47 protein-coding genes, 6 pseudogenes and 1 riboswitch (1 of these 54 running past the window's edge) are annotated in these 57,014 nt (G+C 66.9%); of the genes and pseudogenes, 18 read left to right on the plus strand and 35 right to left on the minus strand.

Annotated features, from left to right (window positions below; all coding sequences use genetic code 11):
- Window positions 1–622, plus strand: a 622-nt coding sequence (locus tag ACF3NH_RS21375; RefSeq protein WP_422925815.1) for an IS6 family transposase, incomplete at its 5' end; no start/stop codon positions are given.
- On the opposite strand, the gene ACF3NH_RS21380 is transcribed toward ACF3NH_RS21375, so the two are convergent.
- Window positions 591–1,496, minus strand: coding sequence for an FAD-dependent oxidoreductase (locus ACF3NH_RS21380; protein ID WP_422925817.1), 906 nt, complete (start codon window positions 1,494–1,496; stop codon window positions 591–593). The two genes, ACF3NH_RS21375 and ACF3NH_RS21380, sit on opposite strands and share 32 nt — an antisense overlap.
- 609 nt (window positions 1,497–2,105) lie before the next feature.
- On the minus strand, window positions 2,106–3,269 hold the full coding sequence (locus ACF3NH_RS21385) for a hypothetical protein (RefSeq protein ID WP_422925819.1): 1,164 nt from the start codon (window positions 3,267–3,269) through the stop codon (window positions 2,106–2,108).
- 262 nt (window positions 3,270–3,531) lie between these two features.
- Between ACF3NH_RS21385 and ACF3NH_RS21390 the strand changes: the two genes are divergently transcribed.
- On the plus strand, window positions 3,532–4,446 hold the full coding sequence (locus ACF3NH_RS21390) for a recombinase family protein (protein WP_422925821.1): 915 nt from the start codon (window positions 3,532–3,534) through the stop codon (window positions 4,444–4,446).
- Between the two features lie 88 nt (window positions 4,447–4,534).
- Here the strand turns inward: ACF3NH_RS21390 and repB are convergent, their stop codons facing one another.
- The 4 genes from repB to ACF3NH_RS21410 form a co-directional block, all read right to left on the minus strand.
- Window positions 4,535–5,587 carry a plasmid partitioning protein RepB gene (gene repB, locus ACF3NH_RS21395; protein ID WP_422925823.1) on the minus strand — a complete coding sequence of 351 codons (1,053 nt, stop codon included), beginning with the start codon at window positions 5,585–5,587 and terminating at the stop codon, window positions 4,535–4,537.
- A complete protein-coding gene (gene repA, locus ACF3NH_RS21400; RefSeq protein ID WP_422925825.1) occupies window positions 5,587–6,801 on the minus strand; it encodes a plasmid partitioning protein RepA in 1,215 nt (404 codons plus the stop codon). The genes repB and repA overlap by 1 nt, the downstream gene beginning before the upstream one ends.
- Window positions 6,794–8,143: a plasmid replication protein RepC gene (repC, locus tag ACF3NH_RS21405; RefSeq protein ID WP_422925827.1), complete on the minus strand. Its 1,350-nt coding sequence runs from the start codon at window positions 8,141–8,143 to the stop codon at window positions 6,794–6,796. The genes repA and repC overlap by 8 nt, the downstream gene beginning before the upstream one ends.
- A 192-nt stretch (window positions 8,144–8,335) precedes the next feature.
- Complete coding sequence (locus ACF3NH_RS21410; protein ID WP_422925829.1) at window positions 8,336–9,295, minus strand: replication initiator protein A; 960 nt, start codon at window positions 9,293–9,295, stop codon at window positions 8,336–8,338.
- Window positions 9,296–9,988: 693 nt separating this feature from the next.
- On the opposite strand from ACF3NH_RS21410, the gene vapB reads away from it, so the two are divergent.
- The 3 genes and pseudogenes from vapB to ACF3NH_RS21425 form a co-directional block, all read left to right on the plus strand.
- Window positions 9,989–10,210, plus strand: a complete 222-nt coding sequence (gene vapB / locus ACF3NH_RS21415) for a type II toxin-antitoxin system VapB family antitoxin (RefSeq protein ID WP_422925831.1) — start codon at window positions 9,989–9,991, stop codon at window positions 10,208–10,210.
- Complete coding sequence (gene vapC / locus ACF3NH_RS21420; protein ID WP_422925833.1) at window positions 10,210–10,617, plus strand: tRNA(fMet)-specific endonuclease VapC; 408 nt, start codon at window positions 10,210–10,212, stop codon at window positions 10,615–10,617. The genes vapB and vapC overlap by 1 nt, the downstream gene beginning before the upstream one ends.
- 151 nt (window positions 10,618–10,768) lie before the next feature.
- Window positions 10,769–11,241, plus strand: a pseudogene (locus tag ACF3NH_RS21425) (transposase); the annotation flags it as partial.
- A gap of 87 nt (window positions 11,242–11,328) precedes the next feature.
- Here ACF3NH_RS21425 and ACF3NH_RS21430 read toward each other — a convergent pair.
- Window positions 11,329–12,443: pseudogene (locus ACF3NH_RS21430) on the minus strand (IS3 family transposase); the annotation flags it as partial.
- A 313-nt stretch (window positions 12,444–12,756) separates the two neighbouring features.
- Entirely contained in the window at window positions 12,757–13,287 is a 531-nt protein-coding gene (locus ACF3NH_RS21435) for an HD domain-containing protein (RefSeq protein WP_422925835.1), read from the minus strand.
- A 622-nt stretch (window positions 13,288–13,909) separates the two neighbouring features.
- On the opposite strand from ACF3NH_RS21435, the gene ACF3NH_RS21440 reads away from it, so the two are divergent.
- From ACF3NH_RS21440 to ACF3NH_RS21455, 4 genes are all read left to right on the plus strand, one after another.
- Window positions 13,910–14,770 (plus strand): HNH endonuclease, encoded by an 861-nt coding sequence (locus ACF3NH_RS21440; RefSeq protein WP_422925837.1) that lies wholly within the window; start codon window positions 13,910–13,912, stop codon window positions 14,768–14,770.
- Window positions 14,771–15,167: 397 nt separating this feature from the next.
- Window positions 15,168–15,647, plus strand: coding sequence for a transposase (locus ACF3NH_RS21445; protein ID WP_422925923.1), 480 nt, complete (start codon window positions 15,168–15,170; stop codon window positions 15,645–15,647).
- A 286-nt stretch (window positions 15,648–15,933) separates the two neighbouring features.
- On the plus strand, window positions 15,934–17,283 hold the full coding sequence (locus ACF3NH_RS21450; RefSeq protein ID WP_422925839.1) for a recombinase family protein: 1,350 nt from the start codon (window positions 15,934–15,936) through the stop codon (window positions 17,281–17,283).
- A gap of 34 nt (window positions 17,284–17,317) precedes the next feature.
- Window positions 17,318–18,489 (plus strand): IS3 family transposase gene (locus ACF3NH_RS21455; RefSeq protein WP_422925434.1). Its coding sequence is split into 2 segments (ribosomal slippage): window positions 17,318–17,582 and window positions 17,582–18,489, totalling 1,173 coding nucleotides; the frame shifts between segments, so codons are not numbered across the junction.
- A 266-nt stretch (window positions 18,490–18,755) separates the two neighbouring features.
- Here the strand turns inward: ACF3NH_RS21455 and mobF are convergent.
- Together mobF and ACF3NH_RS21465 are read right to left on the minus strand one after the other, a co-directional pair.
- Window positions 18,756–22,310 carry a MobF family relaxase gene (gene mobF / locus ACF3NH_RS21460; RefSeq protein ID WP_422925841.1) on the minus strand — a complete coding sequence of 1,185 codons (3,555 nt, stop codon included), beginning with the start codon at window positions 22,308–22,310 and terminating at the stop codon, window positions 18,756–18,758.
- Window positions 22,307–22,606, minus strand: coding sequence for a hypothetical protein (locus tag ACF3NH_RS21465; RefSeq protein WP_422925843.1), 300 nt, complete (start codon window positions 22,604–22,606; stop codon window positions 22,307–22,309). Before ACF3NH_RS21465 ends, mobF begins: the two co-directional genes overlap by 4 nt.
- Window positions 22,607–22,814: 208 nt before the next feature.
- Here ACF3NH_RS21465 and ACF3NH_RS21470 point away from each other — a divergent pair, with 208 nt between their 5' ends.
- The 4 genes and pseudogenes from ACF3NH_RS21470 to ACF3NH_RS21485 all read left to right on the plus strand — a co-directional run.
- The gene (locus ACF3NH_RS21470; protein WP_422925845.1) at window positions 22,815–23,273 is read left to right on the plus strand and encodes a hypothetical protein; all 459 of its coding nucleotides are present in this window, start codon (window positions 22,815–22,817) and stop codon (window positions 23,271–23,273) included.
- Between the two features lies 1 nt (window position 23,274).
- Window positions 23,275–24,066: a hypothetical protein gene (locus ACF3NH_RS21475; protein ID WP_422925847.1), complete on the plus strand. Its 792-nt coding sequence runs from the start codon at window positions 23,275–23,277 to the stop codon at window positions 24,064–24,066.
- A gap of 32 nt (window positions 24,067–24,098) precedes the next feature.
- Window positions 24,099–24,575 (plus strand): hypothetical protein, encoded by a 477-nt coding sequence (locus ACF3NH_RS21480; RefSeq protein WP_422925849.1) that lies wholly within the window; start codon window positions 24,099–24,101, stop codon window positions 24,573–24,575.
- A gap of 360 nt (window positions 24,576–24,935) precedes the next feature.
- Window positions 24,936–25,222, plus strand: a pseudogene (locus ACF3NH_RS21485) (ISL3 family transposase); the annotation flags it as partial.
- 337 nt (window positions 25,223–25,559) lie between these two features.
- Here the strand turns inward: ACF3NH_RS21485 and ACF3NH_RS21490 are convergent.
- The 6 genes from ACF3NH_RS21490 to ACF3NH_RS21515 form a co-directional block, all read right to left on the minus strand.
- Window positions 25,560–26,204 carry a DsbA family protein gene (locus ACF3NH_RS21490; protein WP_422925851.1) on the minus strand — a complete coding sequence of 215 codons (645 nt, stop codon included), beginning with the start codon at window positions 26,202–26,204 and terminating at the stop codon, window positions 25,560–25,562.
- Entirely contained in the window at window positions 26,201–26,662 is a 462-nt protein-coding gene (locus tag ACF3NH_RS21495; protein ID WP_422925853.1) for a disulfide bond formation protein B, read from the minus strand. Before ACF3NH_RS21495 ends, ACF3NH_RS21490 begins: the two co-directional genes overlap by 4 nt.
- An 84-nt stretch (window positions 26,663–26,746) precedes the next feature.
- Window positions 26,747–27,214: a copper chaperone PCu(A)C gene (locus ACF3NH_RS21500; RefSeq protein ID WP_422925855.1), complete on the minus strand. Its 468-nt coding sequence runs from the start codon at window positions 27,212–27,214 to the stop codon at window positions 26,747–26,749.
- Entirely contained in the window at window positions 27,211–27,864 is a 654-nt protein-coding gene (locus ACF3NH_RS21505; RefSeq protein WP_422925857.1) for an SCO family protein, read from the minus strand. The genes ACF3NH_RS21500 and ACF3NH_RS21505 overlap by 4 nt, the downstream gene beginning before the upstream one ends.
- A gap of 304 nt (window positions 27,865–28,168) precedes the next feature.
- On the minus strand, window positions 28,169–28,687 hold the full coding sequence (gene lspA / locus ACF3NH_RS21510) for a signal peptidase II (RefSeq protein ID WP_422925859.1): 519 nt from the start codon (window positions 28,685–28,687) through the stop codon (window positions 28,169–28,171).
- Window positions 28,684–31,212 carry a heavy metal translocating P-type ATPase gene (locus tag ACF3NH_RS21515; RefSeq protein WP_422925861.1) on the minus strand — a complete coding sequence of 843 codons (2,529 nt, stop codon included), beginning with the start codon at window positions 31,210–31,212 and terminating at the stop codon, window positions 28,684–28,686. Before ACF3NH_RS21515 ends, lspA begins: the two co-directional genes overlap by 4 nt.
- A 175-nt stretch (window positions 31,213–31,387) precedes the next feature.
- Here ACF3NH_RS21515 and ACF3NH_RS21520 point away from each other — a divergent pair, with 175 nt between their 5' ends.
- Window positions 31,388–31,810, plus strand: coding sequence for a MerR family transcriptional regulator (locus ACF3NH_RS21520; protein ID WP_422925863.1), 423 nt, complete (start codon window positions 31,388–31,390; stop codon window positions 31,808–31,810).
- Window positions 31,811–31,813: 3 nt separating this feature from the next.
- On the opposite strand, the pseudogene ACF3NH_RS21525 reads toward ACF3NH_RS21520, so the two are convergent.
- The 3 genes and pseudogenes from ACF3NH_RS21525 to ACF3NH_RS21535 form a co-directional block, all read right to left on the minus strand.
- Window positions 31,814–32,394, minus strand: a pseudogene (locus ACF3NH_RS21525) (transposase); the annotation flags it as partial.
- A gap of 31 nt (window positions 32,395–32,425) precedes the next feature.
- A complete protein-coding gene (locus ACF3NH_RS21530; protein ID WP_422925865.1) occupies window positions 32,426–33,658 on the minus strand; it encodes an acyltransferase family protein in 1,233 nt (410 codons plus the stop codon).
- A 429-nt stretch (window positions 33,659–34,087) separates the two neighbouring features.
- Window positions 34,088–35,407, minus strand: a complete 1,320-nt coding sequence (locus ACF3NH_RS21535; protein ID WP_422925867.1) for an Nramp family divalent metal transporter — start codon at window positions 35,405–35,407, stop codon at window positions 34,088–34,090.
- A gap of 242 nt (window positions 35,408–35,649) precedes the next feature.
- Between ACF3NH_RS21535 and ACF3NH_RS21540 the strand changes: the two genes are divergently transcribed.
- Window positions 35,650–36,726, plus strand: a complete 1,077-nt coding sequence (locus ACF3NH_RS21540; RefSeq protein ID WP_422922157.1) for an IS5 family transposase — start codon at window positions 35,650–35,652, stop codon at window positions 36,724–36,726.
- Window positions 36,727–37,006: 280 nt separating this feature from the next.
- Here the strand turns inward: ACF3NH_RS21540 and ACF3NH_RS21545 are convergent, their stop codons facing one another.
- The 10 genes and pseudogenes from ACF3NH_RS21545 to ACF3NH_RS21590 all read right to left on the minus strand — a co-directional run bounded on the left by ACF3NH_RS21545 (window position 37,007) and on the right by ACF3NH_RS21590 (window position 46,807).
- Window positions 37,007–37,555, minus strand: coding sequence for an HAD-IC family P-type ATPase (locus ACF3NH_RS21545; RefSeq protein WP_422925869.1), 549 nt, complete (start codon window positions 37,553–37,555; stop codon window positions 37,007–37,009).
- 91 nt (window positions 37,556–37,646) lie between these two features.
- A pseudogene (locus ACF3NH_RS21550) lies at window positions 37,647–37,880 on the minus strand (heavy metal translocating P-type ATPase); the annotation flags it as partial.
- Entirely contained in the window at window positions 37,771–38,118 is a 348-nt protein-coding gene (locus ACF3NH_RS21555; protein ID WP_422925871.1) for a P-type ATPase, read from the minus strand. The gene ACF3NH_RS21555 and the pseudogene ACF3NH_RS21550, both read right to left, overlap by 110 nt.
- Before the next feature lie 60 nt (window positions 38,119–38,178).
- Window positions 38,179–38,895 carry a CbtA family protein gene (locus ACF3NH_RS21560; protein ID WP_422925873.1) on the minus strand — a complete coding sequence of 239 codons (717 nt, stop codon included), beginning with the start codon at window positions 38,893–38,895 and terminating at the stop codon, window positions 38,179–38,181.
- Window positions 38,896–38,903: 8 nt separating this feature from the next.
- Window positions 38,904–39,092 (minus strand): CbtB domain-containing protein, encoded by a 189-nt coding sequence (locus tag ACF3NH_RS21565; protein WP_422925875.1) that lies wholly within the window; start codon window positions 39,090–39,092, stop codon window positions 38,904–38,906.
- A 37-nt stretch (window positions 39,093–39,129) separates the two neighbouring features.
- Window positions 39,130–39,346, minus strand: a riboswitch (cobalamin riboswitch).
- A gap of 85 nt (window positions 39,347–39,431) precedes the next feature.
- On the minus strand, window positions 39,432–40,361 hold the full coding sequence (locus ACF3NH_RS21570; protein ID WP_422925877.1) for a cation diffusion facilitator family transporter: 930 nt from the start codon (window positions 40,359–40,361) through the stop codon (window positions 39,432–39,434).
- Window positions 40,362–40,529: 168 nt separating this feature from the next.
- Complete coding sequence (locus ACF3NH_RS21575; protein ID WP_422925879.1) at window positions 40,530–40,904, minus strand: hypothetical protein; 375 nt, start codon at window positions 40,902–40,904, stop codon at window positions 40,530–40,532.
- A 66-nt stretch (window positions 40,905–40,970) separates the two neighbouring features.
- Window positions 40,971–44,216, minus strand: a complete 3,246-nt coding sequence (locus tag ACF3NH_RS21580) for an efflux RND transporter permease subunit (protein WP_422925881.1) — start codon at window positions 44,214–44,216, stop codon at window positions 40,971–40,973.
- A gap of 15 nt (window positions 44,217–44,231) precedes the next feature.
- Window positions 44,232–45,485 carry an efflux RND transporter periplasmic adaptor subunit gene (locus ACF3NH_RS21585; RefSeq protein WP_422925883.1) on the minus strand — a complete coding sequence of 418 codons (1,254 nt, stop codon included), beginning with the start codon at window positions 45,483–45,485 and terminating at the stop codon, window positions 44,232–44,234.
- Window positions 45,485–46,807: a TolC family protein gene (locus ACF3NH_RS21590; protein WP_422925885.1), complete on the minus strand. Its 1,323-nt coding sequence runs from the start codon at window positions 46,805–46,807 to the stop codon at window positions 45,485–45,487. The genes ACF3NH_RS21585 and ACF3NH_RS21590 overlap by 1 nt, the downstream gene beginning before the upstream one ends.
- 1,129 nt (window positions 46,808–47,936) lie before the next feature.
- On the opposite strand from ACF3NH_RS21590, the gene ACF3NH_RS21595 reads away from it, so the two are divergent.
- A protein-coding gene (locus ACF3NH_RS21595; RefSeq protein WP_198368402.1) for an IS630 family transposase occupies window positions 47,937–48,882 on the plus strand; the annotation gives its coding sequence in 2 pieces (ribosomal slippage) (window positions 47,937–48,277 and window positions 48,276–48,882; 948 coding nt in all).
- A gap of 627 nt (window positions 48,883–49,509) precedes the next feature.
- Here ACF3NH_RS21595 and ACF3NH_RS21600 read toward each other — a convergent pair.
- From ACF3NH_RS21600 to ACF3NH_RS21615, 4 genes are all read right to left on the minus strand, one after another.
- Window positions 49,510–50,589, minus strand: a complete 1,080-nt coding sequence (locus ACF3NH_RS21600) for a sensor histidine kinase (RefSeq protein WP_422925887.1) — start codon at window positions 50,587–50,589, stop codon at window positions 49,510–49,512.
- 242 nt (window positions 50,590–50,831) lie between these two features.
- Entirely contained in the window at window positions 50,832–51,608 is a 777-nt protein-coding gene (locus ACF3NH_RS21605; RefSeq protein ID WP_422925889.1) for a response regulator, read from the minus strand.
- 160 nt (window positions 51,609–51,768) lie between these two features.
- Window positions 51,769–52,353, minus strand: a complete 585-nt coding sequence (locus tag ACF3NH_RS21610; protein ID WP_422925891.1) for a hypothetical protein — start codon at window positions 52,351–52,353, stop codon at window positions 51,769–51,771.
- Between the two features lie 321 nt (window positions 52,354–52,674).
- Window positions 52,675–53,481, minus strand: coding sequence for an IS5 family transposase (locus tag ACF3NH_RS21615; RefSeq protein ID WP_422922208.1), 807 nt, complete (start codon window positions 53,479–53,481; stop codon window positions 52,675–52,677).
- An 80-nt stretch (window positions 53,482–53,561) separates the two neighbouring features.
- Between ACF3NH_RS21615 and ACF3NH_RS21620 the strand changes: the two genes are divergently transcribed.
- The gene (locus ACF3NH_RS21620; RefSeq protein WP_422925893.1) at window positions 53,562–54,797 is read left to right on the plus strand and encodes an OprO/OprP family phosphate-selective porin; all 1,236 of its coding nucleotides are present in this window, start codon (window positions 53,562–53,564) and stop codon (window positions 54,795–54,797) included.
- Window positions 54,798–55,287: 490 nt separating this feature from the next.
- Here the strand turns inward: ACF3NH_RS21620 and ACF3NH_RS21625 are convergent.
- A pseudogene (locus tag ACF3NH_RS21625) lies at window positions 55,288–55,892 on the minus strand (transposase); the annotation flags it as partial.
- A 222-nt stretch (window positions 55,893–56,114) separates the two neighbouring features.
- On the opposite strand from ACF3NH_RS21625, the gene ACF3NH_RS21630 reads away from it, so the two are divergent.
- A complete protein-coding gene (locus ACF3NH_RS21630; protein ID WP_422925895.1) occupies window positions 56,115–56,582 on the plus strand; it encodes a transposase family protein in 468 nt (155 codons plus the stop codon).
- Here the strand turns inward: ACF3NH_RS21630 and ACF3NH_RS21635 are convergent.
- Window positions 56,482–57,014 (minus strand): IS3 family transposase gene (locus ACF3NH_RS21635; RefSeq protein ID WP_422921654.1); it runs 696 nt beyond the window's last position. Within the gene, window positions 56,482–57,014 belong to an annotated coding region that runs on past the window's edge; the region does not span the whole gene. The genes ACF3NH_RS21630 and ACF3NH_RS21635 overlap by 101 nt on opposite strands.

A 57,014-nucleotide genomic window follows, 5' to 3' on the forward strand; every position in this document is an offset into this window, starting at 1 on the left:
CTATCGTGATCTCGCGGACATGCTGTCGGACCGGGGCATCGCGGTCGACCACACCACCCTGTTCCGCTGGGTGCAGGCCTATGCCGCCAAGCTGGAGCAGCGGGTACGGCACCACCTGCGGCCATGCACCGGATCCTGGCGGGTGGACGAGACCTACATCAAGGTCAAAGGTGCCTGGACCTACCTGTATCGAGTGGTCGACAGCCTCGGTCAGACCATCGATTTCCTGCTGTCGGCGCGGCGGAATACCGCTGCGGCGAAGCGGTTCTTCCGCAAGGCGCTGGCCCAGCCGCATAGCGTGAACCCGCGTACGATCACGACGGACAAGAACCCGGCTTACCCGCGTGCCGTGGTGGACATGAAGCGAGCTGGCGAGCTCTGGCGCTTCTCGCGGCTGCGGCAGTGCAAGTACCTCAACAACATCGTCGAACAGGACCATCGACGCGTGAAACGCCTGGTCAGGCCTGGGCTCGGCTTCGGCAGCCTCCAGACAGCCAGGCCCACTATAGCGGGCTACGAAGCGATGGCGATGATCAGGAAAGGGCAGCTTCGGGATATCGGCGGGAGGGACATGCGGGCTCAGGCCACCTTTATAGCCGAGCTGTTCCTTCCCGCCGCCTGATCTGGCTGCCATCGTGGCTATTCACGGCTACCGGCAATCTTTGCAACGGAACCGACCAGCGCAGCCGGGACAGGTGCGGCCGATCCGGCAGCAGGTCGTCGGCAACGGCTTGGAGATCCTCGAGCGACGGTCCCGGCATCTCAGCCTGGATCCCGTGCCCCGTGCCTCCCGTGGGGACGAGCCGGTCCGGCGCTACCGTGGAAACCCGGTAGCGCCCGCGCTCCGGCAAGGGCACCGCCACGAACAGGTCGGGTGGTGCTGCCTCGTTTAGACGGAGCGCGCGCAAGCTCATCCCGTAGGGCAGATCCCAGGCGATCCGCACGTCACCGAGCATGAAGGTCATCGGTATGGCCTCGCCCTCGAAGCCGACGTCGAGAGCATGGCGAACCGTGCTGTGCGCCCCGTCGCAGCCCACCAAGTAGCGGAAGCCGGCCTCCTCGACCGTGCCGTCCGCCCGGGCCAGCTGCACCGCCACGCCGCCCGCCTCTTGGTACAGCCCCACGAGCGTGACGCCGCGCTCGACGGTGAGACCGGCCCGGCCGAGATGGCGTGTCAGCACGCGCTCTGTCTCGTCTTGCGGCAGGCCAAGATGGGCATAGGGGAGGAAAGAATAGTCCCCGTGGGCATCAATCGCCGGATGCCCCTGGATGATCGAGCGATGTCCGGTAAGCCAGAGCCCCACCTCGATCATCTCGCGGGCGACACCCATGTCGTCCCACACCTCCAGCGTGCGGGGTGTCACACCGATAGCGCGGCAATAGGGGGAGGGGCTCAGCAGCCGATCGATGATCCGGCAGCGCGCGCCATGCCGGGCAAGCTCACCGGCGAACGTCAGGCCCACGGGACCCGCGCCAACAACCAGTACGTCTGCCATGAAGCTCCGCTCGATTTCGGAATATATTAGAACCGAAACTAAATTACCATAAGGAGAGCAGTCGTGGTCTGCTTTCTGGTGATCTCCGGGAGGTCTGCTGTTCACCCATCACCGAAATCTGCCGATCGGACCTTTAGCCCAGCGGCGTCCGCCCCTGAATCTCGGCGATATACCCATCACGATCCGACATGGGCGCAAAGCTGCCGATCCCACGTTTCGCGTATTTGAACGCTTCGCACGTGATCCCTGGCATCACGTGCGGCATGGGTGGTCAGCAGCGAGGGGCCACACCGTGGCTTAGGACCGCGGTTGACCCGGAGCAACCGTTTCCGGCCAGCCAAGTGAGCCCGCAGCCGCAGTGACCGGGGCCGGCAGCATCAGCCGTGCCGGGCCGCTTTGATCGCAGCGATACCGACCTTTCTCATCCCCATCATGGCTTCGAACGCGCGCTTGACCGCCCGCTCGATCAGGGTCGTCGATCGCGGCCATCAGGGCGCGCGGCGTGAACCGCAATGATAGTCGCCATGATGGAAGCGGTGCCAAGTCGCCGCACGGCCGATGCACCCGTGCCAGCAGGCGATCGCGCGGAGCCGGTGCAGCCCGGCCTCCCTACCCCACGGCGTCGTCCTCCGTCCCGCCTCTCCCGGCCGCCCGCGCGAGCCCGGCCCGCGCCGTCCGGAGCGCCGTATCCACGGCCTGCATCGCCGCCGCCAGGTCGCCGTAGTCGAAAATTGCGTGCGCGAGCGGCGCGATGGGCACCAGCGGCGGCACCGTCTCCGCCGCGGGCGGCGCTTCCGTCTCGGGTGGCAGCGTGCGCGGTCGCCCCCGCCCCCGCCCGGGCAGCGGCCGGCGCGGCGGCGCGGCGGCCTTGCGCAGCGGCGCCAGGCCGGCGAGGCCGAACAGGCGGCGGCTGTGGCGGTGCGTCACCTCCACCGCGACGCCGCGGCGGACGAGGTCGTCGAGGATCGCACAGGCCGCCTTCACCGACAGGCCCAGCGCGGCGGCCAGCGTCGTGGCCGAGACGAGCGGCACGGCGGCGAGCAGGTCCACCGCCGCGGGCGTGCGCGAGGTCCGGCGCCGCCCGGCGGCCACCGCCGCCCGCGCCGCGCGCCAGCGCCGCTCCATCTCGAAGAGCAGGTCCAGCACCGCCCCGGCCTCGGCGGCCACGGCCTGCAGGAAGGCCGGAATCCAGCGGGCGGGCGCCCAGGGCTGGTCGGGCCCGAGCGCCGCCGCCCCGGTGAGCGGCAGCGGCACGCGCAGCAGGCCGGCCGCTGCCCATTGCCGCACCAGCGCGGCGCGCAGCGGCGGGCGCGCCCCGCCCTGTTCCAGCCAGCGCCAGGCGCCCCAGGCGGCGTCGAGCAGCGGGACGCCGGTGGGCCGCGCCACGTCCAGCGCGGCCAGCGCCGCCTGCACCGCGCCCTCGGCCTCGGGGCCGGGCGCGGCGAGCCAGCCGTGATAGTCGAGGGCGAGGCGCGCCGCGTCGTGCAGCGCGCCGGCGTCGATCACCCGCGCGCTGTCCCGCATCGCCCGCAGCGGCAGGCCCTCCAGCACGGCGGCGAGATGCCAGGGATCAATCAGGGCCCCGTCCGCCGCGGCCTGGCGCCGCGCCGCCTCGAGACGGGCGCGATGCAGCAGCGCCTCCCGCAGCGGGTGCGAGGGGACGACCGCGTCGAGGCGGGCGAGCACGGCGCTGGCCGTAGCGAGCGCCGCCAGCAGGGCGGGGTCGCCCAGCGGCGGGGGGCTGTCGTGGCGCGTTCTTGCCAACAGGGCCATCGGCACCCCCTCCCCTGATTACGTGGGGAATTTACCTTAATCGACGGTTTGGTTCAAAGAAGGTCTTTTTCACGTCGCCGCATGCGCGATCACGCGCTCGTCGGCCCCAGACCCAGCGCCAAACCTGCGAAGTGGCCGCTACAGCGCGGGTCTCGTCGATCTTGACGCGCCTGCAAAGGACCGGTTCGTCGCATCTGGCGTAACTTGACACGGCCGTTTCGTGGCGCTCCGCTGCGAGCCGCAGGCCGGAAAGGGATGCTGGATGGCGTGGGTGGGCTATGCGCGGGTGAGCACCGAGGAGCAGGCGACGGCGCGGCAGCGCGACGAGCTGCGCGCCGCCGGCTGCCGCAGCGTGGCCGAAGAGCACGCCTCGGGCGGCGACCGCGACCGGCCGGTGCTCGCCCGCACCCTCGCCCAGCTCCGCCCCGGCGACACCCTGGTGGTGGTCTCGCTCGACCGGCTGGCCCGCTCGCTGTCGCACCTGCTGGCGGTGGTCGAAGAGCTGCAGGCCCGCGGCGTGCACTTCCGCAGCCTGCGCGATCCGGTCGACACCGCCAGCCCGCAGGGGCTGTTCACGCTGCAGGTGCTCGGCGCCGCCGCCCAGCTCGAACGCGCGCTGATCCGCGAGCGCACCCGCAGCGGCATGCGCGCCGCCGCCGCCCGGGGCAAGCGGCCGGGCAATCCCGGCCTGCGCGCGGGCGATCCGGCGGCGCGGCGGAAGGCTGCCGCGGCGCGCCAGGCGTCCTACCTCGCCCGGCTGATCACCGGCGCCGATGCCTGGCTGCCGGCGGTGCGGCGGCTGCGGCAGGATGGCCGGTCCTGGGAGGATGTCGTCCGCTACCTCAACGCCCGCCGCGCCGCGGGCCTGCCGGGCTGGACCGGCGAGCGGCTGGTCCGGGCGGTGCGCCGGCTGGTGGCGGAGGGCCTGGCCGAGCCGGACCTCCTCACCCCGGCGCGGCCGGCCCCGGCGCCCGACCGGCTGCTCGCCGTGGTGGCCGGCATTGTGCGCTCCGATCCGGGGGCGACGCTGCGCGTGATCGGGGCGCGGCTGGAGGCGATCCGCGAGCGGACGCCCCGGGGCGGCACCACTTGGCGCCCGGGCTCGGTCGCGCATGTCCTCGCCCGCGCCCGCAAGGCCGGCCTGCTGCCGGCCTCACAGGCCGCGCCGCCGCCCTGACCGGCGAGCCGGTCACCTCCGACCGTGCCCGGCGCTGCGGGTCAGGCCGGCGGCAGCGAGAGCGCGGTCGATCCGCTTCCGCGCGCCGTCAGGAGGACTTCTTCTTGCGCCCGCCGGAACGCGCCTCGGCGAGAAAGCGGGAATAGAGGGTTTCCATCTGCGCCAGCAGGAAGCTGTCGAAGCCGGGCGCCGAACGCCTGTCGATGGTGAAGGTGGTGGCCCGTTCCGTGGAGGCGATCCGCATCACCCTGGCGCCGCTGGAATGCGTCCAGGACCGGGCGGGCTCCTTCTCGCGGGGCGCCCCCTCCCCTTCCCCGGCGGCGCCCCGGACCGGCCCGGATGCGCTGAACCATGCGAGGGCCTGTTCGAACCGGTCATCCGAATCGCCCGCCCGGAAGGCCGCGCTGGCCAGCCGTTCGTCCAGGTCCTGCAGCGGTTGCCTCTGGAAGGCCGCCGCGAGCTCGACCCAGCGGTCGCGCCCGGTGCGCGGCGCCGGGCCGATCGCCGCGATCACCGCGGCCGGGATGCGTTGCACCACGGTGATCAGGCGGGAGACGGTGGTCTTGTCGGCGCTGAGCGCGAGCATGATGGTCTCGCGGTCATAGCCGTTCCTCTCCAGCTGATGCGCGAAGCGTGCCCGCTCGATGAAGGAGAGATTGGCCCGCGCACTGTTCTCCTGCCCCTGCGCCAGGATCAGCTCACGGTCCGAAAGCGGGCGGACCACGGCGCGCACGGGCCGGGCCAGCTCCGCCGCAGCCCGCAGCCGGCGGTGCCCGAAGGCCACCTGGAAGCGTCCCGGCGCGGTGGGGTGCGGCCGCAGCAGGATCGGCGAATCCTGCCCGCTCTGCGCGATGCTGTCCCGCAGGGCGTGGTACTCCTCGTCGTCCTGCGCCATGCGGTCGGCGATGAAGGAGGCCTCGATGGTGCTGGGGTCAAGCTCGACGATCACCTGCCCCGAGGTCAGGCGCGCTTCCAGCTCCTTCGCCGCATTCGCCTTGCTGGCTAGGTCGTCGATGCTGCGCGTGACGGCACCGACCGCCCCCCGGCCGGCGAAGGGCAGCGCCGCGGGGGGCGTCGCCGCCGAGTTGACGGCCGTCAACTTCGGCTCCGTCAGCCCGGCGAGCAGGTTCTTCCGCGCCATCAGCTTCTCCCCCAGGCGGCATGGATCAGTTGCTCTATCTCGCCGTTCACGGCGTCCAGGCACTCCATCGCGCGGTCATAGGTGGCCGGCGTGAAGAGCCGCCGCTCGACCTCGTAGAGCGTCTGCTTGGTGATGCCGGCATCGGCGATGGCCACGCTCTTCAGCATCGGGTGCGTCAGGACATGCTGGCCGAAGAGCGAGCGCATGAAGGCCACCATCTGCGTCTGCGGCCCGTCGCTCGGCTCGTAGCGGGTGACGAGATAGCGCAGCCAGTCATAGCGCAGGCTGCTACCGGCGGCCTTCAGATGCCCGAGCACGTCGCCGAGCATCAGCAGGAACTGGCACATCGACATCACGTCGAGCATCTGCGGATGGACGGGGATGAGCACGGCGGTCGCCGCGCAGAGGGCGGCCATGGTGAGGTAGCCGAGTTGCGGCGGGCAATCGATGACGACGAGGTCGTAATCCTCCACCACGGTGGCCAGGGCGCCGTCGAGGCGCGCGAAGAAATCCCGCCCCGTGGCGCCGCCCTCATGCGTCGCCAGCACGCGGGGCGTGTCGTACTCGAACTCCATCAGCTCGATGCTGGCAGGCACGATGTCGAGGCCGGGGAAGTTGGTGTGGCGGATCAGCTCGCGCAGCGGCCGCGTTTCGTCGTCGTAGCGCAGGGCGGCATAGAGCGTCTCGTTGGGGCCGAGGTCGAACTCCGGCTGGAAGCCGTGCAGCGCCGAGAGGCTGGCCTGCGGGTCGAGATCCACCGCCAGTACGCGATGGCCGGTCAGCGCCAGGTGCTGCGCGAGATGCGCCGTGGTGGTGGTCTTGCCGCTGCCGCCCTTGAAGTTGACGACGGCGACAACCTGGATGTGCTCCCTGCCCCGGCGATGCGGCACGTAACGTCGGCTGGCGCGACCATTCTCCTCCAGATAGGCACGCAGCTCCTGGATCTGTCCGGCGGTATAGGAGCGGCGGCCGGTGTTGGTGACGCTGGGCGCCGGCCCCTTCCCTTCCAGTGAGAGGTTGCGCAGATAGCCGCTCTTCACGCCGAGCAGCTTGGCGACCTCCGCCGCCTGGAAGGAGCGCAGCGGCTTCTGCGCCGCCGGTGGAAAGAGCTCGAGGCGATGGGCCTGCAGCTTCTCCGACAGCTCCTGCGCCTGGGCACTGATGATGGTGTCGATATCGGCAACCGCCTTGCGGCTTCCGGTCCAGCTATCCATGGTTTCCACTCGCAGATGCGGCCGCAGGAGCATTTGCCCCGTAATATCGCATCTCGCCCTGCGTCTTGGAAGCCAGAGCCGGGCGGCTCTCCAAGTTGACGGCCGTCAACAGGGGCCGCCGCCGGTAGCCGGCGGCTTCCCGCAGTCCATGCAGGCTGCGCTCCAGGAACAGCTCGCCCCGGCTGGCCCGCCGCAGCATCCCGCGCAGATAGCCGCCAGGGCCGGCGCTGTGGAAGTGCTCTGCCGGCTTGGTGGAGATGATGGCGACCGCAAGCGCGGCCGGATGCCGGCCGAGCGTCCGGCAGGCCTCGCCATAGAGCGCGCGGGGAATGCCGAGATGCTGCGCCAGGGCCGCCGCCGCATCGGCGATGTCGCTCCAGCCCGGCCGGTTGGCGGGCAAGTAGCTTTCCAGCTTCGGCGCGAGGTGCACCAGCTCGGCGGGCGAAAGCCGCAACCTGTCCTCAACCGGCCCCGCCTCGGGCCTGGCGCGCCGCGCCTCAGCCCCGCTTGCCGCTTCCTGAGCCGCTACCGTAGACCCTTCGGGTTCCGTGGATGTGCTTGTAGGTATTATGGGCCTGTCCTGAAGGTCGGGCGAGCCTGACATATCGGTGCTTTCCACCGCCTGCTCGAGCGCCTGCCGGACCTCCGCCGCGAGGGCCTGCAGCGCCTCGACCAGGGTCGTGAGGCGGGCTGGATCCTCCGTTCGCCGCAGCACGCCAGCGATACGCTGCGCCTCCGCCGCGTGCGCCTCCAGCGGCGCGGTCGCCAGGCCCTGCTCCCGTCCCAGGGCGAGCAACTGCGCCAGGAACTGCCGCGCCGCACCCGCCTGCCGGCGCAGGTCGCGGCAGAGGCGGCGGGCGTGCTCGCCCTCCTCGGCGGCCTGGAGGAAATCGGGGTGGCGCGCCGCCATCGGGCGCAGGTTGAGGCCCCAGGCCCAGACGATGCGCCCCTCCTGGCGGAAGCCGCGCCGCTTGCGGTCGGTGCCGTCCCGCGGGCTGATCAGCCGCGCCTCGACGGCGGCGGCAATCAGGCGGCTGACATGCCGCTCGCTGCAGTCCAGCGCCGCGGCCAGTTCTTCATTGCTCGGCCAGACGATGGGCTCCGCGCCGGGCTCCCAGTCCTGCGGCTGGGTCCAGCGGAAGAGCGTTTCCATCAGGGGCAGGAGCCGGGTCTGGCCGAGATAGGGGGCCGCACGACGCATCGCCGCCAGCAACTGGTTGGGATGCCGGACGCCCGCGGGAAGCCCGCGCGCCTGCTCGGCCAGCCGGGCGGCGATGAGATGGTTGGTGGTGAGCTTGCGCAGGCCCGAACTCGCCCGGCGCGGAAAGGCCTGAGTGTCCACGATGTCCAATTCCTGTCCTGGAGATGGACCGAGGCGGCCGCACGCTCCCGTCGGCGCCGAAACCGTGTTTCGCGCTTGACCAGAACCGTGGTGTGAACCTAAAGGAATGGCTGTTGAGGGCATTCCTCAGGCCGTCACGGCCGACTCGGTATGTTCAGCAAGCCCCGCTTTGCAGAGCGGGGCTTTGCGTTTTCAGGGTTCGCTTTCGGGCGGGCCGTCCTCCGTCTCTGTCCTTGCCGGGCCAGCCCTCGTGACGAGGGAGCGCCGCAGAAGGACGGGCCTGACCCGGGCGGTGAAGGTCACCACGGTGCCTTCATAGCCCGGCCGGCCGCGCCGCTGCGCCTCCATGGGCGGGCAGTGCAAGCCGATGTCGAACTCGATCAGCCGCTGGCTCTGCTCCAGCTCGGTCAGGAACTGGCCGAAATGCCGCAGCAGGCCCCGCGTGCCGACGCGGGCGTGCAGGTCCTCGATGCCGATCGACCAGCCGGCCTCATCCACATCCTCCGACTTGGCGATCTCGTAGAGGCGGCGCTCCAGTGGGGCGAGGTCGAAATACTCGTCGGCGAAGGTGAGCAGGCGCGTGTCGTTCAGGATGCCGCGGTAGAGCCAGTTGCAGAGCGTCACCGAGACGCTGACCAGCTCCTTCTCCTTGCGGGCGTTGCGGCGATAGCGCGTGTTGACGGCATCGAGCCAGGAGAAGACGCCGTCGGTGCCTTCGCCGGCCATCTCGATATTGGTCCGCACCTGGGTGCCCTGCAGCCGCTGCAGCATCTGCAGTAACCGGTCATAGGCCTTGCCCGCTGTGTCGCGCCCGGCCACGCGGAAGAAGTCATGCGCAGTGAAGGTGAACTCGCGGTCGGGCTTGGGGTCGTCCGGCCGCAGCTCGCCCCGCCGCAGCTTCTCCGCCATGAGCGAGGCGATGTAGAGGATGAGGTCCTTGTCATAGATGGTGGCGATGCCAGCGGGGCCGGGGGCCACTTCGATCCGCACCTGGCCGTCGTCGTAGCGCAGTATCTCCCGCGCCGGGGCTGTCTTGCCCAGGCGGAAGAAGGGATAGGCCATGACGCTGCGCTGCCCCCGCACCTTGCCGCGCAGGGGGCTGTCGAACAGGTCGGGCATCACGGCGCGGCCGCGGCGCGCACGCGGGGCCACGGCGGCCTTGCCCTGCCTCGGCGGGGAAGGGGCTTGATCGGGAGGCTCGGGTGCCTCCGGCCGCGGGATTGGTCGGCGTGCCATCGCTCGCTGGGTGAGATGTCTTCGGTTGCTGCCGCCAGCATGCATAACCCTGACGGGATCGCGAGGGGGAAGGTTCGGGGTTTCGCCTCCGAAAGTCTCTCCTGGCAGCGAATTCCGCGCCGGAGGGCGCTTGGAAGCGCATCTGCATCCGGCGGCCTATATGCCTGCTTTCGGGCTAACGGCTCCGAAAATCCCCGCGAATCGGACGGTGGGCCGACTCGAACCCGGCGCGGCGCGACCCAAGGGCGCCGTTAGGTGCGATTTTCTTCCCGACCGGCCTCTGCCACCGCTTCTTTCGGCCGCGGCGACAGGTCCCCGCGGCGGGAGGGGAGGCAGGGAAGGGGAGGGAAGGCGTCCTCGACCGGGGGATTCGGGGTTTCGGCTCCGTTATTCCGCGTCCTCGGGGGAAAGCTGCTGTGGCGGCAAGAGGCTTGGCACGAAAGGGGTCATACGGCGTGAGGCGCTATGGGGAAGAATTCTATCAATATATTCCTATATACTATCCGCCCTGTCAAGAGCCTCTCGAACTTTGCGCTGCGGCGGGGGACGAGACTTGAAAGACGTGCCGCGGTAGGTATATTCAAGATGAATATACGAAAGGACGGTGCGATGACCAGGACCTCGCTCTTCCTGAGCAACAGAACCCAGGCGGTGCGGCTGCCGAAGGATGTCGCCTTTCCACCGGGCGTTCGCGAGGTGACCATCATCCGCGACGGGGCGCGGGTGATCATCGCGCCGGCCGACACTCTCTGGGACGACTTCTTCAACGCTCCGGGCGTCGATCTCGGCGAGCGGGCGCAGCCGGCGCATCAGGAGCGGGAGGCATTCTGATGCTGCGCAACATGCTGGATACCAACCTCTGCATCCGGCTGTTGCGCGACCGCCCGCAAGGGCTGCGGCCGCGCTTCAACGCAGAGGCCGACACGCTCTGCATCACCACCATCACCCTGACCGAGCTGCTTCATGGCGCCGCCCGGTCGGCGCGCCCGGCCGAGAACCGTCGAGAGGTGGAGACCTTCGCCCGCCGCCTCGCCGTCCTGCCCTTCGACGAGGACGCGGCAGCGCATGCCGCCGACATCTATGCCGATCTCGGCCGCCGGGGTCTCTTGATCGGCCCCTATGACATCCTGATCGCCGGACATGCGCGGAGCCGGGGGCTGGTGGTGGTTACGGGCAACCTGGGAGAATTCCGGCGCGTGGACGGCCTGCGCTCGGAAGATTGGCTGGCCGCGCAGTAGGCCGGCGGGGGAGGGGAGGCCGTCGCCGCTGGTCTGGAGGGGTGCCGGCCGCCTTCAGCCTCGTTTCCGACCTGCCAGCGCGCCGACCAGATTGAATAGCCCCTAGATTTGTGGACGCCTTCTTCCCTAATTTTGAGGCAAGGAGGCCATGATGGGGTCTGGCAATTTCACTGATGAGTTCAAGCGCGATGCGGTCGCGCAGACCACCGAGCGTGGTTATCCTGTCGCGGAGGTGTCGAAGCGGCTGGGTGTCAGCCAGCACTCGCTCTACGCGTGGCGCAGGAAGTTCTCGAAGCCATCCGGAGGCGATGGGGATCAGGCGGCAGAGATACGTCGTCTGAAGAAGGAGCTGGCGCGCGTCACCGAGGAGCGCGACATCCTAAAAAAAGCCACCGCGTATTTCGCCAAGGATGCAAAGTGAGATACGCGTTTATTGCCGAACATCGCCAGCAGTTTGCTGTGCGCGCGATGTGTCGCTGCCTGCGCATCCGACCCAGCGGTTTTTATGCCTGGCTGAAGGCCCCATTGAGCAAACGGGCTCGGGAAGACGCACGTCAGACCGAACTCCTCAGCAAGGCGTGGAAAGAGAGCGGCAGGGTCTATGGTTATCGCAAGCTGCACGACTGACCAGCCCCCACGAGGAGATCCGGCCAAAATCTTGTGGATCCTGGCGGGAGCTGGAGCTGAGCTGGAGGGCTCGGGGCCGTTTGGGGACGGCGGGTTGGGCGTCAGGAGCACGTCTGGTGCAGGTGGTCGGTAGCGGAGCGAGGAGTGCGGCCGGACGGTGTTGTAGTGCCTGCGCCAGCCCTCGATCAGCACCTTCGCCTCGGCCAGCGTGTTGAACACCTCGGCGTTGAGCAGCTCGTCCCGCAGCTTGCCGTTGAAGCTCTCGACATAGCCGTTTTCCCAGGGGCTGCCCGGCTCGATGAACGCCGTCCTCGCACCCACGCCGCTGATCCAGCCCTTCACCGCGGTGGCCGCGAACTCCGGCCCGTTGTCGGACCGCACGTGGCCCGGGGTGCCGCGCAGGATGAACAGGTCCGACAGCACGTCAATCACATCCGCCGCCCCGAGCCTGCGGGAGACCCGGATCGCCAGGCACTCGCGGGTGTACTCGTCGACGACGTTCAGCATCCTCAGCTTGCGACCGTCCCGTGTCCGATCCTCGACGAAGTCGTAGGCCCAGACGTGGTTCGGTCGCTCCGGCCGTAGCCGCACGCAGGACCCGTCGTTCAGCCAGAGCCGCCCGCGCTTGGGCTGCCGGGCCGGGACCTTCAGCCCCTCCGCCCGCCAGATCCGCTCCACCCGCTTGTGGTTGCAGGACCACCCCTCGGCCCGCAGCAAGGCCGTGATCCGACGATAGCCATACCGCCCGTACTGCCGGGCCAAGCTGATGATGCTCTCCCTCAGCGCCGCTTCGTCGTCCGCCACCCGCGGTGCCCTGCGCTGCACCGAGCGATGCTGCCCCAGCACACGGCAGGCGAACCGCTCCGAGACGTCGAGCTCTGCCGTGACGTGCTCAATGCAAGCCCGACGACGGGCGGCGCTCACCAGTTTCCCGAGGCGGCTTCCTTCAGCACCAGCTTCTCCAGGGTGAGGTCCGCCACTGCCCGGCGAAGCCTGCCGTTCTCCTGCTCCAAAACCTTCAGCCGTTTCACTTGATCCAGCTTCAGACCGCCGTACTCGCTCCGCCAGCGATAGTAGGTCTGCTCCGTCACCCCGATCGTGCGCACCGCCTCGACCGCCGACTTCCCCTGCGCCAGCAGCACCTCGACCTGGCGCAGCTTGGCCACGATCTCCTCCGGCTTATGGTGCTTTCTCGCCATCTCCACGCCTCCACGGTTCCGCCGGACTCACATTACCGGCGGATCGCTTCTACGGGGGCAGGTCAACCGCGCGAGAACTGCGACAAGAGTAGCCTGTTGGTGGACGCAAACCGGATGGACGCTGCGCCGTTCGTGCGCCGATCCTGCGACAAAGCTGGTCCCTTCGTGGCACCAAGCTAGACGCAAACCTGCGCCACGTGCGCGCTGATCCCGCGACAGCAGGGGCCAAAGCGCGCGCCAGATGCCGAGAGGGTTCGTCATGAACCTTCTCTCACTCGGCTGAGCTCTCCCCGCCGACCCGAGGCACCTCCTGTTAGGTCGCAGCCTGCCGTTCCACATCGGCGACGGCGTCGTTCAGCTCGCGGGCGAGGGGGCCGGGCAGCCGGCGGGCGAACACATCGGCCAGGGCCCGGTAATACCACAGCGTTCCCGCCTGCCCGGCCTTGAACCGCGTGAACACCGCCGGACCATGCGTCCGCAGATCTGTGGCAATGGCGCGGGCGTTGTGCAGCTTGTCGCAGGCCGAGACCAGCAGCGCGTCAGGGCTCGCGGTTTCCAGGTGATCCAGATACGCCTGCTTGCGCGCCTGCCAGGGCGGCTTCGGAAAGGTGTCGGCATCGGTGCAATCGCGCACCACCGCGGCGACCCGCGGCCCAAAGCGCGCTGCGATGACCGCCTCCTGCTCTGCCCCGCAATCCTCCACCGTATCGTGCAGCAAACCGGCGATCGCCAGATCCTCATCACCCCCATGCTCCAGCACCAGAGCGGCCACCGACAGCAAATGGGCGATATAGGGGATGTCGGTGCCCTTGCGCCGCTGCGCGGCATGCAGAGTGAGTGCCATGGCGGTCGCCTCAGACAGGCGGTTCCAAGACGAGGCAACAGGAGGCGCTTCGGGCATGGCTAAAATCCCTGAGCAGAGTGAGAAATCATTCCTCGACAGCATCGCTTCAGTTTCCTATATGTTCCAGCTGTTCTGCCAACGCTTGCGTCGGCAGAGCGGACCAACAGGCTGAATGGACTTGGTAGAGAGCCGGCGGCCGTTTCGGCGCCGGTGGATGCGATCCAGTCCCGGTCGAGCAGACCGCGCCGCCCCTTCCGCCGGCTTTGCCGGCGACGAAGCTGTTCGAGGAAGCACCCGCATCGCTGCGGGTGCTGAGCCGGACAGCAGGATGGAGCCTCGAAAAGCTCCGGCTTGCCTTGGTTGGCGATCGAGCCAAGGATCAACAAGCTCCGTCACATTCGAAATCCGTGGGTTTCAGGCGCTCCGCCTGGAACGGCCAACCGGGTGACCCTGGCCAGACCTTCCACGCGATCGCCTTGAACGCGGCTCCACCGGCTCCGGCTGACAGTGTGCCACAGCAAGATTTTCCTGCGGACAGGGAAATCTTGCCCACTCACCTTCCCCACCCACTGCCAGCGGATTTGGCGGTAACCCTCAGCGAGCCAACGAGAGCAAAAAACGGATGGCCAAGAAAGTCACGGCGCCTGCAGGCGGATTGGAGCTCGTTCCCGGCCAGATCTACCGCCGCACAACATTGCACGAGCATTTCGGAGGCCAGCAGCAGGGTGGCATCTCAACGCCCTCGCAGCATCCGGTGATCCTGCTCTTTACCGGCGCGTCAGGTGTGCAGCACGGCTACGAGGATGGCTGGTCGGATAACGTCTTCTGCTATTTCGGCGAGGGGCAAATCGGTGACATGCCGTGGGTGCGCGGCAATGCCGCCATCCGCGACCATGTTGATCAGGGACGCGATCTCCACCTGTTCAAGATCCTGGCGGTGCCGCGCTCTCACGTCGAGTATGTTGGGCCATTCTTTGCCGCGAGTTGGGAATACCGGCCGGCACCGGATCGCACCGGCACGATGCGGCGCGGCATCGTCTTTCATCTTGTTCCTGCAGCAACTCAGGTGCCGCGGAACATGGATGCATCTATCCCAGATCTGTCCGCTTTGCGCCAGGCAGCGACACAAGCCGGGGCGGACGCGCCGCAACAAGGTGTTCGTCAGGCCCTCGCTACCTACTACCAACGCTCTGCAGCCATCCGTGATTATGCGCTCGCTCGGGCGAACGGCCTTTGTGAAGCTTGCAACCAACCTGCGCCGTTCACCTCCGCTTCTGGTGCGCCGTTCCTCGAAGTGCACCACCTGCAACGGCTCTCTGATGGCGGTCCTGACAAGCCGGACGCGGTCGCTGCTATCTGCCCCAACTGCCACCGCGAAATGCACCATGGCCAACATGCGAAGATGCGCAACGATGCTCTGACTGGGCGCATCAGAACCAAAGAATGGAAAGGAGGTGGATCTAGCACTACTTGGGCACTTTGAAAGCTCGCTTTGCTCTGTTGAAACCTTCTGGGCTGGTGCAGCGCTGGGAAGGCATCTGAGGTTTCGGTGCGAGGTCATCGATGCGCGGGATGACGAAATCGGCGGTGCGGGTCGCACGTGAGGCCCTGGCTGTCGGGCGGCGGAGCTTTCCAGCGTATGGCAGCCGGACTTCCCGCCACGACTTCACCCAAGCCCAACTCTTCGCGCTCCTGGTGCTGCGCCAGTTCCTGCGGACCGACTACCGCGGGCTGGTAGCTCTGGTGGCCGAGTGGCAGGAGGTACGAAAGGCCTTGGGCCTCAAGAAGGTCCCACACTATTCCACCCTGGCCTATGCGGCACGCCGTTTCCTGCCGGAGGCAGAAAAAGGGGGGCCTTCCATCATGCCCAGTTGGTCATCGTGGAGCAGGCCAAGTCTGTCGGCCTGATCGACGCCTTACTTGTCGCCGCCGTGGACGCGACCGGGCTGGAGACGCAGCATGTCAGCGAGCATTTCGGCAAACGCCGCGGCGCAGGCAAGGGCTCTGGTCATCGGCAACGGGTTTGGCCGAAACTTGCCGCGATTCTCCATGTCCATTCGCGCCTGATCATCGGCGCGATCACCGGCATCGGCCCCAGCCAAGACTCGCCTGACTTCACGCCAGCTATGCGCCAAGCCGTCGCGCTCCTGGATCTGAGCACGGTTCTGGCCGATGCGGGTTACGACGCTGAGCACAACCATCGTCTCTGTCACGATGAACTCGGCATCGAGCGCAGCATCATTGCCCTGAACCGACGAAACGCAGGGCGGCGCTGGCCGAAGACGCCCTACAGGTGGACCCTGCACAAGCACTTTCTCCGCGTTCTTTATCACCAGCGTTGGCACATCGAGATGGTCTGATCGCAAATGACAAGTTCTGCCTGAGCCGCTCCGGACGGCTCAAGCTGAGCTGGTGGCGCCTGCCGCTGCGTCGCCGTGCGGAGGACCCAACCATGTGTCCCCTGCCGCGGGATATCGCCGCGGCGGGAGGTCATGATGCGGGAGTGGCGGGTGTGCCGGACGTTTCAGCCTCGTCCGGAGGGCCAGCGGCACTGGGACAGAGCCTATCAACAGCTTCTGTCCTGGAGCGAGGCAGAGGCATGCGATGCCCCGGTCGTCTCCGCGCCTCCCGTGGAGGAGGTCAGCCATGAGGGTCGCTCTTTACGCGCGAGTGTCAACCCAGCGCCAGGCGCAGGCGGACGGCATCGCCCAGCAGCTCGATCGGCTGCAGGCGCACGCCGCCGGGCAGGGTTGGATGGTGGCGGTGGAGAACATTTTCCGCGATGATGGATACAGCGGGGCCAGTCTCAAGCGGCCGGGCCTTGAGCGCCTGCGCGATCGGGCCGCGCTGCGTCATCTGGATCGGGTGCTGATCACCGCGCCTGACCGACTGGCCCGGCACTATGTGCATCAGGTCCTGCTGCTGGAGGAGATCACCGCCACAGGCTGCCAGGTCGAGTTCCTCGATCGGCCCATGAGCCAGGATCCGCATGATCAGCTCCTGCTGCAGATCCGGGGCGCCGTTGCCGAGTATGAGCGGAGCCTGATCGCGGAGCGCATGCGCCGGGGGCGCCTGCGCAAGCTGCAGGCCGGGCTTCTACTCCCCTGGACGAGGCCACCTTACGGCTACCGGGTGGATCCAGACCGGCCGCGCGACCCGGCGGGGGTACGATGCGACGAGGCCGAGGCGGCGGCGGTCGCCGAGATGTTCGCCTGGTACGCCGAGGAGGGGCGCAGCCTGCATGGGTTGGCCCAGAAGCTCCGCGCGGATGGGATCCCTCCTCCACGTGTGAAGAGCCGCTGGAACGTCGCCACCCTGCGCGGGATCCTGATCAATCCCGTCTACACCGGTGAGGTCTTTGCCGGGCGGATCCAGGAGGCACCCCGCCGCCTGCGGGCGCGCGAGGACTGGATCCCGGTCGCCGCCATTCCGGCCATTGTCAGTCAGGAGAAGTTTGACCGAGTCCAGGCCAAGCTTGCCCAGAACCGGCAATTTGCCCGTCGCAACAACACCGCCCATCCCTACCTGCTACGTGCGCTGGTCAGCTGTGGCGTTTGTGGCCTCGCCTGCCTTGGCCGCTGCCTTCCAGCGGGCCACCGCTACTACTGCTGCCGCGGCAAGCTCTCGCCTGTGAACTCCTGCCGCGACACCAAATGCTCCTCCCGGTTTATCCCGGCCGAGCAGGTGGAGGTCCTGGTTTGGGAGGATCTCCGCCAACTCCTGACCTATCCGGAGGCAATCCGGCACGCGCTGGAGCGGGCCCATGGGGGCCATTGGCTGCCGCAGGAACTGCGTGCCCGCCGCGAGACCCTCCGGCGCGGACAGGCCGGCCTCACGCAGCAGCTTGAACGGCTTACCGAGGTCTACCTGGCCGGCGTGATGGAGCTTGAGGAATATCAGCGCCGGCGCCGTGATCTCGAGCAGAGACAGCACGCCCTCGCCACCCAGGAGCAGCAACTGGCATGGCCTGCCCCCTTAAAAGTGGGCCGCCGCTGATGTGAGAATGGCGGGACGCGGAAAGGAGGCGGGGATGGCGAGGAAGCAGCACAAGCCGGAAGAGATCGTGGCCAAACTGCGCCAGGTCGAGGTTCTGGTGGCGCAGGGCAAGACGGTGGCCGAAGGTGCCCGGGTGATCGGGGTGACGGAGGCGACCTACTATCGCTGGCGGTCGGAGTATGGCGGCCTGAAGCTGGACCAGGTGAAGCGCCTGAAGCAGCTGGAGCAGGAAAATGGCCGCCTCCGCAAGGCCGTGGCGGATCTGACGCTGGAGAAGCTGGTGCTGAAGGAAGCCGCGTCGGGAAACTTCTGAGCGCCGCGCGTCGTCGGGCGGCGGTGGGGCATGTCAGGGCGGCGTTGGGCGTCTCGGAACGCTTCGCCTGCCGCGTGCTGGGCCAGCATCGCTCGACGCAGCGGCAGGCGCCGGTTTCCCCGGACGACGAAGCGGCGCTGACGGCGGCGATCCTTGGCTTGGCCCGGCAGTATGGGCGGTACGGCTATCGCCGGATCACGGCCCTGCTGCGGGCGGAGGGCTGGCGCTGCAATCACAAGCGGGTGGGGCGCATCTGGCGCCGTGAGGGACTGAAGGTGCCTGCCCGACAGTCCAAACGCGGACGGCTCTGGCTGAACGACGGTTCCTGCGTGCGGCTGCGCCCTGAACGGCCGAACCATGTCTGGGCCTACGACTTCGTGGAGGACCGGACGCGCGACGGGCGCAAGCTCCGCATGCTGAACGTGGTGGACGAGTTCACCCGCGAATGCCTGGCGATCCGGGTGGCGCGCAAGCTGAACTCCCTCGACGTCATCGACGTGCTGACAGACCTGTTCATCGCCCGCGGCACGCCCGCGCATGTTCGGTCGGACAACGGTCCTGAGCTCGTGGCCAGAGCGGTGAGGGGCTGGATCCACGGCGTGGGCGCGAAGACCGCCTTCATCGAGCCCGGCAGCCCCTGGGAGAACGGCTACGTGGAGAGCTTCAACGGCAAGCTGCGCGATGAGCTGCTGAATGGCGAGGTGTTCAACTCGCTGGCCGAAGCCAAGGTGCTGATTGAGCAGTGGCGGGTGCACTACAACACCGCCCGTCCCCATTCCGCGCTCGGCTACAGACCACCAGCCCCGGAGGTGATCATGCCAGGAAGCGCCAGATCAGCGTCCTATCCCAGTTCCAATGGATCATCGGCACCGCCCCTGCCCATGATCCACTAAAATCTTGCTCGGACCAGTCGATGGGGGCTGGTCAGCATCTGCGGTCGGCTTCTCGATCTACCAGGCGACGTTTGCTTTGAACGGGAACCGCCGTTCAAGTTTTTTGCCCAGACTGGCGGGAACCTCCCAGACCCAGCCCATTGAGCCTATCGGCACCTATTGATCCGTGAGCGGTAGCTTCCGGGCATAACCCGCAGCCCGCTGTCGGACGGAAATAGGAGCAAAGCAGCAGACCTTGTGGGGCCGACGGTGGGGTAGCCTTTTATTTAGCGCCGCCTCCGCTGCGGACCGCGTGAGCGAGGTATCTCAGTTGCAAGGGCGGCCGTGCTTTCCTTGGTCCGCTTGCCTGCACGCGCCGAGGGGGACGGAGCCTTGGATCCTTGCGGCTGACCTCGATCTTGCCGGACTTGATGCGTTGGAGCGAGATAGCCAGGGGTACTCTGCTCTGCCCTCCGCGCCCACAACGCTGCTGGACCGCCCGCATCGTATCGGGCGATGGCCCGATCCAGCTTCTGCATGACGCTGTCCGGGCTGGGTTCGGCATGCACCGGCCCGCCGGGTTTCGGCAGGTGCATCTGGTGCACCGGGTTCCAGGCATAGTCGCGCAGCACCCGGACCCGACGGTCATCCACCGCGCTGAGCATCACTTCGTCCAGCGCCGCGCTGTAGGACATGCGGCCTTCCGCCACCTGCGGCGCCACCAGGCGCAGGGTCAGGGCTTCCAGGCTGATCCTGGGCTGCGATCGCGGCGCAGCCCCGAGACGCTCCGCCGCCCGGCCCTGCACCTCCAGGTTCAGGCTCATCTGCCGCAACGCCGGCGCCAGGGTTTTGGCCTGCCGGTTCTCCCGTGCCCGCTGCACAAGCCGCGTTTCCGGCAGATCCGCCTTCTGCCGCGTCTGCCGCCGCCGCATGCCCTCCTGAAAGGTGTGGCGCGCCTTCTGCGAGAGGTCCTGGAACCGGCGCAGCAGGGCCAGCGCGCTGTCCTTTACCGGCGCACGCCCGAAGTTCCGCTCCACATTGGCCCAGGCCGCATCGAGCGCCGCCTGGCCCGCGAGCTTCGGCGCGTTCACCGGCCGGCGGTCCTCGACCTCCCGCGCCTCGGCGCCCAGGCTGCCGACGATGTGGCTGGCGACGCGGTGCCGGCTGGCGCCGACATGCGCGGCGTAGAGGGTGACGCCGCGGCTGCCCGCCGGCATGGCCAGGATGTGCTCGTCGCTGGTGATCCCCTGGGCGGTGTTGATGGTCAGCACATCGCCATAGGCCAGCCGGATCTGCCCGCTGCGGCGGTCGCGAAAGCCCTTCCAGGGCACAAAGCCCTCCTTGCCCTCGCCTGTGGCCAGAATGAGCCCGTCCTGCCGCACCTCCCGCACGGTGAGGACGGAGCCGTTCTCGCCCATCATGGTGTCGCGCCCGGCGCCGGCGCGGCTGGTACGCTGGAACAGCCGCACCCGGTCGCCCTCGGCCAGCGGCAGAGGGTAGCTGGCGCCGGTGGCATCGCTGGCCTCGATCGTCACCCGGTCCGGGCCGAGCTGGCCTGAGACCCGGCGCACCTCGCGGATGGCGCGGCTGACCGCCAGCGCGTCCTGGTTGGTCGGCGCCGACACGGTGACGCTGTAGCGCGGATCCCCGGCATGGGCCGCCACGCGCTCGCCCCAGAGCGCCGCGGCACGCTGCACCGCGGCCTCGTAGCCACCCTGGACCAGCTCCGCCTGGCCCTCGGCCCGCTTGGCGGCCAGCGCCTCGCCGATCCGACCAGCGCGGAACAGGCCGACGATCGCGCGCTCGCGCTCGGTCGCCTGCCGCACGGTGGACAGCACCTCCGGAATGGCTTCGGGGCCGAGGGCTTGGCGCAGCAGCGCGATGGTGGGTCCGGCCTCGATCGCCTGGCATTGCCGGTCATCGCCCACCGCCACCAGCTTGAAGCCGAGCTGGGCCTGCTGCCGCAGCAGCTGCAGCATCTGCCGGGTGCCGATCTGGCCCAGCTCGTCGAGCGCCACCACCGAGCGCGGGCCGAAATCCTGCGGGCGCCGCCCCATGCGGTCCAGCAGCGGCTCCAGCGCCAGGGTGCGCGCGCCGCTGATCCCGGCCTCCTGCAGCGCATTGGCCTGCCGCCAGGCCAGCGCGGTGCCCCAGACCTCGCGCCGCTGGCCGTTCCAGCCCTCGACCAGCGGCGCCAGGATGGTGGTCTTGCCGACCCCGGCGCCGCCGATCACCACACCGAACTTGTTTCCGGCTCCCAGCGCCTCGGCGGCGCGTTGCTGCTCCTCGGTCAGGGGCGTGCCGCGCGCGGCGGCGGAGCACGCCAGCCGGGCAGGGGACAAGGCCTTGTCTGGCTGCGCCCGCGCGGTGCGGGCCAGGGCGATCAGCTCCGCCTCCTGGTCGCGGTGCAGCGCCGTGGTGACGCGGACCCGCTCCGGCCGGCTGGAGGCGCCGGGGCGGAACAGCAGCGACGTCTGCTGGCCATCCTGCCGCACGCCACCCTCGGCCATGGCGCGCGTCACCCGCGACAGATCCTCCAGCGTCTCCATGCCACCGGCGATCAGCCCGCGTGCCGCTGCCAGCCTTAGGTCGCTGCCGGTGACCACCGCGCGCTGCGCCAGCATCCCCTCCAGCACCGGCGCCGCCCCGCCGAGGGCATCGTCGACCCGCTGCTGTGGACTCCGCTCCGGCGCCGGCGGCCCCATCCGCACGGCGCTGCCGGAATACTGCCAGCCGAGCTCGGCGATCTGCGCCCGCCAGGCGGCGCGGTCGGCCAGGTCGTCGCCCTTGCCAAAGCGGCCTTCCTTGATCGCGGCCTTGAGCATGGCGATCCGCTGCTCCGGGCGCATCCCGGCCCAGGCCTCGGCGCTGTAGCCGTGCCGCCGCGCCCATTCCTCGGCCGAGCGCTCGCCATTGACCGTGCGCTTGCTGAACGCCCGGCAGATCTCCTCCGGGATGGCGGCGAGCCGCAGCGCCTGGGTGCGCTCCTCCAGCTCCACCGCCATGCCGAGGCGGCGCAAATTGCGCCCCAGCAGGGCCTGGTAGACCGCGCCGAACTCATGCACCCGCCCGGCGATGCGCGTGGTGTCGATGCTCATCGCCCGTCCGCTGCGGGTCAGCACCAGGTTCGGCACAATGGTGTGGCTGTGCAGCTGCGGATCACCGGCCACTGGCACGCTGTAGATCTCGGTGGCCTGCACCCCCGTGGTCGGATCGGCGCGGCTGATCTCGATGGTGGGCCGGCTGGTGAAGTGATCGACCGAGACGAAGCCCAACTGCCCGGCCTCCTCGGCCTGGCCGCGGCGGCCATGCCCGAAGGTGGCGCGGGCGACCTCCTGCTCGACATAGCCGAGCGCCTCGCGCACCGCATCCTTGTGCGCCTGGTAGATCGATTGGCGCTCCGCCTCGGTCGCCGCCGCCATCCAGGCCACGGAGACGCTCTTGGGCGCCGAGAAGGTCAGGTCGATCCAGGCGATGCGGCTGCGCTCGCCCCCACCCTCCGCCTGACCCGTCCGGTTCCGGTAAGTCCGCAGATCCCGCTGGTGACCCGGCATGGCCTGGCCGTCGGCGCGCAGCCCACCCAGGATGTTGCCCAGCTCCGCGGCGGTCAGCGGCCGGCTGGCATCGATGCCGAGCGCCCTGGCCACCTCCGGCGCCATCACCGGCGAGGGGCGGGGGGTGCTGCCCAGCCCCTCGGCCCGCGCCGGATCCAGCGGGCTCTCCCGCCCGTAGTAATCCGCCAGCGCCTGCTGCGCCGGCTCGATGGTCCGCTCCAGCAGATGCGCGGTGTAGGCCGCCGCCTGGGCCACACCGCCGGGCGCGCCGGCCCGGAAGGTCATCATGCCGGCGGATCCGAGCCCTCCTCAGCCGGAGGTACCGGCAGCTGCCGCAGCAGCGCGGTGACCGCCACGGTGTTGCCATCCACCGCCTCCGCCAGACGCCGCAGCTCGGGTCCGAGATCGCTGGCCGGGCCCTCGGCCGAGGCCGCCTGGGACAGCAGGCGCAGCTCCTCGATGACCGTGCCGAGCAGCGGGGCCAGCTCGCCGATGGCCCGCACCAAGTTGTCCTGGCCGGCCGCCATTGACCGCACGCTGTCCCGCAGCGCTTCCAGCTCAAGGGCCAGTTTCGTCGCGTCCATCTCCGCTCGTGTCCCGCTTCTGTCCAGCACCGCCAGCGGCGGTGCAATGGTCTGTAGAAATTCTGCCGCTCTGGCTGCCTCCCGCTTGGGTAGCGGGACTGTCTCGAAGAAACAACCTCAGTGCTGCCGCCATGCCGCTTACCCCAACGTGGCGACTGTCCCGATTGTGCTCTTGGCAGACTGAGCAACTGCCGGTAGGAGTGCGGGCATGTCGCAGGGCCCGGGAAGCGTGACCGATCCGATCCTGGCGCGGCTCCAGGCCCTGCGGGCCAAGGGTCCTCGCCGCTCGCCGCTGGCGAACTGGATGCACCGCCATCGCCAGGCCTTCGCCCGCCTTCTGCGCGAGGGCGGCGCCGATTGGGAAAGCTTCGGCGTGGTGTTCGTCGAGGAAGGCTTGTTGCCGCGGCCCGAGCATTTCGACGCGCCGGGACCAGAGGGGCGCAAGGCCCGCCGCCGGGTGGCGGAAACCGCCCGCAAGGCCTGGGCGCGGACCGAGCGCGAGCAGCCCGCCCCGGAGGCGCTGCCAGCCCCGGAGCGCAGGGCCAGCCGGCCGGCGCCACTGGCTGAGCCGCCGGTGTCCCTGACAGTGGACCCCGGGGGCCCGGCGCAGGATCGTTTGGCCCGGCTCAAGCGGCAGACCCTGGATCGCAGTGGAAGGAAAGCTTGAGATGGTGACGCGCAAAACCGCCGCGGCGATGGCGATCCCGGCCCCCGACAGCGTGGCCGAGGCGCAGCCCCGCCTCATCGTGCGTCTGGGCCGCGGCCGCACCGGTGGCACCACCGGGCTCGACTGGATGGTGCAGCGGGCGCGTCGGGAGGGGCGCGATCCCATCATCGCCGATGCCGCGCGCAATCCGACCTTGTCGCGGCTCTACCCGGGCGAGGCCTTGGTGCCGTCCTCCACCGATGTGGTGGAGGTCAAGGACTGGCTGACCTCGGTGCTGGACCGCATGCTGACCGAGCGCCGCTCGGCGGTGCTCGATCTGGGCGGCGGGCAGGACAGCACCTTGGCCGAGTATGTGCGCGACCTCGACCTGCTGGCCTTCTGCCAGGATGTCGGCGTGCTGCCGGTCGCGGTGTACTTCCTGGGGCCGGAGGCGGACGACTTCGCCCATGCGCGGGCGATCTGGCGCGAAGGCTATTTCAACACGCCGCAGACCCTGCTGGTGCTGAATGAGGGCGTGCTGAAGCGCGGCCAGAACCCGGCCGGCGCCTTTCAGGGCATTCAGGCCAATCCGGACTTCGTCGCCTGGGTCGAGGCCGGGGCGATCCCGGTCTATATGCGCTCACTGGGACCGCTGGACGCCATGCGGGAGCTGGGACTGAGTTTCGGCGCGGCCATGGCCGACCGGCCGGGCCAGGCAGATCAGAAGCTCGGTCCCACCCGCGCCTGGCAGGTGAAGAGCTGGAACGCGGCGCTGGAGAGCGAGGTGAAGGAGGTTGGCGGCTGGTTGCCGTAATGCCGGACGGGACGGGCCGAGGATCACCGGTCGTGGAGCCGCAGCCGAACCGCAGCAGCCTGGCGGCCGAGGTCGAGCAGGCCTGCGCGCGGATGGGCATGGAGCCGGAGGAGCCGCTGCGGCTGCTGCTGACCAGCTCGGCGCGGGCCCAGGACCGGCTGCGGGAGGAGATGGACCGCATCGGCCAGGAGGCCGCCCGGCAGGCAGCCAACGCGGCGGTGCGCGAAGTGCGCGACGGCCTGCGTCGGGCGGCGCTCGAGCTTAGCCTGACCCGCAAGGTGTTGTACGGCGCCGTGCCGCTGCTGGCGCTGCTGGTGGGTTTTGCTGCCGGATGGAACATGCCAGTGGAGACCGATCTGGGGCCGATGTCGCGCAGCACGGTCGCGGTGCTCAGGGCCAATGATCTCGAGGCGGCGTACCAGGCCTGCATCGACCAGCCGCCGCAGCAGGGGCGGGCCTGGTGCCAGATGCCGCTGTGGCAGCCCGGCCAGGAACCACCGGCGCGTTAGCCGCTCCGGACGTCGGGACACAGTCCGGGTCTGGCGCAACCAACAAGAAGGACTTGTCCCGCGCGGCGGGCTGGTAGCAAGCTGCGGCCATGTTCCTGGTCACCGAGAGCGACGCTGCTGCTATCCGTTTGGCCCTCGAGACAGGCGGTGAATGGCTAGCAGCGGTTGAGCTGCGGCGCCGCTTTCCGGGCCTCGGCAGCAACGCGCAGGCGCGACGCTTTGCCCGGACCATCGCAGGTTGGACGCAGCCCTGTGAGCAACCCACGGCCGCGAGACCGGCCACCGAGCAGGCTCATCAGTCGGGCCCTACAAGCGTGACGTAAGCGCACTGAATCTGCCGGGGCGCCGAGCGCCAAGCTCCCCAAAGCAGCACGGGTCGCCGATTTGGCGTGGGTTCACGATGCTGATCCGCGCCTGCGGTTTCGATAGTGAGTGGCCTGCGAATGCTGCCGGCAAATTCGACAGATGGCTCCTGGAGACCTTCGCGGCCGACTTGACGCATGCGGGCAGGGCAGTGGCTCGGGCGGCGCCGACGCCCTCCTGGAGCAACACGCAAGCAGAAGGGCAGATCAGTCGACCGAAAAGGCAACATGTATGGCCGCGTCAGCTTCGCGCTGCTCCGTCGCCGCGTCCTCATCGCTGCCTGATCCACGCAAAGTGCGGGAGAACCACCAACACGGGGGAGGGCCATCTCGGATCGATGCTATGTCAGATCACCGCTACCCTGCAGATCAACGATCCTGAGGCAGTCTGCAGCCTACAAGGCGTGTATCAGCCAGCCGGGGAGGCATCACAAGACCTGACTGGAAGTCACCGGCCATTGCTGACATGTGCCCATTGAGGGAGGACGAGATCGAGTTGAGGCTAGAGCGGTTGATTGATGGGCAGCCTCGGCGTCACTTGCGCCACCAACACAGTGGAGTGGGAGGGTCAGCCGAGATCACTCAGCCTCTCTGCTGGATACCTTGGCTGACCCTTCATCCTTTATCTGGCCGTGTTCATTTCGGTTAAGATGAGTTCGTAAAGCTGCCGCGGTCCAAAGGAGAGCAGCGGGCGCGTGTTCACAAAGAACGTTGGCGTCTGGCGAACCTGCAAGGTCTGGAGGTCGGCCGTATCGGCCTGGAGCACGCGGTCGATCTGCGGCCGCTGCGCATCCTGTTGGGCACGGTTGAGATCCAGGCCTGCGATGCCCGCGATCCTCCAGGCGTTCTTCAGATTGGGTGCGCCATGAATGGCCCACTCGGGCTGCCTCTCGAACAAGGCATGGAGTACGGCCTCGAAGCGTCCCTGGAGCCGGGCCGCCTCTAGGATCCGGGCTGCCTCATCCGAACCTTCGTGGAAAAGTGCGTAACGCAGCACCAACCGAACGTCCTCCGGGTGGCGAGCCAGGATTTGCCCGAGGATCGGGTGGAAGGCGCGGCACGCCTCGCAGGATGGATCGAAGAACTCGACGATGGTGACGCGCGCATCGGCCTTACCGATCACTGGCGAGTGCGGCCGGACGTAGATGTCGTCCTGCCCTCGGGCCGCCGGACCGGCCAGTTTGCCCTGCGGATAGAGCCAAGCACCGGCACCGAAGAGGGCAGCCGCCAGGGCGCCGGTACCAATGGTCAAAGCGCGCCGATTCATACCTTGTGCCTTCCTTGGGCCACGCTGAACAACAATCCGAGGATGACGGTGAAGGCCACCAGAGAAAGCAATGGCAAGGGTGCGAACCCCAGCATCATGCCCTCACCGGAGCAGGACGGCCCGGAAGCGCTGCAAGGTTGGATAGCCTCTGACACGACGCCATAGAAGAGCAGTGTGTGCCATCCCGAGATTAGCCAGCCGATGGCGGCCAGCGGCGCGGCGTATCGCCAGACGGACGCGTCGGAGCGGTAGCATGCCACGGCCAATAAGACGGCGAGGGGGAACATGAAGGCGCGTTGATGCCAGCATAGCGAACAGGGAACTTGGCCCATGACTTCACCGATGAACAGCGCACCTAGGCTGGCGACAAGCGCCACCACCCAAGCGACGAAGAGCGCGGACCAAGGTGCCGTGCCCGACTCGCTGGCACGTTGCGGGGTGATACCATCGGTCGTCATGTCTTTGCCTCCATGTAAAAGCCGTCAAAGCATGGGCTGAGAAACTGACGGCCAGACAAGACGGCATGTTCCGTGTCCCTTTGCCTAGTGGTGCATGCCGCCATGTTCAGCCTTAGGCTCTCGTACGCCGACAGTGACTGGCACTGTGAGGGCCTCGCCGTTGTCGAATCGCAGCGTCAGGCTGAAACTCTCTCCAGCCTTGAGATCGGCATAGGGCTTCATCAGCATCAGATGCAGGCCGTTTGGCTCGAAGCGGACGGTGCCGTCAGGTGGGACGACAATGCCCTCCGCCCGCGGGTGCATTCGCGCCACGTTGTTCTCGACTAGGCTCTCATGGATCTCGACACTTTCGGCGACGGGGGTGCTGCCACCCACGACACGCAATGGTGCGGCCCCCTCATTGCGCAAGGTCAGGTAAACGACAGCGGTGCCAATCCGTGCCAGTGCGGGCCGGGACCATGCCCGCTCCGCAGCCAAGCTAGGCCGGCCTTGCGCCTTGCTGCGGCGTGCCAGGATCAAGGACATGGCGCCCAGAAAAAAGTGACGCCTCATGACGAGGATTTTTCCAACTGACTGACCTTTCCGCCCGTGTCCTTCAATGCCAGCCGGACCTTGGAAATCGCTGTGGCGACGGGCTCGTGGGTATCCAGGAATCCATGCAGCGTTCCCTCGGGTCCGAGCAAGTAGATGGAGGCCGAGTGCTCCATCACGTAGGCGTCGCCCCCAGTTGGAACCTTGCTGTAATGGGTACGGAATGCCTTAGCGACCTGCGCGACCTCCGCTTCCGTACCGGTCAGGCCAATCAGCGCCGGGTGGAAGTTCGTCACGTAACTCGCCAAGAGCTCCGGCGTGTCGCGACCTGAGTCGACGCTGATGAACAGGGGGCGCACCTTCACTGCCTCGTCGCCCAGCCCGTCCATCACCTCTGCCATGTAGCCGAGACCGGTCGGGCAGATGTCCGGGCAGTGCGTGAAACCGAAGAACACCAAGCGCACGGTGCCCGCGAACGAAGCGTCCGTGACGCGGCGGCCGGTATGATCGGTCAAGGCGAAAGGTGAGCCGATTGGCTGTTGCATCGTGCTGGTGCGCTCTGGTGCAGAGCCTTGCATCGTCCGCAGCATCAACTCTGAAACTCCCCAACCGAGAACGGCACTGGCCGGGATACCGATGCCAAGGGTTAGCAGCAGAGTTCGTCGATCCATAGCGGTGTCCTTTTGCCTGTGATTTCGGAGTGCAACAGCGAGCCGACAGTTAAACGGCCACTGCTCGGGTTGCTTGCGCGCTCATAGGCCTTCCGAGCCGCAGCCAGGTTGAGCACAGCCCATAGCAACCCGTAAGGGGCGGAGGTGAAAGGGACCGGGTCAGAGGGTGGAGCGTCATTCTTATTCCTCATCCGATGCTTCCGAATCGCGGCAGCACGCAGGGCAAAAGGAAGAAGACCCTCCCCACCAGGAAGGCGGTCAGGAGGCCCGACATCTGGAGGAGCGGGTCCATGGTGGCCAAGCCTCAAGAGTGAGTCGCTGAGGCGGGCGCGGGCGCCCGTGCGCCCCTCCTGCCAACCAGGAGTACCAACGCGACGCCAACGAAGATGGCGGTATCGGCGATGTTGAAGGTGGGCCAGTGGTAGCCCGCCACGTGGAAGTCCAGGAAGTCCGTCACAGCGCCCTGCCGGATCCGGTCCACGATGTTGCCGAGGGCGCCGCCGGTCACTAGCCCGAGCCCGGCTGCCTCTCGTCGCGAGCGGCTGCGCCACATCCAGACGAGCAGCCCTGCTGCGACGGCTGTGCACACCGCGCTCAGCACCCAGGCCGATGCCGCGGAACCGCCCGCGAACATCCCGAAGCTGACCCCAGTGTTGAACCCAAGCCGCAGGTTGAAAAATGGCGTGACCGGATACGGCAGGTGAGGCGGCCAGAGGGCAGCAAGCGCCCAGGCTTTGGACACTTGGTCCAGAAGCAGGGCCACCCCCGCGACGGGCAATCCGAAAATCAGGGCGGGGCGGCAGGCACCGGGGAGCCCACTCATTCTGCAGGCTTCCACGCCAGGAGCCGCAGCGCGTTCAGCGTCACCAGCACTGTGGCTCCCGTGTCGGCCATGATGGCCGGCCAGAGACCGGTGACGCCGAGCAGGGTGGTCACAAGAAACACGCCTTTGAGGCCGACCGCGATCGCGACGTTGGTCTTCACGTTCGTCATGGTGGAGCGCGACAGGCTGACGAGCTCGGCGACTCCCGTCGTCCGATCCTTGAGGACGGCGGCATCGGCCGCCTCCAGGGCCACATCCGTCCCGCCGCCCATGGCTACACCGACCGAGGCGGCCGCCAGTGCCGGGGCGTCGTTGATGCCGTCGCCCACCATGACTACCGGGCCGGAGGCGCGGAGGGCCGCGATCTCACGTAGCTTGTCGTCCGGCAAGAGTTCTGCCTTCACGTCGAGCCCAAGGTGCCGTGCGATCGCCGCGCCAGTGCGGGCATTGTCGCCGGTGAGCATCACCGAACGGATACCCAGTCTCGACAGGGCGGACACTCCGGAGGCGGCATCCGCGCGCGGCTCGTCCCGGAGCGCCAAAACGCCTGCGAGCGCGCCATCGGCGAGGACCACCACAGCCGTCTTGCCCTCTTCCTCAAGTCGGGTGATGGCCTCGGACAGTGCGCCGAGCGTCGCCCCAGCCTCCGCCGCGTACCGCGGGCTGCCGACGCTGATTTTGCGACCACCGACCATCGCGGTGACCGCGCGCCCCGGAACGGCGCTCTGGCCGAAGGCTTCGGGCGTCGCGATGCTGCGCGCCGCAGCCCCGGCCATCACGGCCTTGGCCAGTGGGTGGGAAGAGCCTTGCTCAGCGCCCGCAGCGAGGGCCAGGACTTGGTCCTCGGAAATGCCTGGCGCGGGCAGAACGTCGGTGACCTTGGGCTGGCCCTCGGTGAGCGTTCCGGTCTTGTCGAAGGCGACCGTCCTGGCGGCGCCGATCGTCTCGAGCGCCGCGCCACCCTTGATGAGCAGCCCGCGGCGGGCGCCCGCTGAAAGCCCCGAAGCCATGGCGGCGGGAACCGAGATCACCAGTGCACAGGGGCAGGCGATCAGCAACACCGCCAGGCCGCGATAGATGCTCGTCCACCAGTCCCAACCCAGTAGGAAGGGCGGCACGAGGATGACCAGAAGGGAGACGACCATCGCGCCCGGTGTCCACCAGGTCGAGAAGCGCTCGATGAAGCGCTGGGTCGGCGCACGCGAGGCGGTCGCCTCCTCCACCATGCGGATAATGCGGGCGATGGTGTTGTCGGAGGCGGCGCGGGAGACCCGCACCCGCAGCACCCCGTCAGCGTTGATGGAGCCCGCGACGACGGCCTCGCCGGGGCCGCGGGAGACCGGTACGCTCTCGCCGGTGACGGGGCTCTCGTCCAGGGCAGACTGGCCCTCCTCGATGGTGCCGTCGCAGGGCACCCGGTCGCCGGGGCGGACAAGGACAAGGTCGCCGACCGTCAGCGAGGCAGACGGCACCGACTCAGTCGAGCCGTCGGCTCGCAGGCGGAGCGCCGCACGCGGCATCAGATTGGCCAGGGCCTTGATACCTGCCCGGGCACGCCCGGCCGCCACGTTCTCCAGCAACTCCCCGACAGCGAAAAGAAGCACGACCACCGCCGCCTCCTCAGCCGCACCGATGACGGCGGCGCCGAGAGCGGCGGTGACCATCAGGGTCTCGATGGAGAAAGGGGAGCCCGCACGCGCTAGGGCAAAGGCTCGGCGTCCGAAAGGAATGATTGCAACGGCCGTGGCGGCAAGGAAAAGCGGGTAGGCCCACCGATCCGCTACGACGAGGGAGAGGGCGTAGGCGCCGAGGACTAGCGCTCCGAGCAGCCAAACGAGACGCGCTTTGCCAGTCGCGTACCACGGCTTTGCGGCGTCGGCCGGATCCTCATGGTCGGCGTGGGAATGTCCGAAGGCGCCGCCGTGACTATGCCCCTCATGGGAGGTGGCCGCAGGATGCTGGTCATGGCCATGGTCAGCAGGGTTATGTCCGCTGCAGGCACCGTGGTCATGATGGTGCGACGGCGGGGACGAGGCGGCACCGGCCTGCCGCTCATTCACTGGCAAGGGTCGGGCCATGTAACCCAAGGCGGAGAGCGACCGTTGGATGGCGGCCGCGTCCGTCTGGCCGGGCTCCAGGCGAAGAGTCAGCCGCTCGGCCATCAGGTTCACCGCGACGTCGGAGACACCGGGCAGGCGCTTCATCGCGGTCTCCACCTTCGCGACGCAGGAGGCGCAGTCCATGCCCTCCACATGCCACGCGGCGGGTGTGGCCTCCTCTATGACGTCCAGCCGGGTGACCTTGAAGCCCAGCGCCGCGACCTGCTTTTCGACCGCCTCGGGAGCGGTGCCGCCGGGCGCCAGGGTTGCTCCGAGCCGCTCGGCCATCAGGTTCACGTTGACCTCGCTGACGCCTGGCAGGCAGGAGACCGCCTTCTCGACCTTGGCGACACAGGAGGCGCAGTCCATGCCATTCACGCGCCAGGTCACCTGCCTCTTTCCGCGTTCGCTCCCGCTGCCGTCCATCGCTCCGACTCCTGCTGACGGCCCTCTAGATACGACTTCCAGCCACTGGAGGTTCAAGGGGCAATTGTCTGGAGGCTGGGTTTTCCAGAGATCAACTGTGGGCCAGCGGAGCCAGGGCTATGGATCAGAGCTGCCGCGCACCATCTGATCCGATATGGAAAGCGCTATGCGGCACATGAGCATCGGCGACCTATCCCGGCTTACGGGGGTCAAGCCGACAACAATCCGATGGTACGAGGCCGAGGGGTGGCTGCCTCCTCCCGGTCGGACTGGAGGTGGCCACCGGAGCTACGGGGACGCCCATGTTCGGCGGCTGGGCTTCATCCGCCACTCCCGCGAGCTTGGCTTCTCGATGGCCCACATCCGCTCTCTCCTCGAACTCGCGGACCGACCCTGGGACGACTGCTCGGCGGCGCATGCAATCGCCACGGCGCAGATCGCGGAGATCGACGCGCGACTGCGGCGCCTGCAAGCCCTCCGGAGCGAACTGGCACGCATGGCCCGCGGCTGCGAGGGGGGCCATGTCGGGGAATGCCGCATCATCGAGACCTTGTCCGACTTCACGCATGGACACTGCGCCGCCTCCGAGCACGGCTAAAAGCTAAGGACAAAACCGGCAGATCTGCCGCAGGCAGATGATGGCGTAGGCGAGTATCGTCAGGACGAGGTGTGCAGGTCGGCGCAGCATTCGCAGCGGACGGCCAGGCGCCGGAAGCGATTCAGTTAGACGAAGGACCTTTCGATGACCCAGCGATGGTGGCCCAGGCGGGCGCTGTTCTCGAAGCCGCACGCCCGGCACTCCTGACGGCAGCGGCGGTGATCATAGCCTTTACACGGCATGCAGCTTGGCGGGTCGGCAACGCGGGCGGTCTCGGTGGCGGGCGCGCACGCTCGGCACGGCATCAAGAGTAGTAGCCAGCAGCAGGCAGTTGTTGCAGTTGGCGCGCTCAGCACCACGCTGAGCGGTGTGCCGCAGGCGTCCGTGACAAAATGCCGCTTCGTGCCTGGCCTGCCGCGGCCGTCGAGTTCAGGCCGACCTCCGCACCCCCTTTTTCGCGGACAGGCTGGCGCTGTCGAGTGCCGCCCGGAGTCAGTCCTAGGCTCCGGCATCCTGAGCCGCTCCAACAAAATCCGATGCAGGCGCATTCAAACCCTGGCGGCATGCCACCTGCCCAGCCGCCGGCAGCAAAAATTCCTTCCGAAGGCTGAGCTCTCAAGCGCGAGGGGTACTCGGCCCCGCCTTGATAGACCTTGGTATCTTGGAATGTCCTGAAGCGGCGTGGCCGTTGAAGAGAAGTTCCAGGGTCGGGTGACGGATTACCAGGCAGTAGAAGCCATAGGAGGCGGCCGCCGAGAGGACGGTAATCACCAAAAACTCCGCTTCAGCAGGCCATTCCACTGCCAGGAAGCCGATGCAGAGCCAGAGGACAAAGGGGACGTGAACCAGGTACATGGTCATCGCCGCGTCGACCATGGCCGCAGAGAGCCATGTCCGACGATCGAGCCACAACCGAGCAGCCGATAGCAGCAGATGCGCGAACAACACGCCTACCACTGGCATCAGGAAGTAGGTGATGACGCGACTCAAATTACTCTCATCGTCCTGGAACACGGCCATAATGATGGATGTAACAAAAGCAAGCGCCCAGACCGGCAAGCGTGGGCGTGTGAAGGCTTCAAACCATGTTGGGCGGGAAGCTAGCAGGGCGCCGACCAAAAACATCAGGCCATCGGCGACGAACTGGCCCGCCACAAAGATGCCGCCCATCAGATAGGCAACCTCCAGCTTCGCAGTTACCACGGCACTGGCAAGGACCACCAAGCCCAGTGCCGTCAGACCGAGCCAACCCAGCCTCGGATCCTGCTCCAGCCGGTCCTGGGCTCGGCCGATAAAGGCGCCCAGACGCCAACGGCTGCCCAACTGCCAAAGCGCGGCGAAGAGGACACAATAGATGAGTAGATAGAGGAGGAACCAAAGATGAACGGTCCAGGCGGCGCTGGGGCTGCTCATCTCCGCCAGCAGAGCGGGAATGGCATTGCTCACCCCTCCAGTGGCCACCCCACTTGCGAGCACCATCAGCGGGCTGACAAGGATCAGTGACGTCAGCAACGGAATGCCGAGGCGCCGTGCTCGACCGGCCAGCCATGGCTCCACGCCGCGCCTGCGAACCATGAGCAGAGCGAAGAAGCCCGCGATAAGAAAGAACACGGGCATGCGGAAAGTATGGCTGAACTGGATTGCCCAGGTGACCAGCTGCGACTTCTCTGGTGACTCGACGATCCACACTGCATGCGTCGCATAGACGAGGCCTACATGGTAGGGGATGCCAACCAGCATCAGGATGGCCCGAAGCTGATCCAGGAAGTCCCACCGCTTAGTGCCAGCAGGTCCTGCTTGGCTGACGGGGAAGCTGCGTATGGCAGCAGAGGGTCCGTCGGTGTTCACGCTGAGATGCTCCCGGCAAATGGCTGTGACTAAGCACACGCTCCAGATTGACCGGCTAGCGGCTGTTACGGTTTTACAAATTATGTCTGGAGCACCTGCTGTCCATCACTGATAGGCGAGGTTATGGCCCTTGAATGGATATGCGATCAAAGGCGTCATCATACCGACGCATATCCAGGCTATGGATGAAGATGTCACACGAGATTTTTGAGGGTCGGCAGGAGGTTAATCGGCCGCATCCTATATGCGCCAGCCGCACGTACTCTTCTTGCATTTAGCTTCACAACAAGCTCCGTTCACGGATTAAGGGGTCGATGCACAGGCGGAGGATGCTCCGGACGGTCTGGCCAAGCCGATCGATCAAGCATTGTGCAGAGTAATCATCCCGGACACGTTCCACGATGAGAGCCGTGTTCAGGCGGCACGCCCTCATCCCTGGAGGATGAGGTCAATGATGACCTTCACGTTTAGTCCGATGATGAGCGCCGCGCTGGCCCATCCGAGTGCCAGTTGCCAACGGGGCGCCGTGAGGGAGCCGAGACGGGTCTTGTCCCCGGCGAACAGCATCAGCGGCACGACGGCGAAGGGCAGCTGGAGCGACAGGATCACTTGGCTCAGGATCAGAAGCTGCGCCGTACCGCTCGTGCCGTAGAACCAGGTGACCAGGATGGCCGGTATGATGGCCACCAGGCGGGTGATGAGGCGGCGCAGCACCGGCGGAAGTCGGAAGCGAAGGAAGCCCTCCATCACGATCTGCCCGGACAGGGTCGCCGTGACGGTGGCGTTGATGCCGCACAGCAGCAGCGCGACCGCGAACAGCGTTGCCGCCGCGCCGGTTCCCACCAGCGGCGAGAGCAGCTGGTAGGCTTCCTGGATCTCGGCCACCTCCGTCCGTCCCGCCGTATTGAAGACCGCCGAGGCGGTGATCAGGATGGCCGAGTTGACCAGCAGCGCCAGGCTGAGCGCCAGTGTGCTGTCGATGCTGGAGAAGCGGATGGCCTCCCGCTTGCCGTCCAGATCCCTGCCATAATCCCGCGACTGCACTAATGCCGTGTGCAGGTAGAGGTTGTGCGGCATGACAGTGGCGCCAAGGATGCCCATGGCGATGTAGAGCTGGGTCTCGTTCATGACGATCGAAGCGGCCGGGATGTAGCCGCGCAGCACGTTGCTCCAATCCGGGTCCGCCAACGCGATCTGGATGGCGAAGCAGCCGAAGATCAGAGCGATGAAGCCGAAGATTAGGGCTTCCAGCCAGCGAATTCCCTTGTTCTGGAGCCACAGGATCAGGAAGGCGTCGAAGGCCGTAAGCACCACACCCAGGATCAGCGGGATGCCGAACAGCAACTGCAGGGCAATGGCCGTGCCGATGAGTTCCGCGAGGTCCGTGGCGCAGATCGCCAGCTCGGCCAGGAGCCACAGCGGATAGGCCACCGGCTTTGGAAAGCGCTCCCGGCACAGCTGCGCCAGGTCACGCCCTGTCGCGATCCCGACCCGTGCGCAGAGGGCCTGCAGGAGGATCGCCATAAGGGACGAGAGCAGGGCGATCGAGAGCAGCGTGTACCCGAAGGCCGAGCCGCCAGCCAAGGCGGTCGCCCAGTTGCCCGGATCCATGTAGCCGACGGCAACCAGGTAGCCCGGCCCCACGAACGCCAGCAGCTTGCGCAGGAACCCTCCGGCGCTCGGCACTCTAACGGTCCGGTGGACCTCAGGGAGGCTTTCAGGTCTGGATGGGGTTAAGGGAACCGTCATGGGCCCTGCCTGACTGATGGGTGTTCACCTGCCGCCGAGCCTAGCAAGCGGTCCGGATTGTAGCAGATGCTACAATCTCTAGGAAAAGCATCGCAAGCGTAATAATCGCGATGTCGGCGCAGTCGCGGATGGTTCACCTGAAGGTCCGGAGCGGCGCCTGACCCACCTGGACGCCTCCAGAAACCCCTCGCCTTGATGCCGTTCGGCTGATTCACTGACGCGGATCAGCGCGAGGGAAGGCGATGGTTCGGCAGCCTGGGTTCTTCGATGTGGAGGAGCGTTTGCGGGAGCTGTCGGCCAAGGGCGATGACCTCGAGCGGATCGTCGCGCTGGTTGATTTCACGATGTTCCGCGCCGAGCTGGAGCAGGCCGTGCCGCGCGCGGACGGCACGAAGGGTGGCCGCCCCGCCTTCGATCACGTGCTGATGTTCAAGATCCTGCTGCTGCAGGCGATGCACGGGTTGTCCGACGAGCGCTGCGAGTACCTCATCAAGGACCGCCTGTCCTTCATGCGCTTCCTCGGCCTCGCGCTGGCCGACCCGGTGCCGGACGCCAACACGATCTGGGCGTTCCGCGAGGCGCTGAAGCGGGCCGGCGCGGTGGAGCGGCTGTTCGCGCGGTTCGACGCCACGCTGCGTGCCGCGGGTTACCTGGCGATGGGCGGGCAGATCGTGGATGCGACCATCGTCGCCGCACCGAAGCAGCGCAACACCGAGGCCGAGCGGGCGGCGATCAAGGCGGGCAAGATCCCTGAGGGCTGGGCGGAGATGCCTGCGAAGCTGCGCCAGAAGGACCGCGACGCGCGCTGGACGGTGAAGTTCTCCAAGGCCAGGCCGCGCGAGGATGGCACCCCGCAGGTCGATCTCGCGGTTCCGGCCTTCGGGTACAAGAACCACGTCGCGATCGATCGCCGGCACGGCCTGATCCGCGGCTGGACCGCGAGCCATGCGGCCGCCCATGACGGGGCGCGGCTGGCGGAGGTGGTCGATGCCGGCAACACCGCCAGCGATGTCTGGGCCGATACCGCCTATCGCTCAGCGAAGAACGAGGCCTGGCTGGCTGAGCGTGGCATGGTCTCGCGCATCCACCGCAAGAAGCCCCCGGGGCGGCCGATGGCGGCAAGGACGCGACGGGCCAATGCCCGCAAGTCGGCCGTGCGCTCCGCGGTCGAACACGTCTTTGCCCGGCAGAAGGGGCCGATGGCGCTGGTCGTGCGCACCATCGGCATCGCCAGGGCACGGGTGAAGATCGGCCTCGCCAATCTCGCCTATAACCTCAAGCGGTTCGTCTGGCTCAGCAGCAAGCCCGCGACGTCGTAGCGGCACGCAAGTAGGCAAGCCGCCGCCATCGACTGAGCGGCTCCGTCCACCAGATGGGCACGCGCATCCGCATCCCTGAAGCACCGGCAGCCTCAAACCAACATCATCCGCCGAAGCCGCAGGGTTTCTGGAGGTATCCACCTGCGCTCGGGTCATGAGGTCGCCCGCTGCGTAGTGCCGCCATGATGGTGACGATGGGACGTGCACGGCTCCCGGGCTCAGGTTGCTCGAGGCGGCACTCGCCTGCGCGCATCCAGCACCCGGGTTCCAGGCACCGGGGTTACACCGTAGGCTTCCAGGCGAGCAGGCGCAGGGCGTTCAAGGTGACCAGCACCGTCGCGCCGGTGTCCGCCATGATCGCGGGCCAGAGGCCGATCAGCGTCGTCACCAGGAACACCGCCTTCAGGCCGACGGCGATGGCCACGTTCGCCTTCACGTTGTTCATGGTGGAACGCGATAGGCCGACGAGTTCCGCGACACCGAAGACGCGGGCCTTGAGCACGGCCGCATCGGCCGTCTCCAGCGCGACGTCGGTGCCGACGCCCATGGCGACACCGACGGACGCGGCCGCGAGCGCCGGGGCGTCGTTGATGCCGTCGCCCACCATGACCACCGAGCCGGACGAACGCAGCGCGCCGATCTCGCGCAGCTTGTCCTCGGGCAGGAGTTCGGCCTTCACGTCGAGCCCCAGGCCACTGGCGATGGCGGCACCGGTCCGGGCGTTGTCGCCGGTCAGCATCACTGAGCGGACGCCCAGCTTCGAAAGTGTGGCCACGCCCGCGGCGGCTTCCGTCCGCGGCTCGTCGCGCAGTGCCAGGACACCTGCCACCCTGCCGTCCACGACCACAACGACGGCCGTCTTTCCCCTCGCTCTCCAGCTCGGTGAACTGCTCGGCGAGGCCGCCCACCTGGGCGCCTGCCTTCGCCGCGTGGCGCGGGCTGCCGACGCTGACCTTCCGGCCGCCTACCGTGGCGGTGACAGCCTTGCCCGGCACGGCGGCCTGGTCCGAGGCCGGTGGTGTCGCGATGCCACGCGCCCCGACTTCAGCCATGACAGCCTTGGCCAGCGGGTGCGAGGATCCCTGCTCCACGGCCGCGGCGTAGGCCAGCAGATCCCAGGCCGGCGTCCCCGGCGCCGGGAGCACGTCGGTCATCTTCGGGCGGCCCGCCGTCAGCGTGCCGGTTTTGTCGAAGGCCGCGGTAGATGCTCGTCCACCAGTCCCAGCCCAGCAGGAAGGGCGGCACCAGGATGACCAGGGCGGAGACCACCATCGCGCCCGGGGTCCAGTAGGTCGAGAACCGCTCGATGAAGCGCTGGGTGGGCGCGCGGGAGGCCGAGGCCTCCTCCACCATGCGGATAATGCGGGCGATGGTGTTGTCCGTGGCCCGCACAGGTCTGCCCCAGCCCTTGCGGAGTTCAAGCTCCTGAGCAGACCCAGGCGAGCTTTGGCTTCATCCCCGCCGCTGGATGAGGCGGCTGTGCAGCGAGCCGACCGCCGCTCCTAGCGCGGCCCAGGACAACAGGCTCACCACCATGGCTGCCGCCACGAATTGGCGTGTCAGCTCCTCCGGTACCGCAGAGATCTCCGTAGGGGCAGCAGGCGCTCCGTAGAGGTGCGGCAGAACCAGACTGAACACCCCCAGCACGGCCAGGACCGGGTTCTTCCCGAACCGAATCAGACCTAGACCCACGCCAGTGAGCGCGGCCGTTGCCACCCACCAGGTCTGCCTGTCCGTCAGATCGGCAACCGGCGTGCCGGGCAGCTTCGGCGGCAATCCCATGGACGGCGCCACGCTGAAGACGACGAAGCCCGCTAGACCCCACAGCAGTCCCTGCTTCCAGTCGATGCCGGTCTTCACGAGAGACAGGATCGCCACCAACATCAGCCCGTATCCGATGCTCGTCAGCAGATCGGCCGCAAGCGTGTAGACGGTGCGTTCAACGCCGTCCTCTGGCGACCAGGCTTCCGCCTTATGGTGCTGCGCGCCGCTTTCAGGAACCGAGTGTTCCTTCCATGGAGTGGAACTGGCTTCCGGCGCCTGCTCGTAGGCCTCGGCGGCCAGGATTATGGGTACCGTCCTCAACTGGTGGCCGACCGTCGCGACGGTCCCGGCCAAGGCGCCAGCGATGAGCGCGACAGCGAACAGCTGCCTGATGTGGGACAACATCTCGCGCCTCAGTGACAAGGAAAGCCGTTGGAGTGGCGCGTGTCGTGTGCCGCGTTGTGCAGGAGGTCGTTGTGGGCGAAGCCGACGCCCCAGACGAGGAAGGCCCCGAAAGCCAAGGTGACGATGCTGGCGACGACGCGACCTGCGCTGGACGTTGTTGCCGATGGCGCTGCCGAACTGGTGGATTGAACGTGCATGACATTGTCCCCGTCGGCGCACCCCGCGCCGACCAAGAAGGTTGACCATGCACCGGCAGGTCTCCTGGCTCACGGGTCTTTGCCAACATTCCTGCCTTCCCGGTGCCAACCGGCACCAGTGACCTGCCTGGGGGCAGACGAAGCATCGGCGACCCGTCCACAGTTACGGGGGTAGCCGCCGACTTGGCCTGGTGAGAGCCGCACGGCGTTCCCTTTTATCCCGCTTGCGCGAGACCGGTGCCGGGGCAGCGTATCTTTAAGCACGCGCATTGGGCAAGCGAGTGCCAGCCTACCGCTGGTTAAACTCGCCGATGAATGACGGAACGGAGGGACGCCCTCTCAACCGTGGGCGTGCCCCTGGTCCGGCTCGCCCCACCTGTCCTCGGTGACCCCGCCGTGCGCGCCCGCCAACTCGGCCTGGACGGTCACGTGCGTGATGCCGAACCTTTCCCTGAGCATGGCACCCAGCACGTCTTCCAGCCTGTCCTCCCAGGACAGCGAGGCGTCGACCACGACGTGCGCCGACAGCGCGACCTTGCCGCTGGTCAACGCCCAGACATGGAGGTCGTGGATGTCGCGCACCCCGGCCGTCCCGCGCACGGCCTCCTCGACGGCATCCAGATCGATGCCGCGGGGCACGCTCTCCAGCAGGACGTCGACGGCCTCCGACAGCAGGGTCCAGGTCCGCGGCAGCACCCAGAAGGCGATGCCGACGCCGAGCACCGGGTCCACCCAGGTCCAGCCGGTGGCCCAGATGACCAGGGCGCCGACAATGACCGCGACGGAGCCGAGGAAGTCGCTCCAGACCTCCAGGTAGGCGCCCTTGACGTTGAGGCTGCTTTCGCTGCCCCCGGCCAGAAGGCGCATGGCGATCCAGTTCACCAGCAAGCCAAGGACGGCGACCGCGAGCATGCCCAGGCTGCCCACCTCGGCAGGCTCGCGGAAGCGCTGGTACGCCTCGTAGAGGATGTACAGGGCGACAAGGAACAGCAGCGAGGCATTAAACGCAGCCGCCAGGATCTCGAAGCGGTGGTAGCCCCAGGTGCGCCGCCTATCGGCGGGGCGACGGCCGACTCGGATCGCAACCAGGGCCACCGCGAGGGCCAGCGTGTCGGTCAGCATGTGCGCCGCGTCGGACAGCAGAGCCAGACTGTTGAAGACGTAGGCGCCCATGATCTCGGCAAGTAGAAAGGTGCCCGTCAGCCCCAAGGCCGTGGCGAGCGCGGCGGAATTGGCATTTCCTGCACCGTGGTCATGAACCTGCCCCATCTGAACCTCCATCGGTGACCTGTCGTAGTCCACCTGCGCGGTGGTTCGCACCTCCAGCCATGGGAGGTTCCAGCCCTGAAGAATGGCGCCAGCCTCTAACCTCGTGCACTTCCCCGCGACGGTGCGGAGCCGCGTTGCCCGAGACGGACGGCGCGGCTCCCAACTGTGTCAGAAGCGCGCCTGGCCGCTGCGCCCGGCGGGGTTCTTGACCTGCAGGGTCACGGGGGCGCCGCCCGGAGGGGCGCTCGCGGCCGTCCCGGCCAGGGTGTTCTCGGTACCCGGCGCCAGTTGCACGACCTGGCGCGCCTGGCCGGAGCCGACCAGCGCGGACACCGTGTAGCCCGCCGACGGGACCGGCTTCCCCGCCTCGTCGTAGAGGTGGACCGTCAGGGTCCGGTCGGACACCAGAAGCTCGGCATGCACGCCGACGATGTCCTGCATGCGGCCGCCATGGGCGCCCTGGTCACTGTGGCCATGGGACTGCGCCAGCGCGCCGGTGGAGAGCGAGACGGCCGCCAGGGCCGCGAGAAGGATTGTCCGCACGTTTTATGTCCTCGTTGGTGGGTGGACTGTGTCGCCGGGAGGGGCTGGACGCCCCTCCCGGCGGACTCACTCGGCCGCGGCGTGCCGCGCCCCGGCAGGAACGACGTCCTCCGGCACGGGCTTCTGGACACGCCCGAAGCGCACGTAGAGGGCGGGCAGCACCAGCAGGGTCAGCAAGGTCGCGCTGATCAGGCCGCCGATGACCACGGTGGCCAGCGGCTTCTGGACCTCGGCGCCCGCTCCGGTGGCCAGGGCCATGGGGACGAAGCCCAGCGACGCCACCAGCGCCGTCATGGCCACGGGCCGCAGACGGATCATGGCGCCCTGGTAGACCGCGTCCCGCAGGGACAGGTGCCCCTGCTGCATCAGGCCTTTGATGGAGGTCGCCATCACCAAGCCGTTCAGCACCGCCACGCCGGAGAGCGCGATGAAGCCCACCGCCGCCGGGACGGAGAACGGCATGTCCCGCAGCCAGAGCGCCAGGAGGCCGCCGGACAGGGCCAGGGGCACCCCGCTGAAGACCAGCAGGGCGTCCCGGACCGAACCCAGCGCCGCGAAGAGCAGGACGATGATGAGCAGGAAGCAGGCGGGCACCACGACGCTCAGCCGGTCGCGGGCCTTGGCGAGGTTCTCGAACTGGCCGCCCCAAGTGATGGTATAGCCGGGCGGCAGCTGGACCTGCTCGGTCACCTTCGCCTGCGCCTCGGCCACGATGGAGCCGATGTCGCGGCCGCGGGCATTGGCCTGGATGACGACGCGGCGCCGCCCTTGCTCTCGGCTGATCTGGTTCGGACCCTCGACCACGTTGAGGCTGGCCAGCTGCTGCAGCGGCACCGAGGTGGCGGGCCTGCCCGCCACCGGTGGCAGCGGCACCGGCAAGTTCCGCAGTGCCTCAAGGTTGTTGCGCAGGCTTTCCTGCAGGCGGACGACGATGGCGAACCGCCGGTCGCCCTCGTAGACCATGCCCGACTCCTGGCCGCCGACCGCTGCCGCCAGCACAGCCTGGACGTCGGCGACGCTCAGGCCCCTGCGGGCGACTTCCGTGCGGTTCACCGTGACCTCCAGGAAGGGCAGGCCCGTCGCCTGCTCGACCTTCACGTCCGCGGCGCCCTCGATGCCGTTGAGGATCTGCGAGATCTGCGCGGCGACCTGCAGCATGGGGCCGTACTCGTCGCCGAAGACCTTCACGGCGAGGTCGCCGCGCACGCCCGCCAGCAACTCGTTGAAGCGCATCTGGATGGGCTGGGTGAACTCGAGCGCGTTGCCCGGGATGCCCGCGACCGACTGCTCGATGCGGCGGACCAGCTCTGCCTTGGGCAGTGAGGGGTCGGGCCACTGGTCGCGCGGCTTGAGGATGATGAAGGTGTCCGACGCGTTCGGCGGCATCGGGTCGGACGCCACCTCGGCTGTGCCGGTCTTGGAGTAGATGATCTGCACCTCGGGCAGGCGCGAGATGCGGCGCTCCAACACGGACTGCATAGCCTGGGACTGCTGCAGTGACGTGCTCGGGATGCGCAACGCCTGCATGGCGAGATTGCCCTCGTCCAGCTGCGGGATGAACTCCTGCCCCAGACGTGAGAACAGGCCCAGGGAGCCCATGAACAGCAGCGCGCCCACCGCGATGACGGGCAGTGGTGCCCGCAACGCGCGTCCGAGTGCCGGAGCGTAGGCGCGCTTGAGGCCACGCACGATCCACACGTCCTTCTCCTGGACGCGCCCGGTGATGGCGATGGCGATGAGCGCCGGGACCAGAGTCAGGGACAGGACGAAGGCGAATGCTAGGGCGATGATGACGGTCAGCGCCATCGGGATGAACATCTTGCCCTCGACGCCCGTGAACGTCAGGAGCGGCGCGTAGACGAGGATGATGATAGCCTGGCCGTAGAGCGACGGCCGGATCATCTCCTTGGCGCTGTCCGCGACCGTCTCCAGGCGCTCTCCGAGAGTCAGGAGGCGCCCTTTTTCGTGCTGCCGCTCGGACAGGTGGCGCAGGCTGTTCTCGGTGATGATGACAGCGCCGTCGACGATCAGGCCGAAGTCCAGGGCGCCGAGGCTCATCAGGTTGGCCGAGATGCCGCCTCGAACCATGCCGAAGGAGGTGAGCAGCATGGTGATAGGGATGACCATCGCCGTGATGATCGCGGCCCGGATGTTCCCCAGCATCAGGAACAGGATCACCACGACGAGGAGCGCGCCTTCGCCGAGGTTCTTGGCGACGGTCTTGATGGTGGCATCAACCAGGATGCCGCGGTCCAGCACGACCGTGGCCTCGATGCCGACCGGTAGAGTCCGCTTGAGGTCGTCGACCTTAGCGTGGACGGCGGCGGCCACCGTGCGGCTGTTCTCGCCGATGAGCATGAGAGCGGTGCCGACCACCATCTCCTGGCCGTTGCCGCTGGCGCTGCCCGTCCGCGGGGCCTGGCCGATGCTGACCCGCGCGACGTCGCGGAGGAGGATCGGGGTGCCCTCGCGGGTGGTGACGACCACCTGTTCCAGTTCCGCCACAGTGGTGACTCGGCCGCCCGAGCGGACGACCAGGCCCTCACCGCCCCGCTCCACGTAACCTGCGCCGGTCGAGACATTGTTGCGCTCGATCGCGGTCGCGAGGTCGCCGAAGCTCAGACCCAGGGCGATGAGGCGGCTCGGATCGGGCTGGACCACATACTGCTTGGTGTAGCCGCCGATGGCGTCCACGCCCGCGATGCCCGGCACGTTGCGGACCTGGGGCCGGATGATCCAGTCCTGCACGGTCCGCAGGTAGGTCGCCCGGTCCGTCTCGGTGGCGAGGCGTTCGCGTTCCGGCGTCAGGTAGCTGCCGTCGGCCTGCCACCCCGGGGTGCCGTTCGGCTTGACGTCGCCTACTGTGCGGTCGGCGAAGCGCACCGTCCACATCGTGACCTCGCCGAGCCCGGTGGAGACCGGCCCGAGGCGGGGTTCCACGCCCTCGGGCATGGCCTCCCCCGCCTCGATCAGGCGCTCCAGCACCTGCTGGCGGGCGAAGTAGATGTCGGTGCCCTCGGTGAACACCGCCGTGACCTGGCTGAAGCCGTTGCGGGAGATGGAGCGCGTGCTCTCCAGTCCGGGGATGCCCGCCAGCGCCGTCTCGATCGGGAAGGTGACCTGCTTCTCGATCTCGTAGGGTGAGAGCGAGGGCGCGACGGTGTTGATCTGCGCCTGGTTGTTGGTGATGTCCGGCGTGGCGTCGATGGGCAGCCGCGCGATGGACCACGCGCCGATGCAGGCCGCGATGACGGCCAGCACCACCACCGTCCAGCGGTTGCGGACGGAGAAGTCGAGGATGGGTCCGATCATGTCAGGTCCTGCTTCTCAGTGCGCATGACCGGCTTCGGACTTGCTGAGCTCGGCGCGGAGCGAGAAGGCGTTGCCCACAGCGATCTCCGTCCCGGCGTCCAGCCCGAAGACGACCTCATAACCGTTCGCGTCCTCGCGCCCGAGCGCCACCTCGCGCAGCTCGAAGCCCTCTTCGTTCCGAACGAAGACGACCTTGTTGCCCTCGACCTCCTGCACCGCCTCCCGGGGCACCAGCACGTCCACGGGCTGCTCGGCCGTCGAGAGGTGCGCCGTGACGAAGCCACCGGCACGCCAGGAGCCATCGGCGTTGGGGATCTCGGCCACGGCCCGCGCCGAACGCGTTTCGGGATCCAGGACCGGGCTCAGGAAAACAATCTTCCCTTCCACGCGTGCTTCCCCGTCCCCGGTGATGAGGACGGCTTGGCCCTGCCGAGCCATCGGCACGTCCCGCGGCGGGATCGTCAGCTCGACCCAGAGGTTAGACAGGTCGGCTACCGAGAAGACCTCGGCGTCGGCGGCGACCGCGGCACCGAGGACGGCGTTGCGGGCCGTGATCCGTCCCGCGATGGGCGCACGGAGTTCCAGGCGCCGGAGCGTGGTGGCGGGCTGGCGGGCCAGCGCCGCGATCTCGGTCTCCGACAGGCCGAAGGCCGCGAGGCGGGCGCGGCCGAGGTCCACCTTGATGCGGGCGTCCTCGGCCGCCGCGCGGGCCTGCAGAAACTCTTGTTCGGCTGAGATGCGCTGCCGCCAAAGACGGGTCTCCCGCGCCAGGGTAGTCTCGGCCAGCACCGCGGTCCGGATGGCCGCTAGGAACTCGCCTTTCGCGTCGGCAACCTCCCGGCTCTCGAGCACGGCCAGCACCTCGCCCTGGGCGACCTCGTCGCCCAGGGTCTTGCGGACCTCAGCCACGATGCCGCCCAAACGAGCCGTGACACGTGCCTGCCGGTCCTGGCTGGCGGCCAGGACGCCGGGCACGGCGTCCCGGCTGACCAGCACGCCCGATCCGACCGAGGCGACACGGATCCCGGCCGCCTCGATCTGCTCGGCCGTCATCTCGATGTGGCCTTCCTCGCCCTCCGCGTGCTCTCCGCCTTCGGCGTGGTTGTGGCCGTCACCTTTCTCGGCTGCGGCGCGCGCCGAGGCTGCGCCGACGGCAGGCGGCACGGGCAAGCCGACCAGGCTGCGGGTGGTCTCCGGAATGGAGGGGAAGACGGTGGCGACCGCGAGCCCGCCAAGGGCGGCCCCGGCCATCAGGGTCATGCGGAGCATCAACGGGCACTCCTGGTCTGGATGTTCGTGGGCCGGGGCGGAACGGCGGGCAGCTCGCCGCGCAGGCGCTGCACGGCCGCACGGAGGGTGTGGAAGTCGCGGTAGGCCTCGACCAACTGGGCGCGGGTGTCCGAGAGCGACCGCTGCGCGTCCAGGACGTCGAGGAAGCCGAAGCGGCCTTCGCTGAATCCGGCGGACGCGAAGCGGGCCGCCTGCTCGGCAGACGGCAGAGCGGTACGGCGGAGGCTCTGCACGGCGCGCCAGGCGAGCGCCAGGCGTTCCTCCGCCGTGACCAGTTGGGCCACCAGGGCGCTGCGGCCCCGCTCGGCCTCGGCCTCGGCCCGGGTCAGCTCGGCGTGTGCGCGGGCGAGGCCGCCCTGATTCCGGTCGAAGAAGGGCAGCGGGATGGAGGCGCCCGCGATGAACGCGGTCTCGCCCGTGTCGCCGTACCGGCGCACGTCGGCGTTCACCGTCAGGTCGGGCACCGCGTTGGAGCGCTGGAGGTTCAGATTGGATCGCTGCTGGGCAATGGCCGCTTCCAGCCGGGCCAGCTCCGGATTGGCCGCCAAGCGGGCCAAAGGATCGGCCGGAGTGGAACGGACCGGCGCAGGCCCCATGTCCTCGAACCAAGGCTGTCGCGGCGCCAGCTCGACCCGCGGCACGCCAATCAGGACGGCCAAGTCGGCCAGCGCGATCTCGACCTCGCGCTGCGCCCGGTCGGCGGCGATGTCGGCGGTGGCCCGCACGACCTCGGCCCGCTCAGCCTGCAGGAGCGGGTCGCGACCCGCCTCGACCCTGCCGCGAGAGGCTCGGAGCGTCTCGGCGGCAAGGCGCGCGCGTGCCCGCTCGACCTCAGCCAGCCGGTTCGCGGCCTCAGCCGCGACAAGGGCGGTGATCACCTCCCGCGCGACCTCCAGGCGCACCCCGTTGAAATCAAGCTCGGCCACGGCCGTGTTTCGGGCCGCGTAGTCCATCCGGGCACCACGCTTGCCGCCCAGCTCGATGCGCTGGGACAGACCGACCGTGGTCTCCAGGGTGGTGAAGCCCCGGTTCTCGTTGCGGCCACCGAAGCCGCCGAAGTTCTCGAAGGAGGTGTTCAGTTCCGGATTGGGGCGCAGCCGCGCCTGCAGGGCATCCGCCTGCACGGCACGGCGGGCGGCCCCGGCGCCTCGGAGGGCGGGAGAAACGCTGAGGGCGGCCTCCACCGCCTGCTGTGGCGACGTGATGATGAGCGGAGCAGCGACCGAACGCGCTTCCTGCGCGTGGGCTACGGCCGGGGCGATGGCAAGGGCCACCGCCAAGCAGAAGACCTTGATTGTCATTGAAGCACCTAAAAAACGAGCCGTAAGCAGTCCACACAGGTCCTCCGTCTGGAGGCCGGCGTAGCCGACAAGAGCAGGCCAGCGTCAGGCGCGTGGTGGTTCGGTCGGGAGTATCGTAGGCCCTGGTACAAGGGCGTGCGCAGGAGCGAGGGAGAACCTCGTGGCAACTTCACCGGCCGAGGGACAGATGGCGATCTGGAACCCGCGGAGTGGTGCGAGGTGTCCGCAAAAGGGACCGCTGCCATGGCCTGGGAGTGCGTCCGGCCGCGTTGCCAAATCGTTATCCGCGTCGTCCGAGAAGACAGCTTTGATGGTGGCCGCAGCCCCAGCCCCGGTGTCATCCGCCGCGTTGGCGGGAAGGACTGCGAGCAGTATCGTCAGCGCGCAGAAGATCGTGAAGATCCCCACGCGCAGCACCGACACGACCGACGATGTGCCAAGAGCACACATGCCAAAACCTCCTAGTCGATTTTGCCCGATGTGTCACGCAAACGGGCAGAGCCCACCTTGCGGCATGCATGCTTGCCCCGGAGGCAGGACCACACCTCCAAGCCCTCTACCGCGTACAGCCAATCAGGTTACCTGCCATCCAGCGCTGTCACAAAACGATGTGAGCCCTTCAGCAGGACAGGAAAACCCCGGCAGCCTTCCAACAGCGGCACGGGCAGCGCCCCTGGCCGCCATATGCAAAGAACCTAATGATGCTGAAGTTAGCACTCGTGGCGCGCGCGTTGATGATGGCTTCGGCTGGCCTGTCATCCTAGAAATCCAGCCTCCGCTGCCTGGTACCGGGCAGCAAGATCGTGCGGACCAACCTGCCGACAATCGCGTATCATTGCGCCAATCTGGCCTCACGCGACCATCTGATAGGCCATAGAGGGCATCACCCGTTCCTCGGGTTCCTGATGACCGCTCCAGGATGCTGCTGGAAGCGGCCCATGCGGCAGTTCCTTTTCTCCGACCAGGGACAACAGACTGCACCTTCCTTCTGGTGGCGGTACAGGTGATGTCTCCCGGAAACACCCCGCTGCTCATCAGGCTAGAGCAGTTTCCGCGTTCACCGATTCAGAAGAGGATTCCCTTCTGCGGCGGGATGTGATTCGCTTTTCCTCCTGCGAGGGAGGACAGGATGGCCCGAGCCTACAGCCAGGATCTCCGGACGCGTGTGCTCGACGCAACGGCACGCGGGATGTCGGCACGGCAGGCCGCAGCCCATTTCGGAGTGGGTGTGGCAACAGCCGTTGTGTGGGTACGGCGAGCGCGGGATGAGGGTGAGACGGCGGCACGCCGCCAGGGGCAGCCCAGAGGCTCCAAGCTTGATGGGCAGGCCGATTTCCTGCTCGACCTGGTCGCCGTCAGGCCCCTCATTACCCTCCGCGAGATGCAGCAGCGGCTGCATGACGAGCGCGGCCTCTCGGCGGGGATTGGCACGCTCTGGCGCTTCTTCGCGGCACGGGCGATCACCTTCAAAAAAAACCGCGCACGCCGCCGAGCAGGACCGGCCGGACATCGCCGCGGCCCGCGAAGCCTGGTTCGATCGGCAGCCTGACTTTCATCCTGATCGCCTGGTGTTCATCGATGAAACCGGTGCCAGCACCAAGATGGCGCGACTGCGGGGCCGTGCCCCACGTGGCGAGCGCCTGCGTGCAGGCGTGCCGCACGGACATTGGAAGACCACCACCTTCGTCGCCGGTCTCCGCCTCACAGGCCTGACCGCGCCTATGCTGCTCGATGGGCCCATGACCGCGCAGGCCTTCCAGGCCTATGTCGAGAAGGTCCTCTGTCCAACCCTGTGCGCCGGCGACACCGTCATCCTGGACAACCTGGCTGCGCATAAGCGCCACGAGGCCCGCCGGGCTATCGAGGCCACGGGTGCGTCCCTGCTGTTCCTTCCGCCCTACTCGCCGGACTTCAATCCAATCGAGAATGCCTTCTCCAAGCTGAAGGCGCTCCTGCGCAAGGCGGCGGAGCGCACCCTGGACGGGCTCTGGGCCACCATCGGCCAACTCCTCGATGCCTTCACACCAGCAGAATGCGCCAACTACTTCACCGCCGCCGGATATGAGCCGGAGTAGATGGAAAATGCTCTAGGCGCGCCACTCGGTCACGGACCGCTGAGCACACTTGATTACCGGGACGACGACGTGTGTGCCGGAAGAGGAATCCATTGGACCTCAAAGTTTTCACCTTGCTGAACGACCACAGGCTGCATTCCTGTCGGCGGTCTTTGGATGTACTGGCTGTCAAAGTAGGCAATGCTAGCGTTCTCGCCTCCGCTTCGGGAAATTGTCCGTCCGCCCCCAACCACATTCGTCGAAGACCCTGGCCCGTATTCGATGACGGCGTTCTCACCACCGCCGACGATGCGAGGGAACATGAGGTTCTCACTGGCCCCGGCACAACCGGTAGCGAGGAGGGGAATCGTAAAAACTAGAGCCAGTCGTGACATTTGCATCTTAAGATCCTGCTGACTTGGCGCAGTTGCGCCGACGGCAGGTATCTAAGGTGCCTGTCCTGCTGCTATCTGACGCGTTTGCATCAATTCTTGACGGTTTCCGTTCCGGCAGGAACCACAACGCGATGCTATCGCAGAGAACAGTCGGAGGTGTAGTGGAAGAGTCGATCCTGCAAACAGTGTAGGATCGCTACCGTTGCTGCGTACATCGAGGACAAGCAACGATTTTATTAAGAGGTGGCGGGCATCACCCGTCCAAAGACGGGAGCGAGAGGCGAGCAATCGTCCCGACGCTTTGCAGACTCTCTAAGTCTAGTTGCCCGCCATGTGCCTCAGCGATGGCGCGCGCTGTCGGCAAGCCAAGACCACTTCCCTCACCGGACGCACGAGCTTGGTCTGCGCGAAAGAAAGGCTCAAAAACACGCTGAAGGTCAGAATGCGCCAAACCTGGTCCGCTGTCACCGACGGAAAGCACAGCCTTGGATCCAGTTAGGACAACTTCGATCCAAGGATCGCGGCCGTATTTGATTGCATTGGCGATAATGTTGCGGATAGCGCGCTTCAGCGCCGTCGGCTGCGCCACAATTGTGCATTCCTGGTAGCCGCGTTCCTCAATTGAATGTCCAACTTCAGCGAATTCATCGACAACAACCTGCACTAGGGACACGAACGATATCCTAACCTTGGCTTCACCCCCTCCATCGCTGCCGCGCATGTAGGCAAGGACATCGGTTACCATCTCTGCCATCTCATCGATGTCGTGCAGCAGCCGATTGCGAATCGCACTGTCCACAATTTCTTCCGAGCGCAAACGCATACGTGCCAAGGGCGACAGCAGATCATGCGACAGAGCGCCGAGAGCAAGCGAGCGTTGCTGAAGGAGCTGGCGGGTTCGCGCCGTCGCGGCTTCGAGAGCTTCTGCAACTTCACGAATCTCTCTGGGCGATCTGAGACCGTCGAGGCGAAGCGTGCCATCTGGGGAGAGGTCGCGTGCGCGCGCTGCCAGCAAGGCCAATGGTCTTGCAATTAGGCGAGAGGCGAAGGCCGCTAGTGCCAGCAGGGCTGCCGCCGTCACGATGTTGATGATAACGAAGGCGAAGTCATCCGATGATAGAAGAGAAACCGCCCGCACCCTCGCATTGATCCAGGATCTATCTTGAAGTTGTATGCTGACCGCGACATCCTGAGTAGCCTCCGATGCGGAAGATGACGCCAGCGCGATGCGGATACTCAACCAGAGAGGCATTCCCGGAATGACGGCCTTCAGCTCTTCGCCAAGCTCGCGGCCGGTAGTAACCTCAGGCTGATCATTCCAACGGATTATCATGTCAGACGTAGACCGCTCTTCCGCGGCTTCACCGCGCTGCGTGACTGGCAGAGAAGCGATCGCCGCAACAGTCGGATAAATCCGGAGAGCTGCTACCTCCGCAGCGCCCCGCTCTGCGCCTCTCTCAAGAATATAGGAGTGGAGAGCGACACTGGCACCCAGCATCACAAGTAGGGCGAGGGCGCCGGGTGCAAGAATTCGGGGGATAAACGAGTCTAGCCAAGCCTGCCTTCGACGCGCATTCATCGCCAACTCACTGGAGCCGTTAGCATGTAACCAGCTCCTCGAAGCGTCTTGATGATGTCGTCACCAGCTATAGTACGAACGCCAAGCTTTGAACGAAGTCTACTGATCTGTGCATCGATCGATCTCTCCGTGCCTCCCATAGCGCGCCCCCTGGCAAGGTCAAGCAGCTGCTCCCGCGACAGAATACGCTGTGGTCGTTCAACGAAAGCCAGCAGCAGTTCATACTCGCCACCAGTCAATTCAATCCGGCTCGCGTCTGGAGAGGTGAGCTCGCGCTGCCGTGTGTCCAATGTCCACTCGCGAAATACCGCAACGTCCCGCTTCGCGTAATGCTCCTCTGGAACGAGGCGTTCTCGGCGTCGAAGCACGGCACGAATCCGTGCTACCAACTCGCGCGGATCAGGCGGCTTGACCATATAGTCATCCGCCCCGAGCTCCAGACCGATCACGCGGTCTGTGGCTTCGCCCAAAGCCGTGAGAAGAATAATTGGCAGAGAACTTCGGGCGCGAACCTCACGGCAGATGTCGAAGCCAGATATGCCAGGCAGCATCACGTCAAGCAAAAGGAGATCGACATGGCTGTTGCTCATGATCTCCCGCATCTCAACAGCATTCCGCGCGCCGCGAGCCCGGAATCCACTCCGTCGTAGCATTTGCAAAAGCAGCGAACGGAGGTCGCTGTTGTCCTCAACCAGAAGAATCGTGAAGCCTTCACCGGAAAGAACCGGGGGTTGATCGATCTTCGAGATCCGCTCGGACGGCGTGTCTTCCATACTTGCTCTTCTAGACTCAAGCTCTCGTTCTGCAATTGCAGAGTTCATGACTGTCACCGAAAGATGGGCGAATTCGCGTACTTTCTAATAGTCCGATCGGTTCAGGGACGCTTGTACCGTTACCGTTGAAGCGGCCCTGGACCGTAGGCAGAGGACTAGCTCAGGAGTTGTGGGAGCGTGTGGCGACTTCTGCTGCCTGCCAGTCGACCACATCGGCACTCATAATGCCATTGAGGTGTGTTACTTGTGATTTAACTGGCGCGCCACTAGATTGATCAATCCAAACGATTTCAGTGTACTTGTAGTTCGTTGCCACAATATTGTAGAATCGGCTTACCTTGATTGCGTTGAAATCGCCGGCTGGTACGGAGACACGCTCTGTGCCGAGAATCTGCCATTGTTCCTTAACGTGAGTGCTGTCTCCGTTGCGGTTCCGGCCGAAATATTCAATCTCGACCACCTGGCTTGGTCCGCTCCGGGCGGCACTGAAGGCCGTGAGGAGCTGCTTGCCGCCTGCCGAGAAGAAACCGGAGTTCGTGCTCCAATAGCCTAGAAAGCGAGCTTGCTTCGCGCCATCGATGCAGATCAAGGGCGAAAGGGGATCGGTTCCCCGGTAAGTCAGGGTCGGTTGGTTGGTCCGCTCCAGCTTGGTGCCCGGTGAGGGGCAGCGAAGGCCACTCTCCTGGGCCATCGCGCCTGTGGTGGCGAGCATCATGGCACCTGCCACAAAAGCAAACTTCAACATTCTGAGGATCTCCCCTGGTTGCGGCAGGGATTATTTCTGTCGCCCAGGAACGGTATCTTGCGAAGTTCACGCGCATCTCGCTGGACTGCATCGAATTATGACGAGTCCTCCCCAGCGGGGCTGGGTTAGTAGGTGCTCGGCAACAACCGAGAGGAATAAATTTTTTCTGAATCTCTTTAATATTTAGTCGATTTACATCAAAGTATTACGAAATCAATGAAATATCGTTTAAAAACAGGATGCCGATAATTTTGGCTCTTTTCAGAAGAGGTACGTCATGGATCTGTCACTGTTACGAGACTAAGCTTCGTCTAGAGGCTGTTATGGACCTGCGGCGAGTTGAGCGGCCTGTTTGAGCATGAGGCAGGTGAAGGCGACGAGGTGAAGATCGGCAAGAGTGCTGGCGTAACGCTCATAATCCTTCACCAGGCGCCGGAAGCGGGTGGCCCAGGCGAATGAGCGCTCGACCACCCAGCGCCGCGGCAGCAGCACGAAGCCGCGCTTGGCTTCTGGCAATCTGACCACCTCCAGCTCGATGCCATGCGCCTTCGCGGCATCGGCTGCTTTGCTTCCCGTATAGCCCTGGTCGACATAGGCCAGATCGACGCTCTGCCCGGTGGAGGCCTGCACCGCCCGGGCCAGCCGCCCGACCTCAGCGCGGTCATCCGCGCTGGCGGGCGTGACATGGAGAGCCAACAGATGGCCCAGCGTGTCGACCGCCAGGTGCAACTTGGAGCCCTTCTTGCGCTTGGCGCCGTCATACCCCGCCCGCTCGCCGCTCTCAGGAGAGGAGCGTAGCGTCCGACTGTCCAGGATGGCAGCACTGGGCCGCGCCTTTCGCCCAGCGGCCAGACGCAGCACGGTGCGCAGATCCTCGGCCAGGGCTTCGAAGCAGCCTGCCGCCAGCCAGCGCTGCGCCTGCTGATAGACTGCCGCCCAGGGGGGCAGGTCGTTCGGCATCCAGCGCCAGGGCGCGCCGGTCTTCACCACGTAGCGCAGGCCGTTGAACACCTCGCGCAGGCTGTGCTCGCGCTGCCCGGCTGCCTCGGGCAGCAGCGTCAGGTAGGGCGCGACCAGCGCCCATTCGTCGTCAGAAACATCAGAGGGGTAGGGCTTGCGGACAGTCATGCTCCGCAGCCTGATCGTTACCCACCCGCAGGTCCATAACAGCCTCTAGAGGGAGCGCACCAAAGGTTGGAGGCAATCCCTTGATTCTTCGCTCTCTGGCGGTCGGAGCTCTCACTGTTTTAGTCTGCGGTCAGACCGCGGCGCAGACTTCTGCTTCGTCCGATAGCCTGTCCTGGTCCGGCATCCGCCCCCACTTCTCCCTTGCTGACGGGAACTTCACCCTGTCTCCAGTCGGGCGCTTGGACCTGCATGGCGGTTCATATTTCGGACAGCCCGACAGTTTACCCGACCGCTTCGCCAGCGGCGTCAACATGCGTCGTGGCCGCGTTGGCTTACGGGGTACGGCGCTGAAGGATTACGCTTACAACTTCACCTGGGAGTTCGGCCCCTCCACCCCGCAGGAGCCGCCGCGTGGCGGCCGGATCTTCGAATTGTCGCTCGCCTATAAGGGGCTGGAGGGCGCGAACTTTCAGATCGGCGCCTGGACGCTGCCACATACGCTTGCCTATGCCAGCAGTTCTTCGGAAATGCTGTTCATCGAGCGGCCGAGCATCACTGCCATGGCGACGAGCGTCGCCTCCGGCGACACGCGTTTCGCCGCCGGTGCGGAGTTCTTCAACAAGCGTGTCTATGGCTCGGCCTTCGCGACCCAGGGCGTCGCCTCCACTCCCTATGACAACGACCAACGCGGTGTTGTCGGACGTTTCGCATGGCTCGCCCTCAACGGCGACGTGAAAATGCAGGTCGGCTTTAATGGCGCCTATCAGGCCCAGCCGGGCTCCAATACTAGCGCCACACAGCGCTTCCGCGACTACCCGGAGTTGCGCCTGAACAGCTTCCGTTACGTCGATACTCGCAGCATCCCGGCCGATGCGTCCTGGGCCATTGGCCCCGAGCTGTCGGGTCTCGTCGGCAAGATGTACTACGCCGCCGAGTATCAGCAGATTGGCGTCGACGCTCTGGATGGAACCAATCGCAGTTTCGGCGGCTGGTACGTGAACGTTTCCTATCCCCTGCTCGGTGAGCCGCGCCGCCGCGCGGACAGCAACGCAACTTGGCGCCGTGGTCGCGCACATTCCCTCGACTTCCGTGGGGAGAATTGGGGTGCCCTGGAGTTGGCGGGCGGCTACAGCACCGTGGACCTGAACGATGGCCCGGTCCACGGCGGCAGGCAATCCATCTGGAGCACTGCGCTGAACTGGTATCCGACTGATCAGCTCAAGCTGACAGCGCAGTATCAGAATGGCAGCCTCGGCTTGCCGGGGCCTGACCGCGACTTTCAGAGCATTGCCTTCAGCCTGATCTTCAGCTTGTAAGGCGCGACGCGCCTCAAGAATGGCGACGGCGTCTGACGCCGTTAGCGTGGGGGAGCCGGCTATTCCTACGCACCTCGCTCCCGGTGCCTCCTCACGGCCGGCTTCGTCCTTTTCTGGAGTGGCCCCCACAGTCCGGACTTCGATAACGGGGCGTCCTCCGTCAAGCCGATAATAGCTCGGGAGAGGGTCCACATGCGCAAGCTGTGCCGCGGCTTTCTGATGGCTCGGGCTCCTGATCACTGCTGCTGCGACACGCAGTCCTTCGTCTGAGGTCGCGCCGGGTTTATGCTTCGGTCCGTGGTCAGCGCGGTGGCTGCCAACATGCTGCTGGTCCAATAGAGAGCCCGGCGCGCCCATCTCGTAAGGGTGCTCGACCATAGGTCGGCGACAATCCTGACCACGGCGTCATCGGAACCCCGCCCCGTTGGGGACCTCGAAGGTCTGCGCTCAGGCAGACATCAGTGGCAGCTTGCGGCCTCCGCGGAGGCGATCATGCCGGAACGCATCCTGGCGCAGCATCGAGGCAGAAATCTGTGCCATCGATCCACATCCGGTGGAGGACCGATCCTATCCGCCGCGCCAAGGCCACCATGGCCCGTTTGGTGCCTCGCCGCCGGAGCACCTGGACAGCCCAGCTTCTGAGCCAGGATGCCGGACCCCGGTGCATCAACACGGTGGCCGCTTGGCATAAGGCTCGTCGGAGATTGGCATCCCCGGCCCGCGTGATGCCGCCTGTGACGTCGCGTTCGCCCGATTGAGGGCGCGATGGCGTCAGGCCAACCCATGGACAGACCTTCTTGGAAGAGGTGAACCGGGACGGATCATCGACGGCCGAGCGGTAGGTCAAGGCGACCACACGCCAATGCCAGGCATGGTCATCAGGCGGCGACAGACAGGATCATCCTTCGCCAGCATGCGAACCACACGCTCGAGCCCGGCCAACTCGTGGCGCAGGCCGTCACGCGCCCGGAGCATCGGAGCCGAGGCGGCCTCCAGCATGGCGTTGCCTTCAACCAGCTGACGAACCCGGACCTCAAAGCGTCCGCGCGAGATCTGCCCCACCTGAAGTCCGAAGTTCCTCAGCAAGCCGCGCAACGACAGCTTCCGCTTCAGGAACAGCTCCGCCACCCAGGCCCATCGTGAAAGGAAACCACAGCCCACCTGACGGGATCCGAAACCCTGCATCCACAACCCGGGTCAGATCCTCGTGGCAACCCCGGGTCGGCTCTGGTTCTCCCGCATTTCCCGTGCTGCTGGATGGCGGGTGGGGCGCCCCGGGCGCAGATGAGGCGCTGATCGCCCTTCTTGAGACCTGTCATGCTCAAGCATCTGCTGCCCCTGATCCCCGCGGGCTTGCTGGTCCGACAGATCCTGCCGTCACCTGACGGCCTCATCATCGTGGCCGCCTCCCGCGCTGGTACGGCGGCCTGTCCGGATTGTGGCATCCTGTCGGCGGCGATCCACAGCCGCTATGAACGCCACCTGCAGGATCTGCCCTGGCAAGGCCGCCGGGTGATCTTGCGGATCCAGGCACGCAGGTTTCGGTGTCGCAATCCGGATTGCCGTCGTCAGACCTTTGCCGAGCGCCTGGTCGAAGGTGCCGCCGGTGCGGCACGTCGAACCTGCCGGCTGGCCGATCTCCAACTGAACCGCCCCGGGTTTGCCGGAGGCTGGTTGGTTTGGGTTAAGCGGCCAGGGCTGGTGCATCCCCCGCAGCATAGTAACGCGCCTCGGCTTCGGCGGGAGGGACGTTTCCGATCGGCTCGAGGAGGCGGTGGATGTTGAACCAGGCCACCCACTCGAGGGTGGCGTATTCGACGGCTTCCAGCGACCGCCACGGGCCGCGGCGGCGGATGACCTCGGTCTTGAACAGTCCGATCACCGTCTCGGCCAGTGCGTTGTCGTAGGAATCACCAACGCTCCCGACGGACGGCTCGATCCCGGCGTCGAGCAGCCGTTCCGTGTACCGAATGCTGACATATTGCGACCCGCGGTCGCTGTGGTGGGTCAGGCCGCCCTTCACGGGACGCCGGTCGTGGATGGCCTGCTCCAGTGCGTCGAGGACGAAGCCTGCACTGGCCGCCCGTGACACCCGCCAGCCGACGATGCGGCGGGCAAAGGCGTCGATGACGAAGGCGACGTAGACGAACCCTTGCCACGTCGCGACGTAGGTGAAATCCGACAGCCACAGCACGTTCGGCGCCGACGCCCGGAACT

Source organism: Pseudoroseomonas sp. WGS1072 (genome assembly GCF_049340465.1).
Taxonomy (GTDB): domain Bacteria; phylum Pseudomonadota; class Alphaproteobacteria; order Acetobacterales; family Acetobacteraceae; genus Pseudoroseomonas.

Coding starts and splice junctions, on each gene's coding strand:
- ACF3NH_RS21515 (WP_422925861.1), bottom strand. CDS start 31,212: ATGGACGGCAGCGGGAGCGAACGCGGAAAGAGGCAGGTGACCTGGCGC.
- ACF3NH_RS21520 (WP_422925863.1), top strand. CDS start 31,388: ATGAGCATCGGCGACCTATCCCGGCTTACGGGGGTCAAGCCGACAACA.
- ACF3NH_RS21570 (WP_422925877.1), bottom strand. CDS start 40,361: ATGGGGCAGGTTCATGACCACGGTGCAGGAAATGCCAATTCCGCCGCG.
- ACF3NH_RS21380 (WP_422925817.1), bottom strand. CDS start 1,496: ATGGCAGACGTACTGGTTGTTGGCGCGGGTCCCGTGGGCCTGACGTTC.
- ACF3NH_RS21585 (WP_422925883.1), bottom strand. CDS start 45,485: ATGCTCCGCATGACCCTGATGGCCGGGGCCGCCCTTGGCGGGCTCGCG.
- repB (WP_422925823.1), bottom strand. CDS start 5,587: ATGGCGCGGAAGAACCTGCTCGCCGGGCTGACGGAGCCGAAGTTGACG.
- ACF3NH_RS21580 (WP_422925881.1), bottom strand. CDS start 44,216: ATGATCGGACCCATCCTCGACTTCTCCGTCCGCAACCGCTGGACGGTG.
- ACF3NH_RS21590 (WP_422925885.1), bottom strand. CDS start 46,807: ATGACAATCAAGGTCTTCTGCTTGGCGGTGGCCCTTGCCATCGCCCCG.
- ACF3NH_RS21610 (WP_422925891.1), bottom strand. CDS start 52,353: ATGTTGAAGTTTGCTTTTGTGGCAGGTGCCATGATGCTCGCCACCACA.
- ACF3NH_RS21540 (WP_422922157.1), top strand. CDS start 35,650: ATGGTTCGGCAGCCTGGGTTCTTCGATGTGGAGGAGCGTTTGCGGGAG.
- ACF3NH_RS21465 (WP_422925843.1), bottom strand. CDS start 22,606: ATGGACGCGACGAAACTGGCCCTTGAGCTGGAAGCGCTGCGGGACAGC.
- ACF3NH_RS21435 (WP_422925835.1), bottom strand. CDS start 13,287: ATGGCACTCACTCTGCATGCCGCGCAGCGGCGCAAGGGCACCGACATC.
- ACF3NH_RS21605 (WP_422925889.1), bottom strand. CDS start 51,608: ATGGAAGACACGCCGTCCGAGCGGATCTCGAAGATCGATCAACCCCCG.
- ACF3NH_RS21470 (WP_422925845.1), top strand. CDS start 22,815: ATGTCGCAGGGCCCGGGAAGCGTGACCGATCCGATCCTGGCGCGGCTC.
- ACF3NH_RS21535 (WP_422925867.1), bottom strand. CDS start 35,407: ATGACGGTTCCCTTAACCCCATCCAGACCTGAAAGCCTCCCTGAGGTC.
- ACF3NH_RS21615 (WP_422922208.1), bottom strand. CDS start 53,481: ATGACTGTCCGCAAGCCCTACCCCTCTGATGTTTCTGACGACGAATGG.
- lspA (WP_422925859.1), bottom strand. CDS start 28,687: ATGAGTGGGCTCCCCGGTGCCTGCCGCCCCGCCCTGATTTTCGGATTG.
- repA (WP_422925825.1), bottom strand. CDS start 6,801: ATGGATAGCTGGACCGGAAGCCGCAAGGCGGTTGCCGATATCGACACC.
- ACF3NH_RS21450 (WP_422925839.1), top strand. CDS start 15,934: ATGAGGGTCGCTCTTTACGCGCGAGTGTCAACCCAGCGCCAGGCGCAG.
- ACF3NH_RS21600 (WP_422925887.1), bottom strand. CDS start 50,589: ATGATAATCCGTTGGAATGATCAGCCTGAGGTTACTACCGGCCGCGAG.
- ACF3NH_RS21560 (WP_422925873.1), bottom strand. CDS start 38,895: ATGTTGTCCCACATCAGGCAGCTGTTCGCTGTCGCGCTCATCGCTGGC.
- ACF3NH_RS21505 (WP_422925857.1), bottom strand. CDS start 27,864: ATGGATCGACGAACTCTGCTGCTAACCCTTGGCATCGGTATCCCGGCC.
- mobF (WP_422925841.1), bottom strand. CDS start 22,310: ATGATGACCTTCCGGGCCGGCGCGCCCGGCGGTGTGGCCCAGGCGGCG.
- ACF3NH_RS21565 (WP_422925875.1), bottom strand. CDS start 39,092: ATGCACGTTCAATCCACCAGTTCGGCAGCGCCATCGGCAACAACGTCC.
- ACF3NH_RS21475 (WP_422925847.1), top strand. CDS start 23,275: ATGGTGACGCGCAAAACCGCCGCGGCGATGGCGATCCCGGCCCCCGAC.
- ACF3NH_RS21390 (WP_422925821.1), top strand. CDS start 3,532: ATGGCGTGGGTGGGCTATGCGCGGGTGAGCACCGAGGAGCAGGCGACG.
- ACF3NH_RS21630 (WP_422925895.1), top strand. CDS start 56,115: ATGCTCAAGCATCTGCTGCCCCTGATCCCCGCGGGCTTGCTGGTCCGA.
- ACF3NH_RS21490 (WP_422925851.1), bottom strand. CDS start 26,204: ATGAATCGGCGCGCTTTGACCATTGGTACCGGCGCCCTGGCGGCTGCC.
- vapB (WP_422925831.1), top strand. CDS start 9,989: ATGACCAGGACCTCGCTCTTCCTGAGCAACAGAACCCAGGCGGTGCGG.
- ACF3NH_RS21440 (WP_422925837.1), top strand. CDS start 13,910: ATGGCCAAGAAAGTCACGGCGCCTGCAGGCGGATTGGAGCTCGTTCCC.
- ACF3NH_RS21385 (WP_422925819.1), bottom strand. CDS start 3,269: ATGGCCCTGTTGGCAAGAACGCGCCACGACAGCCCCCCGCCGCTGGGC.
- ACF3NH_RS21500 (WP_422925855.1), bottom strand. CDS start 27,214: ATGAGGCGTCACTTTTTTCTGGGCGCCATGTCCTTGATCCTGGCACGC.
- ACF3NH_RS21495 (WP_422925853.1), bottom strand. CDS start 26,662: ATGACGACCGATGGTATCACCCCGCAACGTGCCAGCGAGTCGGGCACG.
- vapC (WP_422925833.1), top strand. CDS start 10,210: ATGCTGCGCAACATGCTGGATACCAACCTCTGCATCCGGCTGTTGCGC.